The sequence below is a fragment of the Streptomyces odontomachicola genome (assembly GCF_039605595.1).
GTDB lineage: Bacteria > Actinomycetota > Actinomycetes > Streptomycetales > Streptomycetaceae > Streptomyces.
The window spans coordinates 55,772-112,776 of sequence record NZ_JBCFOK010000020.1; the positions used below are offsets into that span (position 1 = coordinate 55,772).

Below are 57,005 nucleotides of genomic sequence, written 5' to 3' on the forward strand. Positions count from 1 at the left end.
ACCGCCCGGCTGCCGCGCTCGCGGCGATCAGCGGTGCTTACCGGCGCGCGATGCCCTCCGCGCGGGCCGCGGCGGCGACCGCGTGGGTGACCGCGGGGGCCACCCGCTCGTCGAAGGGCGAGGGGATGACGCGGTCGGCGCTCAGCTCGTCCGCCACCACCGCTGCCAGCGCCTCGGCGGCGGCCAGCTTCATGCCCTCGGTGATGTCGGTCGCGCGGACCTGGAGGGCGCCCGCGAAGATGCCGGGGAAGGCCAGCACGTTGTTGATCTGGTTCGGGTAGTCGCTGCGCCCGGTGGCGACCACCGAGGCGTACTTCTTCGCGACGTCCGGGTGGATCTCCGGGTTCGGGTTGGCCATGGCGAAGATGAAGCAGTCCTCCGCCATCGTCGCCACCGCGTCCTCGGGCACCGTGCCGCCGCTGACGCCGATGAAGACGTCGGCGCCCTCGAGTGCCGACTCCAGGGTGCCGTTGAGGCCGCCCTTGTTGGTGAAGCCCGCGGTCTCGCGCTTGATCGCGGTGAGGTCGTCCCGGTCCTCGGAGACGACGCCCTTGCGGTCGCAGACCGCGACGTCCCCGATGCCGGCCTCCACCAGGATCTTCGCGATGGCCACGCCCGCCGCGCCCGCGCCGGAGATGACGGCGCGCAGCGAGCCGAGCGAACGGCCGCTCAGCTTGCAGGCGTTGCGCAGCGCGGCCAGCGTGACGATGGCCGTGCCGTGCTGGTCGTCGTGGAAGACCGGGATGTCGAGGCGCTCCTTGAGCTTGGCCTCGATCTCGAAGCACCGGGGCGCCGAGATGTCCTCCAGGTTCACGCCGCCGAAGGACGGCGCGAGCCGTGCCACGGTCTCCACGATCTCGTCGGTCTCGCGGCAGTCCAGCGCGACCGGGACCGCGTCCACGCCGCCGAACTGCTTGAAGAGGATGGCCTTGCCCTCCATCACCGGGAGGGAGGCCTCCGGGCCGATGTCGCCCAGGCCGAGCACCGCGCTGCCGTCCGTGACGACCGCGACGACCTGGGACTTCCAGGTGTAGTCGGCCACCAGCTCGGGCTGCTCCGCGATGGCGCTGCACACCTTCGCGACGCCCGGCGTGTAGGCCAGGGACAGGTCGTCCGCGTCCTTGACGGGCACGGTGGCCTGCACCGCCATCTTTCCGCCGCGGTGCAGGGCGAAGGCCGGATCGAACGCGTCCTCGCCCAGCCCGTCCTTCGAGTTGACGATCTCCGCTGCCACTTTGTCGAACCCCTTTGTCGAATCTTGTGAGGGTGACCGCTCCTGGTTGGGGAACGGGCGGGCACCGCGTCCGCTGCCGGTCCGGCGGATGGCCGCCGCTCCGGGGGAGGTACGGACGCCGGGCGCGCCGCACACGCGCCCTGGTCCCCGGGTGAGGGGTGTAATCGACCTTTCTACAGGAAGACCGGTGGGCGGGACGACCCGCGACCGTGCGCTGGGCGCCCGCCGGGCCGCCCCTGGTGACGAAGGTCTCAGCGGCGCGGTAAACGGCGCCGTGGCCGAACGGGCCCTCCGTTACCCGATTTTGACATCGCTGGACCTCTTTACGTGCTGAACCCGGTGGCAGGATGCCCCCACTTACACAGGGAGGTACCGGAAATGACCGCACGCACCACCCGTCGGCAGACCCCACCGGCAAAGCGGACGGGGTTATCGCCCCGGCTTCGGACGCGGTCGGCGGTCGCCGGAGCACTCGCGGTCACCGGGGCGCTGCTGCTGGCCGGCTGCGGCGACCAGACCGACTCGGCGGACAAGGGCCCGGCCAAGGACGTGGACACCAAGGCGCCGCTGTACGCGAAGCTGCCGAAGGAGATCCAGGACAAGGGCGCGATCAACGCCGGCACGGACGCCGCCTTCAAGCCCATGGAGTACAAGGCGGGCGAGCGGATAGCCGGCTTCGACCCGGACCTGGGGGCCGCGCTGGGCAAGGAGCTCGGGGTGCCGGTGCGGTTCTCCAACGGCACCTTCGACGGGCTGATCACCTCGATGCAGAGCAAGCGCTACGACATCGTCATGTCCTCGGTCTCCGACACCGAGGACCGGCGGAAGGGCCTGGACGAGAGCGGCAAGAAGGTCGGTGAGGGCATCGACTTCGTGGACTACTTCGACGCCGGTTTCTCGGTGCTCGTGCAGCGCTCCAACCCGCAGCACGTGAAGAGCGTGGACGACCTGTGCGGCAAGAAGGTCGCCGTACAGCAGGGCACCGTCTCGCACGACATCGTGAAGGCGCAGTCGGCGAAGTGCGCCAAGAGCGGCAAGGGCAAGATCGCGCTGGAGCCCTTCGAGAGCGACGACGAGGTACGGGTCCGGCTCAAGGGCGGCGGGGTGGCCGCCAGCGTCGCGGACTACCCGGTCGCCGCGTACGCCGCGAAGAGCGGCAAGGACTTCACGGTCGTCGGCGATCAGATGCAGTCGGGTCCGTACGGAATCGCCGTGGACAAGGACAACAAGCAGCTCAGGGACGCGCTGAAGGCGGCGATGGACAAGGTCATCGCGAACGGCGAGTACGCGAAGCTGCTCGAGAAGTGGGGCCTGGAGGCAGGGGCGGTCAAGAAGGCGCAGATCAACGGTGGTTCGTGAGAACGGCCCCGGGAGGGGGCCCGACGGCGTTCCGCCACCGCTGGCAGGGTCCGCGGTGCCGGGGCCGCCCGCGGAGATCCGCGCCGTCCCCGTACGGCACTACGGGCGCTGGGTGGCGGCGGTCGTGGTGCTGGCGCTGCTGGGACTGCTGATATCGGCCATCGCCAACGCGAACATCGAATTCCAGGTCATTCCGCGTCTGTTGAAGGACGGCACCATCCTCAGCGGGCTCGGCCGCACCGTGCTGATCTCGGTGCTGTCCATGGCCGCGGGGCTGGTGCTCGGGGTCGTGCTGGCGGTCATGCGGATGTCGAAGAACCCGGTGACCTCCTCGGTGGCCTGGGGCTACATCTGGTTCTTCCGCGGCACGCCGGTGTACGTGCAGCTCATCCTCTGGTTCAATCTCGCGCTGCTCTTCCCCTACATCAGCATCCCGGGGATCTACCGGGACGAGATGAGCGACTTCATGACGCCGTTCATGGCGGCGCTGCTGGGGCTCGGGCTGAACGAGGCCGCGTACATGGCGGAGATCTGCCGGGCCGGCATCCAGTCCGTGGACGAGGGGCAGACCGAGGCCGCGCACGCGCTCGGGCTGACCCAGGCGCAGAACATGCGGCGCATCGTGCTGCCCCAGGCGATGCGGGTCATCGTGCCGCCGACCGGCAACGAGTACATCAACCTGCTCAAGACGTCCTCGCTGTGCGCGGTGGTGCAGTACGACGAGCTGCTGCGCACGGCGCGCAGCATCGGCAACACCTCGGGCGCCGTGATGGAGCTGCTGTTCGTCGCGACGATCTGGTACCTGGTGCTGACCAGCGTGTTCAGCGTCGGCCAGTTCTACCTGGAGCGGCGGTACGCGCGCGGCGCGCTCCGCGAACTGCCGCCCACGCCCTGGCAGAGGCTGCGGCGGAACCTGGGCATGCTGCGGCGCCCCGCGGTGCCGCGCGGCCCGATCGGCTCCGGAAAGGGGAGGGGCGCATGACCGCGATGGTGAGGGCCGAGGCGGTGCACAAGTCCTTCGGCGCCGCGCACGTGCTCAAGGGCGTCGACCTGGAGGTGGCGCCGCGCGAGGTGCTGTGCGTGATCGGCCCGTCGGGCTCGGGCAAGTCCACGTTCCTGCGCTGCGTGAACCACCTGGAGAAGATCAACTCCGGGCGTCTTTACGTGGACGGGCAGCTCATCGGATACCGCGAGCACGGCGGCCGGCTCCATGAGCTCAAGGAGCGCGAAGTGGCCGCGCGGCGGCGGGAGATCGGCATGGTCTTCCAGCGCTTCAACCTGTTCGCGCACATGACGGCGCTGGAGAACGTCATGGAGGCCCCGGTCCAGGTCAAGCGCATGTCCAAGGCGGCGGCGCGGGACCTGGCGCGGCGGCTCCTGGACCGGGTGGGCCTCGCGGACAAGGAGGCGAGCTATCCCGCGCAGCTCTCCGGCGGGCAGCAGCAGCGCGTCGCCATCGCGCGGGCGCTGGCCATGGAGCCGAAGCTGATGCTCTTCGACGAGCCGACGTCCGCGCTCGACCCCGAGCTGGTCGGCGAGGTCCTGGACGTGATGCGCGGGCTCGCCGAGGACGGCATGACGATGATCGTCGTGACCCACGAGATGGGCTTCGCGCGGGAGGCGGGCGACCAGCTCGTGTTCATGGACGACGGCTCGGTGGTCGAGTCGGGGGTGCCGCGCGAGGTGCTGGCGGCTCCGCGGCACGAGCGGACCAGGGCGTTCCTGTCGAAGGTGCTCTAGCCGGGGCCTCCCCGGGCCGAGGGGCGGTACGGATCTCCGTACCGCCCCTTCCCGTACCCGCGTGCCGACCTATGCCGCGGCGCGATGCCGCGCGGCTCAGCCGGAGATCTCGCCGGCGAACTCCGTCAGCAGCATCACGCCGAACAGCAGCATCACGGTGCCGGAGATCCGCTCGAACCACAGCGCGCGGCGCGGCGTCAGATAGCGCCGGGCCGCGGCGGCGCCCACCGCCAGGAACAGGAACCACACCCAGGACGCGCTGATCGCCCCGCCGGCGAACAGCGCCCGCTGCGTCTCGGGCTGCGCCGAGATGGTCGCGCCCATCACGCCGACGGTGTCCAGGATCGCGTGCGGGTTGAGCAGCGAGACGCTCACGGTGCGCAGCAGCACGCGGCGCCCGCTCAGCACGTCGCCGCCCTCAAGACCCGCCAGGCCCTCGCGGGCGCGCCAGGACTGCACCCCGAGGTAGCCGAGGAAGAGCGCGCCGCCCAGCAGCAGCGCGGCCCGCAGCCCGGGGAAGCCGTTGAGCAGCCCGGACACCCCGGCGGCCCCGGCCACGATGAGCAGCGTGTCGCAGCACCCGGCGGCGATCACGGCCCAGCCGGCACGGGGCCAGCCGACGGCGAGGCCCTGGCCGACGACGAACACGTTCTGCGCGCCGATCGGCACGATCAGCGCGAGGCCGAGCAGAAGTCCCGCCAGATAGGCGGTGGTCATGCGAGGTCCCCTTCCCCGTTGTGCGTCAGCCCGGTGCGCGGGCGCTCCAGAACGCGCGTACGGTAGCGCAGCCCCGCCGCGTACGCCGGGTCGTGCTCCAGCAGCAGCCGGTGTACGCGGGCGAGTTGGTGGTGCGGGATGCCGGGCCACAGGTGGTGCACCGTGTGGAAGCCGTCGCCGTGCGGGTGGAACAGCAGCCGCTGCACCCGTCCGAGGTTGCTGACCGTGGCGCCGAACACGGTGTCCGCCTCGCGGTACACGTGCTCGCTCGACTCCGCCACGAAGCGCACCACGGGCAGCCCGACGAGGTGGGCGGCCAGCCACAGCGCGGAGGCGGCGACGGCGTGCGCGGCGCCGCCCAGCAGCCACGCCGGGAGCGCCACCGCCACGGCTGCCCAGGCGAACGGGAGGGCGGCGGCGATCGGTGCGCTGCCCAGCGTCGCCAGCCATCCGCGCTGGTAGCGGCCGAAGCGGCGCAGCACCTCGCGGGCGAAGGCGGCGGCGCCTGACACGCCGCCGCTGCGGTCCATGTCCTCCAGGGCCAGCTCCTCGTACCGCAGGCGGTCCGGGTCCTCGGCGGTGCCGAACTTGCCGTGGTGCGCGAGGTGGCTCTCCCGGTAGTCCGCGATGCGCGCGCCGGTGGGCGCGGCCGCGAGGACCGTGGTGAGCACGTCGTTCCATGTCCGGTGCCGGCGGCTCCAGTTGAAGTGGGAGCCCTCGTGCACCAGGTTCTCCAGGCCGCGCAGCTGGCGCGCCGCGAGGACGAGGGCCACGAGGCAGGCGGCGGCGAGCGCGGCGGGGCCCGCCTGCCGTACGGGGTGGCTGGTGGCGGCGAGCAGCAGCGCCGGCACGGAGAGGAAGTCGAAGAGCGCCTGGCCCGCGGTGCGCGCCAGGCGGGTGGTGTGCGCGCGGGCGAGCGCGTCCTTGAGGGCCGCCGGATTGCGGTAGCCGCGTTTGTACTTGGGCCGCGTGGTGTCCGGGTCCTGGGGGCCGGACGGCGAAGAGGGGCGGGTGCGTAACAGTGCCCCGTTGTTCGGAGACATGCTGATGTCCTGCTCTCTCGGTCCTGTGGGTGCAGGAACGCCGCGGAGGCGGACATACGTGGTCCAGGAGAGGGCTGACGGCCGTGTGCTCCCCCGTCGCGCGCTCGCCCCCGTTGCGCCCTGGCCGTCAACGAGTCGGATCATACTCGGACATCGCGGGCGGGCGGATGAACTGTGAGCGTCATTACGGTGCTTGACGCTTCTTGACGGGCGCTTGGGGAGGGGCGGCGGTGATCGGGCGGGGCCGGGCGGTGCGGCGGGGCGGCGAAGCGGGGCGGCGGTTGGCCGTGCCGGCGGTCGGCCGTGCGCCGGCAAGCGGAGTGACGCATTCGGCGCGGCGAAGGGTGGCAGGGCCCGGCGCGCGGGGCTAGCGTCGGGATCATGTTTGCTGCCTACGCCGCGCGTATCGACAAGGACAGCCCGCTCGACGCCCTGGAGTTGGGCGAGAGGCCGGAGCCGACCGCACCGGAGCACTGGACGACCGTCGACGTGAAGGCCGCGTCCCTGAACCGGCACGACCTGTGGTCGCTGGCCGGCGTCGGGCTCGGCGAGGAGTCGCTGCCGATGATCCTCGGCTGCGACGCGGCCGGCGTGGACGCGGACGGCAACGAGGTGCTGCTGCACTCCGTCATCGGCCAGTCCGGGCACGGCGTGGGCCCCCGCGAGAAGCGCTCCATCCTGACCGAGAAGTACCAGGGCACGTTCGCCGAGCGGGTCGCGGTGCCGGCCTGGAACGTGCTGCCCAAGCCGAAGGGGCTGTCCTTCGAGGAGGCGGCCTGCCTGCCCACGGCGTGGCTGACCGCGTACCGGATGCTGTTCACCAACGCGGGTGTCCGGCCCGGCGATTCCGTACTGGTGCAGGGCGCGGGCGGCGGCGTCGCGACCGCGGCGATCGTGCTCGGCGCGGCGGCCGGGCTGCGGGTCTTCGCCACCAGCAGGGACGAGGCGAAGCGCAAGCGGGCCGAGGAGCTGGGCGCCGAGGCGGCCGTGGAGAGCGGCGCGCGGCTCCCCGAGCGGGTGGACGCGGTGATCGAGACGGTGGGCGCCGCGACCTGGTCGCACTCGGTCAAGTCGATGAAGCCGGGCGGCACCCTGGTGATCTCCGGCGCGACCACCGGGCCCAACCCGCCGGCGGCCGAGCTGAACCGGATCTTCTTCCTGGAGCTCAAGGTGGTCGGCTCCACCATGGGCTCCAAGGAGGAACTGGCCTCGCTGGCCAGCTTCTGCGCGGCCAAGGGCATCCACCCGGTGATCGACTCGGTGCTGCCGCTGGACCGGGCGCGCGAGGGCTTCGCGAAGATGTCCGAGGGGGACCTCTTCGGGAAGGTCGTGCTCACGGTCTGAGCCGACGCGGGCCGTCGCGGGCCGTCACGCTCACGCCAGGGCCGGAGGTTCGGGGGGTCAGCGGCGGTGCAGGAGCGCCGCCGCCTCCCGTACCGCCGACTCCACCACCTCGGCGCAGCTCGGCAGGTCGTCGGGCGTGCCGCCCATCAGGCCCGCCACCTGGCCGGCGGCCATGACGCCCGCGTCGGTGCGGCCCTCCACCATGGCGGCCTTCAGGAGCATCGGCGTGTTGGCGGCCAGCAGGGTCTGGGAGAGCGTCAGCCGGCGCCCGTGCCGCAGGGCGCGCCCGTCCCTGAGCATGTCCGCCCAGGACATGCCGGTGAGGCGCCGGAAGGCCGCGGCGTGCCGCACCGCGCGCAGCAGGTTCGCGGCGCGCCCCGAGCGCTCCAGCGCCTCCACCATCTCGCTGCGCAGCATCCGGTGCGGCAGCCCGTCCACCCTGCTGGTGACCGTGACATCGGTGACCGCCGCCTCCAGATAGCGCAGCTTCACCGCGTCCGGCACGGGCGAGTCGCGGGTGAGCAGGAAGCGGGTGCCCATGGCGGCACCCGCGGCCCCGTAGCAGAGTGCCGCGGCCAGCCCCCGGCCGTCGTAGAAGCCGCCCGCCCCGATGACCGGGATCCCCACCGCGTCCGCGACCTGCGGCAACAGCACGGTGGTCGCCACCTGCCCGGTGTGGCCCCCGCCCTCGGAGCCCTGCACGAGCACCGCGTCGGCGCCCCACTTCTCGACCTTCTGCGCGTGCCGTACGGCGCCGACCGACGGGATCACCACGACGCCCGCCTCCTTGAGCCGGGCGATCAGCTCGGGCGAGGGCGCCAGCGCGAAGGAGGCCACCCGCACGCCCTCGTCGATGAGCAGCCGCACGCGGTCCTCCGCGTCCGAGGCGTCCGCGCGCAGGTTGACCCCGAAGGGCGCGCCCCCGGTGGCCTCCCTCACCTCCCGTACCGCGTCCCGCAGTTGGGGCAGCGTCATCGTCGCGGAGGCGACGATGCCGAGGGCGCCCGCGTTCGCGGTGGCCGACACCAGGCGCGGGCCCGCGACCCAGCCCATGCCGGTCTGCACGAGGGGGTGCCGGACGCCGGTGAGCTCGGTGAGGGGAGTGGACAGCGGCGGCGGGCCCCCGGCTGTGTCTCGCGCGTCGGACCCGGCCCCGCTCACGAGGGCACCTCCGCTTCCCGCGTGTTCTCCGGGTCCAGCTCCTCGCGGATCAGCCGCAGTTCCTCGGCGGTCGGTTTCCGGGTGGGCGGTACGTCGTCGTGCCCCGGCTCCAGCGCGAAGCCCGTGCGCTCCCGTACCTCCTCGGCCGTCACCCCCGGATGCACGCTGACCAGCCGCATCCGGTGGTCGGGCGTGCCGAAGTCGAGCACCGCCAGGTCGGTCACCACCCGGCGCAGCCCGTGGAAGCGGGTCGCCGAGGGGCCAGCCTGCGCCGCGCGGTCGTAGCCCACGCCGCTCACCACGTCGGCCTTCGCCACGAAGACGCGCGCGGAATGGCGCGGGACCCAGTACGACACCGGGTTGTTGAGCGTGTTCGCCGGCGCCCCGCGCGAACCGAGGAGCTGCCTGTCGGGGCGCTGCCAGTCGCCGATGCAGGAGATGTTCTGGTTGCCGTAGCGGTCGAGCTGGCTCGCGCCCATCATCACGTGCCGCTTGCCGTTCGCGGTCAGCTCCAGGTGCTTCCCGTACGGCAGCCAGCCCTCGGTCCTGCCGTCCGCGTCGACCAGCGCCGCCTCGCCGTCGGTGAGCAGCAGGTCGGGGGAGAAGGTGCGGCGCGCGAGCAGCGCGCCGACCCGGGGCACCGCGCCCATCGGTGCCGCCAGGATCTCGCCGTCGCCGCGCCACGCCTCGGCGCACGCGACGACGCAGACCTCGGCGCGGGTCGCCTCTGCCTGATGTCGTCCGCTCATGATGCGGCCACCTCCTCTGCGTTCTCCTCCAGCAGCGCGCGCTCGAACTCCCGCCACGCTTCTGGATCCTTGGCGGCGCGTACGTACGCGCGCTGCGCCTCCTCGTCGCGCCCGTAGTCCGGCGCGCAGCTCGTGAAGAGCGCGCCGCGCGGCGCCTCGACCACGCCCGCGACGTGCTGCCGCTGGACCAGCAGGCTCTGCGGCGGGCCCTCGAAGCGGTCCACCAGCCGCTCGCAGGAGAGGTACGTGGTGGCGGCCGCCTGCGGGAACAGCTCGTCGAAGTACGGGTCGGGGCCCAGGCACTGGCCGTTGCCCCGGCGGTCGGCGCGGTTCATGTGGACCAGCGCGACGTCGAGCGTGAGGGCGGGGGCCGCGAGCAGCTCCTCGTACTGTCCGTTCCCGTCTCCGTACGGGGAAGTGACCGTACGCAGGCGGGGGTTGGTGTGCATGAGGTCGGAGCCCGGGCCCGCGCGCACCGGCAGGAACGGCAGCCGCTGGGCCGCCGCGGTGAGCCCGGAGCGGAACATCGCCTCGTCCCACTCCTCGAAGGCGAGCGTGCCGTTCTCCCTGGCGGCGCGGAAGTGCGGCTCCAGCGGTATGGAATCGAGGGTCACGAAGGGCGCCACCAGCGTGCGGATGCGGCCCGCCGCGGCGAGCAGCCCCACATCGGGGCCTCCGCAGCTCACGACCGTCAGATCGGTGGCTCCCGGATGCCGCAGCAGCGCGCGGACCAGGGCCATCGGCTTGCGCCGCGAGCCCCAGCCGCCGATGCCGAGGGTCATGCCGGGCTCGATGCGGGCCGCCACTTGGGCGGGGGTGAGGGTCTTGTCGGTCATCGCTCCTCCTGGGCGACCTGGGCGACCTGGGCGTCCTCGGTGGCCTCGGCGCTGGAGCCGTTGCCGGACACGAACGCGTCGCGGTGCTCGTCGGCGATCCCCGCGAGGTTGGCCTCGAAGGTGAAGCCCTGCTCGTAGCGGTAGCTGCGGCGCACGTCCACGGGGTCGATGCCGTTCAGCGCCTCCTTGGCGAGGCGCAGCAGCCGCCCGTCCTTCGCGGCGATCTCACGCGCCAAGTCCAGGGCGGCGTCCATCAGTTGCTCGCGGTCGGGCGCGAGAGCCCACACCGAACCGTGCCGGTGCAGCTCGGCCGCGCTCACGGACCGCCCCGTGAAGTAGAGCGTCCGCATCAGGTGCTGGGGCACCAGGCGCGCGAGGTGGGTGGCGGCGCCGAGCGCGCCGCGGTCCAGCTCGGGCAGCCCGAACGTGGCGTCCTCCGTCGCGAGCACCGCGTCCGCGTTGCCGACCAGCCCGATGCCGCCGCCGAGGCAGTGCCCGTGCACCGCGGCGATCACCGGCACCTCGCACTCGTACACCGCCGCGAACGCCGCGAAGCAGCCGCGGTTGGCGCCGATCAGCGCGGTGTGCCCCGGGGTGCGCTGCATCTCCTTGATGTCGACGCCCGCGTTGAAGCCGCGCCCCGCCGCGGTGAGGACGACGGCGCGTACGCCCTGGTCACGGCCCGCGTCCCGTACGGCGTCCGCCAGGTCGTGCCAGCCGCGCACCGGGAGGGCGTTGACGGGAGGGAAGTCGGCCGTGACGACGGCGATGCCGTCGGCGGGCCGTTCGGTGGAGACAGTCATGACCGGATTCCTTCCGTGCCTATCCGTTTCCGCAGCCGCTTTCTGCTTCCGGTGTGCGCCGACACCTTTCCACCTAACGTTTGTTTGGTGGACGATAGCAGCGGCCAACCGGCCGGGGAACAGCGCGAGTTGATCCACAGGCGAGCGGAAGCACGGGCGGGAGTGGTGCGGCGATGGCGGTCGTGATGGTGACCGGCGGAACGCGGGGCGTCGGCGCGGGCATCGCGCGGGCCTTCCTGGCGGAGGGCGCCGAGGTGGTGGTGTGCGCGCGCAGCGCACCGGAGGAGCCGGTGTCGCAGGGCGGCCGCGCCGCGCGGTTCCTGCCGCTGGACGTGCGGGACGCGGACGCGGCGGGCGACCTGTGCGCGCAGGTCGCGCGCGAGCACGGCAGCCTCGACGTGCTGGTCAACAACGCGGGCGGCAGTCCGTACCGGCCGGCGGCCGAGGGCGAGGCGCGGCGGCACGCGCGGGTGCTCGAACTGAACCTGACCGCCCCGCTGTTCGTCTCGCGCGCCGCGCACGCCGTGATGCGCGGGCAGCCGGGCGGCGGCGCGATCGTGATGATCGGCAGCGTGAGCGGCGACCGGCCCTCGCCGGGCACGGCCGCGTACGGCGCGGCCAAGGCGGGCCTCGCCTCGCTCGCGGGCTCGCTCGCCGTGGAGTGGGCCGAGGACGGGGTGCGGGTGAACACGGTGGTCGCCGGGATGGTCCGTACGGAGCTGACGGAGCTGCACTACGGGGACGCCGAGGGGGTCGCGGCGGTGGGCCGCACCGTGCCGCTCGGGCGTCTTGCGGAGCCGCGCGAGGTGGGGGAGGCGTGCGTGTTCCTCGCCTCGCCGGAGCGCGCGGGTTACATCACGGGCGCGGAGCTGGCCGTGCACGGGGGAGGGGAGCGGCCCGCTTTCCTGGCGGCGGCGAACGTGAACGGGCAGGCCGGAAAGCCGAGTTGAGGAGGATCACCATGCAGGCGGGACAGGAACAGCTCATTGCTGACGGACGGGTCGTGATCGTCACCGGTGCGGGGCGCGGGCTCGGGCGCGCGCACGCGCTGGCGTTCGCGCGGGCCGGGGCGCGGGTCGTGGTCAACGACCTGGGCGTCGGGCTCGACGGGGGCGCGGGCGGCCCCTCGCCGGCCGAGGAGGTGGTGGCGGAGATCCGTGCCGGGGGCGGCGAGGCGGTGGCGTCCGCCGACGACGTGGCGTCCTCCGCGGGAGCTGCGGGCCTGATCCGTACGGCCCTCGACCACTTCGGCGCGCTGCACACGCTGGTCAACAACGCGGGCTTCCTGCGCGACCGCATGCTGATCAACCTCGCCGAGGAGGACTGGGACGCGGTCGTGCGCGTCCACCTCAAGGGCCACTTCCTGCCGATGCAGCAGGCGGCGCAGCACTGGCGCGCCGAGTCCAAGGCGGGCCGGACCCCCGACGCCCGGATCGTCAACACGAGCTCCGGCGCGGGCCTGTTGGGCGCCGTCGGCCAGGGCAACTACTCAGCGGCCAAGGCGGGCATCGCCACGCTCACCCTGGTCGCCGCGGCGGAGTTCGCCCGCTACGGAGTCCAGGTCAACGCGATCGCCCCGGCGGCCCGCACCCGCATGACGGAGAAGGCCTTCGCCGAGGACATGGCGGCCCCCGAAGACCCCACGGCATTCGACCCGATGGCCCCGGAAAACGTCTCCCCCCTGGTCGTCTACCTGGGCTCCTCCGCTTCCCACGGCGTGACGGGCCGGGTCTTCGAGGCGGAGGCGGGCCGCGTCACCCTGATGGACGGCTGGCGCCGCGCGGAGTCGGTGGACGGGGGTGCCCGCTGGTCCCCGGCTGACTTGGACGGCCCCGTACGCGACCTGCTGGCCAAGTCGCCGGAGGCGGAGGGGGTGTATGGGGCGGAGTGAGCGGTCGCTAGCACGTTCGTGGTGTCGGTGAGCTGCAAAAACGTTACTTGTCGCACGGCTGTGTGAGTCGCTGCCGGATGCCCTCCTGGGCGACCTCGTATTCTGGAAGTGTCGCTCCGTAACGAAGGAGGTCCACCGTGGCACTGACAGCCCCAGAGCGTGAGTCCGGTATGGCCGACAAGGCGATGTCGGTCGAGGACGCCTTCGAAGCGTTCGACGCGGCGGCCCCGGTGGGGTGGCGCGTGGAGTTGATCGAAGGGGAGATCCACGTGGTACCACCGGCTTTCGGCGAGCACGAGGAAATCGTGGCCGAGCTCTCCACCCAGACCGCGGAGCGGCGGAAGAGGAGCGAGCTTCGTACCTACACGGGCGTCGGGCTCGATGTTCCGGGGTCACCGACCGGCAAGGTCGTGCCCGACGTGATCATTGCTCCCAAGGGAAGCTACGTAGACCGCGAGCAGTATCACGACCCGTCCGCGGCGCTCCTCGTCGGCGAGGTGACCTCCGAGTCCACCGCTGATGCAGACCGCGGCGCCAAGCTGCGCGGCTACGCCCTTGCCGGTATCCCCGTCTACCTCCTGCTCGACCGCCTGCGCGACGAGGTGATCGTCTACAGCGAGCCCGAGGGGGAGAAGTACGGCAGGCAGGAATCCGCCAAGTTCTCCAAGGTGATCGCCCTGCCCGAGCCCCTCGGGTTCGATCTCGACACCAGCGAGTTCTGAGCCCCGCAGGGCCCCTCACATCCGCTCCACGATCGTCACGTTCGCCTGACCCCCGCCCTCGCACATGGTCTGGAGCCCGAAGCGGCCCCCCGTGCGCTCCAGCTCGTGGAGGAGGGTTGTCAGCAGGCGGGTGCCGGTGGCGCCCAAGGGGTGGCCCAGGGCTATGGCGCCGCCGTTCACGTTGACCTTTTCGGCGGGGTAGCCGGTCTCGCGTAGCCAGGCCAGGACCACCGGGGCGAAGGCCTCGTTGATCTCGACCAGGTCGATGTCGTCCATCGACATGCCGGCCCTCTTCAAGGCGTGGCGGGTGGCCGGGATCGGGGCCGAGAGCATGCGGATCGGGTCCTCGGCGCGGGCCGAGACGTGGTGGACGCGGGCCCGCGGGGTCAGGCCGTGTTCGCGTACCGCCGCCGGGGAGGCGACCAGGACCGCGGAGGCCGCGTCGGAGATCTGCGAGGACACGGCGGCGGTGAGCCTCCCGCCCTCGACCAGGGGGTCCAGGGCGGCCATCTTCTCCGCGGTGGTCCCCCGCCGCGGCCCCTCGTCGGCCGCGAAGTCCCCGTACGGCACGATCTCCCGCGCGAAGCGGCCCTCGTCGCCCGCGCGCACGGCCCGCTGGTGCGAGCGCAGCGCGAACTCCTCCATCTCGGCCCGGGTGATCCCCCACTGCTCGGCGATCATCTCCGCGCCGTGGAATTGGTCGACCGGCGCGTCCCCGTACCGCGCGCGCCAGCCGAGCGAACCCGCGTACGGGCCCTCCGTCAGGCCCAGCGGCTCGGCTGCGCCGCGGGTCGCGTACGCGATGGGGATCTGCGACATGTTCTGCACGCCGCCCGCGACCACCAGGTCACAGGTGCCCGACAGCACCGCCTGCGCCGCGAAGTGCACCGCCTGCTGCGAGGAGCCGCACTGCCGGTCCACCGTCACGCCCGGTACCGACTCGGGCAGCCCGGCCGCCAGCCAGCAGGTGCGCGCGATGTCCCCGGCCTGCGGGCCCACCGTGTCCAGGCAGCCGAACACCACGTCGTCCACCGCCTCGGGGTCGGCGCCCGAGCGCTCCATGAGCGCGCGCAGCACGTGCGCGCCCAGGTCGGCCGGGTGCACGCCGGACAGCGCGCCGCCGCGCTTGCCGACCGGGGTGCGGACCGCCTCCACGAGATACGCCTCGCGCGCTGCCACCTCATGCGTGCCGTTCGCCATGTAAGTGCACCTCCGGGTCCGTTCCCGACTGAGTTTCCCGACTGGGTTTCCCGACTGAGCTTCCCGACTACGGTCCCGCGATTCCGTCGAGGACCATCGCGCTGTACCGCTCCGCCATCTGCTCCGCGCTCAGCCGCCCGCCCGGCCGGTACCAGACGGCGGCGACCCACACCGTGTCGCGCACGAAGCGGTACGCGACCGGCACGTCCAGGCCCGCGCGGAAGCTGCCGTCCGCGACGCCGCGCTCCAGCGTCTGTGTCCACAGCTCCTGGAACCGCCGCTGGGACTCGGTGAGATAGCCGAAGCGGGGCAGCTCGGCGAGCCGCCGCGCCTCCCGCTGGTAGAGCGCGACCGCGGGCCTGTGCCTGTCCATCTGCGTGAAGGAGACCGCGACGAGCCCCTCGAAGGTGGCGCGCGGCGAGAGGTCCGCTTCCCGCACCCGCTCGTAGCCGGCCCACAGTTCGTCCAGGAAGGCGGAGAGGATCTCGTCCGCCATCGACTCCTTGGAGTCGAAGTGGTAGTAGAGGCTGCCCGCGAGCATCCCCGCGCGGTCCGCGATGGTGCGTACGGTCGTCGCGTTGTAGCCCTGCTCGGCGAAGACCTCGGCCGCCGTGGCCAGCAGCTCGCCGCGCCGCGCCGCCGGGGGCTTCCGCGCAGCCGTCTGCCCTGCAGTCGTGCGTCCTGTCATGCGTCCATTGTCGGCCGCGCCCGGGCGGCCGGATGCGGGCACCGCGTTCACGCCCGCTGGCTGCTGACCGGGACCGTCTCGCCGGTCATGTACGAGGAGTAGCCGCAGGCGAGGAAGACGATCACGTTGGCCACCTCCCACGGCTCCGCGTACCGCCCGAAGGCCTCGCGCGAGGTGAGCTCGTCGAGGAGCTCGGGGGTGGTGACCTTCACCAGATTCGGGTGCATGGCCAGGCTCGGCGCCACCGCGTTGACCCGTACGCCGAAGTCCGCCGCCTCCACGGCCGCGCAGCGGGTCAGCGCCATCACGCCCGCCTTCGCCGCCGCGTAGTGCGCCTGCCCGCGCTGGGCGCGCCAGCCCACAACCGAGGCGTTGTTGACGATCACGCCGCGGGCCGGTCCCTCCTGCTCGCGCATGGTCCGCAGCCCCGCGCGGGTGCACCGGAACGTGCCGTTCAGCGTCACGTCCAGCACCCGCGACCACTGCTCGTCGGTCATCTCGGTGAGCTCCGACGTGCCGCCCAGGCCCGCGTTGTTGACCAGCACGTCGAGCCGCCCGTACCGCTCGGTGCACAGCGCCAGCAGCGCCCGTACCTCCTCCTCCGCGGTCACGTCGCAGCGCAGCGAGGCCACGCGCTCCTCGCCGAACTCGCCGGCCAGCTCCTTGTGCGTCTCCGCGAGGCGCCGCTCGTGGGTGTCGCCGAGCACGCATCCGGCCGCGCCCTCCGCCAGGACGCGCCGCGCGGTCGCGCCGCCGATCCCGCTGCCCGCGGCGGCGGTGACGACGACCGCACGGCCGGCGAGCAGGCCGTGCGGCGGTACGGGGTCGGGGGCCTGGAACACCACGGGAGCCTCCTCGTGTGCGCGGCGGGCGCCTTGCGCCCAGCGTGCGCCGTGTACGCCTGCGGCCCGCGCCGCGTTCCGAGCGGGCCGGCCGACTCCCCGCTCTCGACGGGAAGTTGAGAGCCACGGTAATCTACCAAACACTTGTTAGGGAACCGGTCGGTCGTGCGGAGCGTTGGGCGGGTGCCGTGCCATGGAGTTGACCTTCAGCGAGAGCGAGCAGGCGTTCAGGGAGGAGGCCCGCGCCTGGCTGGCCTCCCATGTGCCGCGCGAGCCGCTGCCGTCCCTGGAGACGGCCGAGGGCTTCGCCGCGCACCGCGAGTGGGAGGCCGAACTGCACGCCGGCGGCTGGTCGGTGGTCTCCTGGCCGCAGGAGTACGGGGGCCGGGGCGCGAGCCTCACCGAGTGGCTGCTCTTCGAGGAGGAGTACTACGCGGCGGGCGCGCCGGGCCGGGTGAGCCAGAACGGCATCAGCCTGCTCGCCCCCACCCTCTTCGCGCACGGCACACAGGAGCAGCTCGGCCGCGTACTCCCGCCGATGGCGCGCGGCGAGGTCGTCTGGGCGCAGGCGTGGTCCGAGCCGGAGGCGGGCTCCGACCTGGCCGCGCTGCGCTCGCGGGCCGAACGCGCGGACGGCGGCTGGCTGTTGAGCGGCCAGAAGACCTGGTCCTCGCGGGCCGCGTTCGCCGACCGCGCCTTCGGCCTCTTCCGCTCGGACCCGGAGGCGGGGCGGCACCGGGGCCTCACGTACGCGATGTTCCCGCTGTCCGCGCCCGGCGTGACGGTCCGCCCCATCGGCCGCCTCGACGGGAAGCCGGCCTTCGCCGAGATCTTCCTCGACCGGGTCTTCGTGCCGGACGAGGACGTGGTCGGGCAGCCCGGCGAGGGCTGGCGCGCGGCGATGTCGACGGCGGGCAACGAGCGGGGGCTGACGCTGCGTTCGCCGGGCCGCTTCATGGCGTCGGCGTCGCGGCTGCGGGCGTTGTACGAGGAGGCCGGCGCGGGTGACACGGCGCTGGGGGAGCGGGTCGCTGACGCGTGGATCAGGGCGCGCGCGTACCAGCTCGCGGGGTATGCGGCGGTCTCCGAGCCGGAGGGCGCGGCCGTCTCCGAAGCCGCGCGGCGCGCGGCCGGCGCCAAGTCCTCCATGAACAAGGTCTTCTGGTCGCGGCTCGACATCGCCCTGCACGAGACGGCCCTCGACCTGCTCGGCCCGCTGGGCGAACTCGCCGACGGCGAACCGCCGCTGGACGGCTGGCTCGACGGCTGGGTCTTCGCCCTCGCGGGCCCGGTGTACGCGGGCACCAACGAGATCCAGCGCGACATCATCGCCGAGCGGCTGCTCGGCCTGCCGAAGGGGCGGTGAACGCCATGCACTTCCACCCCGATGAGGAGCACGCGGCCTATGCGGACACGCTGCGGCGGCTGCTGGAGGACGCCGCACCCCTGAAGGCGGCGCGCGCCTGGGCGGCGGGCGACCGCGGGCCCGGCGGCGAACTGTGGCGCGCCCTCGCCGGCACGGGGCTGGTGGCGCTCGCCGTGCCCGAGGAGAGGGAGGGCGGGCTCGGCTTCCGTACGCCCGAACTGGCCTCGGCGTTCGTTGAGTTGGGCCGGGCCGGCGTGCCCGGCCCGGCCGTCGAGACGGTCGCGCTGGCGGCGGGCTTGGGGGCAGGCCCTGCGACGGGCAGGGATGCGGCGCCGGACGGCAGGCCGCCCTCGGCCTCTTCCTCCTCCTGGCTGGTCCCGGCCCTGGAGGGGGACGCGCTGCTGACGGTCGCCGACCCGGCGGCGGAGGGGCACGCGCTGGACGCGCACGTGGCGGACGCGGCGTTCGTGCTGGAGGGCGGCGTGCTGCGGGGGGCGGTCGCGGAGGGCTCGCCGCGCCCCTCCATCGACCCCGTACGCCATCTCGTGCGCTGCGTCCCCGACGGCGCGCCCCTTCCCGCCGATACGGAGCGGCTGTACGCGGTCGCGGTGCTGCTCACCGCGGCGCAGGCACTCGGCGCCGGGCAGGCGCTGCTGGAGGGCGGCACGCGGCACGCGGCGCAGCGGGTGCAGTTCGGGAGGCCGATCGGGTCGTTCCAGGCGGTGAAGCACCAGCTCGCGGACGTGGCGGTGGAACTGGAATTCGCGCGGCCGCTGCTGTACGGCGCCGCGGTCGCCGTGGGCGGGGGCGACTTCGCATCCCGCGACCTGTACGCGGCAAAGGCCGCCTGCGGCGAGGCGTCGTACGCGGCGGCCCGCACGGCCCTCCAGGTGCATGGCGCGCTGGGCTACACCGACGAGTACGACCTGACGCTGCTGCTGAGGAAGGCGCGGGCGCTGCGGGGGGTTTGGGGTGCGCCGGGGGCTTGCCGCGCGGCGGTGCTGCGCTAGCGCTCCGGTGCGTCCGCGCGGGCTGCGCTTCCACCGCCGGCCACGTCTGCTGTCGTCGATTGCCGCTGCGGCGGAGAGGGTTTCTCGGTGCCGGGCACGCCAAGGTCCCCCTCCGCCGCAGCGGCGCTTGGCCACTGCGGAAGTGCCTGCGGAAGTGGTCGGCGGTCTCAGAGTGGGGCGACCACACCGCGGAGCTCGCTAACGCGCCGTCGTGCCGCCGTCCACCGCGAACTCTGCTCCTGTCACGTACGCCGACGCGTCGGACGCCAAGTACAGGACCAGGTGGGCGACGTCCTCCGGGGTGCCTATGCGGCGCAGCGGGATGTTCGGGTAGTCGCGGGTCCGTACGTCCTCGCCGCCGCCCGTGACGCGTGCGATCGCGGGAGTGTCGATCATGCCGGGGTGTACGGAGTTGACGCGGATGCCCTCCGCCGCCACGTCCAGCGCCGCCGAGCGGGTCAGCCCGCGCAGTCCGAACTTCGTCGCCCCGTACGCGCTGTGCCCCGGAATCCCCGTGAGTCCCGCCTTCGAGGAGATGTTGACGATCGAGCCGCCGCCGGCCGCGCGCATCGCGGGCAGCACGGCCCGGATGCCCAGGAAGGGGCCGATCAGGTTGATGTCGAGCAGCTCCCTGAAGCCCTCCTCGGACTGTTCGCCGACCGGCGCCGTGCGCCACACGCCGACGTTGTTGACCAGCACGTCGAGCCTCCCGTACCGGCTCGTCGCCGTGTCCACCACCCGGTCCCAGTCCGCCGCCGACCTCACGTCGTGCGGCGCGAACTCGGCCGCCTCGTCGCCGATTTCGCCGCGCAGATCCTCGGCGAGCCGCGCGCCCGCCTCCTCCGCGACATCCGTGAGCAGGACGCGCGCCCCGGCACCGGCCAGCGCCCGCGCGTGCGCCGCACCCTGCCCCTGCGCGGCCCCCGTCACGAGCGCCACGCGCCCGCACAGCGAAAAGGGATTTCCCGAGTCCTCGGCCATGAGCGGCAGGACTACGCCGTACGCCCGGAGAAGGGAAGCCATGCAGCGACCCCGATTCCGGCCGGGGCTGCTTCACGACCCCTGTTCGCTCACTCGCTCCGCAGCAGCGCCGCGATGTGCGCTGACGCCGTCGACAAGTGTCGCCGCGCCTCGCGCAGTTGGGCGTCCGTCACCCCGTTGTCGCGGGCGGTGTCGCGGATCTCGTCGCGGAAGGTGTCCAGGAGCCGTTCCAGGTCGCGGACCGGGTCCTCACTGGGCGGGGTGTCGTCGGGCTCGGTGTCGGTCTCCGCACCGGCCGCGCCTGCCGGGTCCGGCTGGACATGCGGGGGCCAGGGCGTCGTGTAGCCGGTGATGCGGCCGAGCTGGCCCATTCCGCGGGCGAGTTCGGACATGCCGTCGCGGACCGCGCCCGGCCAGTCGCCGCTCTTGGCGCGGGTCTGCACCTGGTCCTGCACCTGCCGGGCGATGCGCCGCACCTCCTCGGCCGCCTCGGCGCGCGACTCCGCCTCCTTGGCCTGCCGCTTGGCCTGCTGCGCCTCCTTCTTGGCGCGCTTGGCCTGCTCCTTCCACCCCTCGCCCGCGCGGCGCACGTCCTCCTTGGCCTGCCGCCAGGAGTCCCAGTCGCCGTACTTGGCGGCGCCCGCAGCGCCCCGCGCGTCGGCCCGGGTGCGCTCGGCCTGCTCGCGCACCTCGCGGCGCAGATCCTGCGCCGAACCGCTGACGTCCTCCCTGATGCCCTCGGCGAGCGCCGCCAGGGACTCGCGGATCTCCACCTCCAGCTCGGCCAGCTCGCCCTGCCGGTCGGCGACTTCGGCGCGGCCCGCGTCGGTGAGCGCATACACCTTGCGGCCGCGCTCGGTGGTGTGCCGCACCAGGCCCTCGGCCTCCAGCTTGGCCAGCCGCGGGTACACGGTGCCGGCCGAGGGGGCGTACAGGCCCTGGAAGCGCTCCTCCAACAGGCGGATCACCTCGTACCCGTGGCGCGGTGCCTCGTCCAGCAGCTTGAGCAGGTAGAGCCGGAGGCGTCCGTGTGCGAAGACCGGGGGCATGTCACACATCCTTGCTGAACGAGGGGGCGTCTTCGGGAACATCGTCCGGGACGCCGCCGCGTGCTCCGTCCGCGGGCTCGCCCGTGGACCCGTCCATGGCGTCCCCGGTCTCGTCCGGGTCCGGCGGCCTGCGCAGCAGCGCGACCGAACCGGAGACGGTGTCCGCCTTCACCCTGCCGCGGCCCGTGCCCAGCTTCCCCGAGAGTCGCCACGCGCCCCACTGGCCCGCGCTGCCCAGCCCGTCGAAGGCCGTGGAGACGGCGCCGCTCGCGGTGTTGACCTGCACCCGGGCGTCCGTCGGCTCCGGCAGCCGCACCGCTATCTCCCCCGAGACCGTGGACAGCACCACATCGGGGCCGCCCCCCGGAGCGAGGTCGAGCACCATCGAGCCGCTGACCGAGTCGGCCCGCACCTGGGAGCCCACCGTGTCGATCATCGTGAGCCCGCCGGACACGGAGTTGAACCGCATTCCGCCCGCGAGCCCCTGGGTCTCCACGTCCCCCGAAACGGTGTCGGCCCGCACCGCGCCGGTGAGCCCGACCAGGGTGGTGCCGCCCCAGACCCCGCGCACCTCGGTGCGGCCCGCTATCCCGGAGACCACCGCGTCGGCGCCGACCACGCCGACGGTCAGCCGCACCCCGGCGGGGACCGAGACCGACACCACCGCCCTGCGCTGCCAGCCCTTGCGGTCCAGCCACTTGAGAAAGCCCTTCCAGGGCACGTCCTCGTAATCGATCTCCAGAACGCCGCCGGTGCGGCGCACCCGCAGCGGCGGGCCGCTCACCTCCGCTATCTCGACGCGGGCACCGGGGTCTTCGGTGCCGACGACGTTCACCGCGCCGTTGACGATGCGTACGTGCAGCTCGGCGAAGGGGCCCTCGAAGTCGAGGGTGCGTGGCTCGGTGATCTCCCACGAGGAGTCGGCGGAATCGGCGGGCACGGCGGCCTCCCCAGGACGGGCCGCCCCGCGCGTGCACGGCCGTGACCGGGCACCCGGAGGGGCGACATATCGCGTCTGTCTCCAAACACGATATGTCGCGTGCGGCGACGCGGCAAGGCCCAATTCGCGAGCCGCCCGCGGGCCCCTCCGCGACCGAGCCCCGCCCGCGGGCCCCTCCGCGGCCGATCCCCGTCCGCGACCCCTCCCCGACCGAGCCCCGACCAAGCCGCAGCAGCCGCCGCCCCCTCCCGCATACCGGTCGCATATCGGCCCCGTATCACCGCCCACCGCGCGCCCGTACCCCTCGCGCGGCCCGCATACCCTGGTGCCGAACCACAGGTCCGCACAACAGGAGCTTTCCGTGTACTTCACCGACCGCGGCATCGAGGAGCTGGACGAGCGGCGCGGCGAGGAGCAGGTCACCCTCGGGTGGCTGGCCGACCAGCTGCGCACGTTCGTCGACCTCAACCCCGACTTCGAGGTGCCGGTCGAGCGGCTCGCGACCTGGCTGGCCCGCCTCGACGACGAGGACGAGGACGACGAGTGAGCCGAGCGGAAGGTACGCGCGGCCCCGGCACCCCCGGGACCTGAGGTGGCCTGAAGTGGCCTGAGATGGCCTGAGACAGCCCGTGCGCTCCCGGTACGGCGGCCGCGCGCAGTAACCTGGATCACCTCAATCGGCGCAGCGTGCACGGGTGTTGCAGGGGAACGGGGGTGCCGGGCATGGCGTACCGGGTGCGGGAGATCGATCTCGGGGACGGCGAAGTGGTGCTGGCCAGGGTGGAGTCCCTGGACGCCGAGGAGCTGGCCCTCGCGCACGGCCCCGCCGAGTACGGCCAGGGCCAGGACGTCGGCGCGCTCGACGGCGTGGTCGCGCGCGCCGGTGAGATGCGGCAGGTCATCGCGCATGTGGGCCGGAGCGTCGTGGCCGCGGCGCGGCAGGCGGGACCGGACGAGGTCGCGGTGACCTTCGGCCTGGAGCTGGCCGCCAAGTCGGGGAAGGCGGTGGCCTTCCTGGCCGACGCCGAGGCGAAGGGCTCGCTCTCGGTGACCCTCACCTGGTACGCGGACGAGCACAGGGCACGCGACCGCGCCGACAGCGACCGATCGGACACCGACGGGGGCCACGCAGGCGCCGACAGGGACCGCCCGGCCGACGGCCGCCGCGCCGACGAACGCCCCGCCGGTGAACGCCCCACCGACGACCGCCCCGGAAGGGGAGGCGGGCGTGAGTGAGGCCGCCGCCCTCCTCGGCCGGCTGGTGAAGCGGGCGACGGTGCGGATCTCCGGCGAGGACGGCCGGTTCTGGGGCTCGGGCTTCCTGGTCGCGCCCGGCTGGGTGCTCACCGCCGCGCACGTGCTCAGGGACGGCCTGGGCGAGGACTCCCGGGGCGCGCCCGGCGGTTCGACCGGCGCCTCCGCCGCGCCGCCCGCGCCCCGCAGACCCGCGACGGCCCGGGGCCCGCGCTTCCTGGACGGGGTGCCCGCGCCGCGTACGGAGCCGGGCCCCGGCGCAGGGGACGCCTGCTCGCCCGACGGCTGCGGATGGCTGCGGCGCACGGTGCTGGTGGCGCTCCTCGACGAGGAGGGAGAGGAGTGCGAGGTGCCCGCGCGGGTCGGCTACTGGCCGCCGGGCGTTCCCGCGCGCCGGGGCGAACAGGTCCCGGCCGACGCCGACTTCGCGCTGCTCAGGCTCGACGGCACGGGCCCGCGGCACCACTGCGTATGGCTCAGCGACCGCGCCGCGCTGCCCACGGCGGAGTCGGAGCTGACCGCGTACGGCTGGTACGAGCAGCGCGGGCGGCTTCACGCGTGGACCGGCAACTTCGCCTGCGGCGGGGAGGACGCGCCGTACGGCATCCGGCTCGGGCCCGACAGCCAGATCCCGCGCGGCGTCTCCGGGGGACCGGTCGTGGACACGGCGCGCGGCGCCGTCGTCGGCCTGGTCAAGCGGAACAGCACGGACAGTTCGGGCGGCATCGCCCTCGGCGGGCTGGCCGTCAGCACCGCCGTGCTCCGCGCGCTGGACGAGGCCGACCCGCTCTGCGCCCACGCCGAGAGCCTGCACACGAGCCAGCACCCGGACCAGCGCCCGGACCCGCACCCGGACCCGCACACGAGCCAGCACCCGGACCCGTACACCCGGAGCCCCGCCCTCGACCCGTACGCCGAGCTGATGCGGCGTCACGACCGCTGGCACGCGGAGGAGCTGGCCGGCGCGGGGCGCGGCTGGGCGTCGCTGCAGGAGGAGCTCGGCCGGGGCGCTGGACAGGGCAGGTGGACGCCGGGCGACCGCGCCGAGCTGCTGGGGATCTTCGGCGAGCTGCCCGACCCCGGCGATCAGAACGTGGTCAAGCGCCTGGTCAAGGCGGCCCTCATCGAGGACCCCGGACCGCTGCCGCACGGGCTGCGCACGCTGCGGGACGGGCACGGCTGCCTGTACGAGGACGATGTGACGTACGAGGAGCTGCCGTTCCTGCGTTACGCGCGGCTGGCCGCGCTGTGGGCCGAGCAGCGTTCGCCCGGCGCGGGCGAGCCCCTGCGCGGGTGGCTGGAGCGCCGCGTCCAACGCCTGCGCGGCGAGCAGAAGTTGCTGGTCAACACCGTCGGCCTGCCCGAGGGGCTGCCCTCGGGCACGGTGCCGGGCGAGGGCCCCACAGCGCTGCTGGAGCTGGAGCTCGCGCACTACTCGGGCGGCAGGCCCGGCGCGCCGCCCGCCTTCCACGCGTACCTGCGCGGCCAGACGGCCGACGGCACCGGGCCCGCGTACGAGAAGGTGCTGGAGCCGCGCGCCGGCATCCCGGAGCCGGAGCTGGTCGGCGCGCTGCGGCAGTGGCTGCGCGAGATGTTCCGCGAGCTGGACACGCCGCAGCGCAAGGCGCCGCTGGAAGTGTCGCTGCCGCAGGGCCACTTCGACCTGCCGGTGCAGCGCTGGCTGCTGTACGACGTGGTGCCCGAGTTCGGCACCAACCCCGCGTATCAGCCGCTCGGCGTGCAGCGGCAGGTGATGGTGCGCGCGCAGAGCCGCCGCGTGGAGCAGCCGCCGGAGGACGGGTGCGGCGGCGCCGGGGAGGCGCTGCCCGACGAGCGCTGGCGCTCCCGCTGGGAGCAGCTCGCGGGCGCCGCGCGGCTGTCCGCGCTGCGGCTGCCGCCCTCGCGCGCCGAGCTGTCCGAGGAGCGGCTGCGCCATGCGCCGGCCGGCAGCGTGCTCACGCTGTGCCGCCCGGCGGGTGACGACCACGGGCGGCACGCGATGGGCCTGGCCGTGGACAGCGGGCACGGGGTGGTGCTCTGGCACTCGGGGGCGCACCCCGGCGGGCGCTGCGAGGAGCGGTGCGACGAGCTGCACCGCGGCCTCGCCAGGACGGTGCGCAGTGTCGGCTCGGTGCGCGAACTCCCCGAGCACATCAGGGCGCTGCGTGCCCGGGTGCTGCGCGAGGACCCGGCGGCGCGCTGGGCCGGCAAGGTGGCGATCCTGTACGACGACGCCACCCGCCCGCTGTACGCGCCCGCCTCCGAAGAGGCCCTGGACTCCCCGCCGTGAGCGCGGCGGGCGCCGCCGTGAGCGCGGCACGCGCGGAACCGCCGCGGCTCCGGGGCGCGTCCGGGGGACGCGGTGGCGCAAACAGGCTTCCGGTGCATGTCGTTTTCCTGGGCGGTGACGGGTACGTTCTCCGTGGCTCCAGACACCACGACAGGCCGGCAGACCGAGGAGACCGAGGGGGCGTCCGGCAGGCCGCCGGGGACCCCCTGACCGCTACGAGGAGCCCGACGTGAGCCAGTGGCTGATCTACAAGGGGGCGGGGGAGCCCCACGACGGCATCGACGCGCTGCCGCCACCCCCTCCGTGGCGCACCTTCGACGGGCTGTCCGGCGTGCCGGACGACGCGGTCCCGACGGTCCCCGACATGGACCCCGGCGCCACGCGCCGCCGCGGCCAGACGCGGGTGCGGATCGGCGCCGAGGACGACCACGAGCTGGAGCTGATCAACGCGGCGCTGTATCTGCGCCGGCCGCTGCTGGTGACCGGCGTGCCGGGCTCGGGGAAGAGCACGCTGGCGCATTCGCTCGCGTACGAGCTCAAGCTGGGCCGGGTGCTGCAGTGGCCGGTCCTCAGCAGGACGACCCTGCGGGACGGCCTGTATCAGTACGACGCCATCGGCCGTCTGCAGGACGCGCAGCTCCCGGAGGGCGCCGCGGGCCACGACGGCGGGGCGGGCCACGGCGCCGGGGGCATCGGCCGCTATGTGCGGCTCGGCCCGCTGGGCACCGCGCTGCTGCCCACCCGCAGGCCGCGGGTGCTGCTGGTGGACGAGCTGGACAAGAGCGACATCGACCTGCCCAACGACCTGCTGAACGTGCTGGAGGAGGGGGAGTACGAGATCCCCGAGCTCAGCAGGCTCGCTGACGAGGACGGCCAGGACGCGGTGCGGGTCCGCACCGACGACGGCACCCCGGTCACGGTGCGCCGCGGCAGGGTGCGCTGCCAGGCGTTCCCCATCGTGATCATGACCAGCAACGGCGAACGGGACTTCCCGCTCCCGCTGCTGCGCCGCTGCATCCACCTGGACCTCAAGGTGCCCGACAGGGACCGCCTGGCGGCCATGGTGCAGGCGCACTTCGGCGAGGTCAGCGACGAGAGCAGCGCGATCATCGACCAGTTCCTCTCCAGCCCTCCCGGCGAACTGCGCGCCGCCGACCAGCTCTTGAACGCCATCTACCTGACCCAGCGCAGCGTGCTCGGCGGCGACGCGGCCGACCCCGACGGCAAACGGCGGCTCGCGGCCCGGCTGATGGGCCCGCTCGGCGCGCAGAGCGGCGCGGGCGACTTCGGCGGCGGAGCCGGGTGACGCGCTGTGCGTGACGGTCTGTCGGAACTGGTGGAGCGGCTCCGCTCGGCGGGCGTCGAGCCCTCGGCGACCGAGCTCGCCGACGCGCTGTGGCTCGCCCGCTGGACCGGCGCCCCCGCCGGGCACGGCGGACTGTCCGCGCCCGGCGGCCACGCGTCGGGGTACGGGCTCGCCGGGTCCGGCGCGGGACCGCTCGCGCCGGACTCCGCCGCGACCGGGGACGACACGGCCCTGAGCACACAGGACCCGGGCGGCACGGGGGCCGAGGGAGCCTCCGTACCCCTGCACGCGGGGCGAGGCGACCAGTACGCCGGGAACGGGACGGCGCCGCCCCGGCCCCGCGGCGGCGAGCGGCAGCGGGACCTTCCGGCGGCCACCGCCCAGGGCTTCCCGGTGCGCGCGCCCCTCGCGCGCGTGCTGCCCGCGCCGCTCACCCTGCAACGCGCTCTGCGCCCGATGCAGCGCTACCGGCCCCCGCTGCGGACCGTGCGGCGCGAGCTCGACGAGCAGGCCACGGCCGAGCGTGCCGCGGAGACCGGCATCGTCACCCCGGTGCTGCGCTCCGGGGCCCGGCGGGCCGCGCGGGTGCGCATCCTCATGGACGTCTCGTCCTCGATGGCGCCCTGGGAGTCGATGTGCGCCGAGCTGCGCCAAGTCTGCTCGGCCGCCGGGGTGTTCCGGGACGTCAAGGTGCACTTCCTGCACGAGGACGCGGAGAGCGGCGAGCCCGTGGTCGGCTCCGGCATGGCGCCCGAGGGAGGGCTGCGGCCCGCCGGGCTGCTGCGCGATCCCACGGGCCAGTGGGTCACGCTGCTGCTGAGCGACTGCGCGGGGCCGATGTGGCGCAGCGGCCGCATGCAGCGGCAGTTGTGCAGGTGGGCGCAGACGACGCCGGTCGCCGTGCTCCAGCCGCTGCCGCAGCGCATGTGGCGGCGCACCCATCTGCCCGCGCAGCCCGGCACGCTGCGGCGGCGCCGGGGTCCCGGCGGACGTCTTGAGTTCCACCCGGCGCCGGGCACCAGGGACGGGCGTCCCGGCGCGCGACCCGTTCCGGTGCTGCCGCCGACCGAGACCGCGCTCGGCCACTGGGCGCAGCTCGTCTCGGGAGCCACCGACGTGATCGTGAACGCGGCCGCGGGCTGGGTGCACCCCGCGCACCCGGCTGCGGCCAGGCCGCGCGCAGCGCCCCGTGAGGGCACGGCGGCGCCGCGCGAGGTGCTGCGCAAGTTCGAGCGGGGCGCCTCGCCCGAGGCGGTGCGGCTCGCGGTGTTCCTCTCCGCGACGGAACTGCTGCTGCCCGTCATGCAGTTGGTGCAGCGCGCCGTGCTCCCCGCGACGGGCCCGTCCGAGCTGGCCGAGGTGCTGCTCGGCGGCCTGCTGGTGCGCAAGCGCGGCCGCGGTGCGCCGTCCGGCACGCCCGCGTACGAATTCCGCGAGGGCGTGCGCGAGCTGCTGCTCAAGCGGCTCGGCGCCGGCGAGGCGCAGCTCGTGCTCAAGGAGTGCTCGCGCTATGTGGAGCGGCACTTCGGGACGACAGCGCGCAACTTCCCCGCGGTGGCCGCCGCGTATCTGGCGGGCAGGGCGGAGCGGGGCGAGGCGCCGCCCGGCGCCGTGGGCGCGCCGTTCGCGCGGGTGTCCCAGGCGGTGCTGCGCCGCTTCCTGCCGAAGGAGGACCCCGAGCGCGGCGCCGAGGACGACGGCCGCGCCCTGGACCGCGCGGGCGCGCACCTGGAGCGGTACGAGGAGACCAGCGAGGCTCGCGAACTCGACCAGGCCATCGCCCAGTTGCGCGCCCTGCGCCCGGCGGGCCCCGACGCCGCGGTCCTGCTCTCCCGCGCACTGCTGCACCGCTGGCGCGCGCTGGGCATGCGGAGCGACCTCGTGGAGGCGTACGAGGCACTGGGCGGCGACGCGCGCGCGTACCGGCACGGGGAAGAGCTCGGCGCGGTGCTGGAGGCGCTCGCCTCCGAGGCCCGCGCCGCCGACGACTGGCGGGAGCTGCCGCGCACGGGGCACACCGGTCCGGGGGACGACAGGCTGCGCTTCGTGGCCGCGCTCCTGGGCGACGCGGCGGGCGCGTACGCCGCGTCGGCCGACGGCGGCGACCCCGGGTTCTCCGGCCGGCTGATGCACGCGGCGGCGCTCCATCTGGAACAGGCCGACACCGTGCGGCGGATGGACGCCGACCCCTCGGACGAGCCGCCGGCCGAGGCGCTGTCCGACGGCTTCTTCCAGGCCCTGATGGGCGCGTTCCACGTGCTGGACAGGGACGGTCTGAGCCCGGCCGCCCGGGAGATGCGCGGCGGCGTGCTGCTGGCGCTCTCCCGCTACTCCGCCGGCGAGGAGCCGCTCTCCCCGGAGACCCCGACGCCCGACCTGGCCAGGGAGTACGCCGCCGACGCCCTGGCCGACCTGGAGGCCGCCGAGCCCGCGGCGGGCTCACGCGGCGCCGCCGACCTCGCCGGTTACTGGCTGGGCCGCGCCGAGGCACGCCGCCGCGCCGCGCGCGATCCGCATGACGACTCCGTATTCGGGCAGGTGAAGGCCGAGATGGATGCCGCGCTCGCATACGCAGAAGGGAGCGGGGACGCCGAACTGGCGGCCCGCGCCCACGAGTCGGCAGCCCGCATGCACCTCGCCCGGCACCGCGACGGCGCCGGGACCGAACCGCTCGTCGCCGCCGCCCGGCACCTGGGGCTCGCCCGCACACCGCTGCCGCAGGACGGCGAGGAGCACGTACGGCTGCTCGTCGAGGAGGCCAGGGTGCGCGCGCTCCTCGCCTCGACCGAGCACTACGCGGCGGGCGGCGACCAGCTCGGCGAGGCCGTCGGGCTGCTGCGCCGCGCCGTCGCGCGCACCGCCGACCCCGCGCGCTGCGCCGCCTGGCAGTCGCTGCTCGCCTCCCGCCTGCTGGAGCGGTACGAGGACCAGGCCAGGCACGCCGACCTGGAGGAGGCCGAGGCACTGCTCTCCCAGGTCACCCGCTCCCGCGAGGCCCCGCCCTCGATACGCAGGGACGCCGGGCGCGCGTACGCCGAGATGGCGCTCCAGCACTCAGGGGACTCCCCGGTGCGCCGCACCACCCGCGCCGCCGCGCTCTACCTGGACGCGGCCCGCGCGGCCGAGGAGGCGGACGACCCGGCCGGCGCCTCGGAACTGCTGGGCGCCCGCGCCGAGTTGACCGAGCGCTTCTTCGGCGCGCGTCCCGCCACCGCCGCGTACGAGCAGATCGTCGCGCTCTGGGAGCGGCACGGCGCGCCGGAGAGCCGGGAGGCGCACCAGGCACGGGAACAGCTCGCCCGGCTCGCCGAGGCGGGTGGCGGGTGACCGACCCGAGAGCCGCCTGCGGCACCCGGGCACCGGACCGGCGGCACCCGGAACCGCCGCCGCGCTCGGACGAACCCCTGCCCGCACCGGAGGAGCTGTTCCCCGACGGGACGGTGCGGCACGCCCTGCTCGCCACGCTGTTACCGGGCATAGCCGAGCGCCTGCGGCACCCGGAGACCGTGGTGGCCTACTACGAGGACTCGCCGAAGGATGGCAACTGACACCGCGTACGCCGACGACGCCACCGCCCGCTCTCACGATGACGGACTGCCGCCGCCCTTCCACCAGTTCGTGCTGAAGGTGCACAGCCGCTGCAATCTCGCGTGCGACTACTGCTACCTCTACCAGGGCCCCGACAGCACCTGGCGCGACCACCCCGCGCGGGTCTCCGGCGCGGTCATGCGGCGCACGGCCGCGCGCATAGCCGAGCACCTGGAGCGGCACCGCATGCGTTCGGCGCGCATCGACCTGCACGGCGGCGAGCCGCTGCTCGGCGGGCCCGGCACGGCGGTGGAGTACGCGGCGGCCGTGCGCCGCGCCGCGCCCGCCGACTGCGAGCTGCGCTTCTTCGTGCAGACCAACGGCACGCTGCTCACCCCGCACGCGCTCGCCGAACTCGCCGCGGCCGGCATCAGGGTGGGCCTCAGCCTCGACGGCGGCAGCGCGGCGCTGAACCGGCGGCGCACCGACCACGCGGGCCGCCCCTCCTGGCCGGCCGCCTCGCGCGCGGCCCGGCTGCTGGCCCGCAGCCCGGAGCAGTACGCGGGAATCCTCTGCACCATCGACCTCGCGCAGGACCCCCTCGCCGTCTACGACTCGCTGGCCGCGCTCGCCCCTCCCACCCTCGACCTGCTGCTCCCGCACGCCAATTGGGCCACCCCGCCGCCGGGCGTCCCCGATCCTGGCCGGCCCGCGCGTGCGGCCCGCGCCACCCCGTACGCCGACTGGCTCGCGCCGGTCTTCGACCGCTGGTGGGAGCGGGGGCGCAGCGCGGGGCCCGACGGCGGTACGGGGCCGCGGATACGGCTCTTCGAGGAGGTCGTCGCGCTGCTGCTCGGCGCGCCCAGCGCGGTCGAGTCGCTGGGCGGCGCCCCGGCGGCGGCCGTCGTGGTGGAGACCGACGGCAGCGTGGAGCAGGTCGACTCGCTGCGCTTCACCCGGCACGGCGGCGCCGCGACCGGCTGCGACGTCTTCCGGCATGGCTTCGACGCGGTGCGCGGGAGCCTGGGCCCAGGGCCGCGCCCCGCGGCCGACTGCCTGCGCTGCCCGGTGGGCCGGGTGTGCGGCGGCGGCAACCCGGCACACCGCTACGAGCCGCGTACGGGACTGCGCAACCCGTCCGTCTACTGCGCCGATCTGGAGGCTCTCATACGGCACATCGGCGCAGCGCTCGCGTCCTGCCGCTCCGGGGAAGCGGGGGAACTTCCGGCAGCCAATTCCCGTTCCCCCTCCGTAAAGTGACGTACGCACGACTCTCCGCAGGGAGGCCATGGCGTTCCCGGCGGATCCCCTGACCCGCTCGTCCCCACGGGGTTCCCATGCCGCACTTCACCATCTCGTACGCAGGAGCGAGCCATGCGTGGGCGGCCTGGATCGGCGATCAACTCGCCCTCCAGGGCCACCCGTTCAGCATGGTGCGCTGGAGCCCCGCCCCCGAGGCCCCGCTCGCGGGGGAGTACGAGACGCTGGCCGCCGACGCCGACCGCGTGGTGCTGCTGCTGGACGACTGGTATTTCGCCCACGGAGGCCGCACCGAGGAGGACTGGACGAGCGCGCTCCGCGAGACCGTCGTGCCCCGCCTCGACCGGGTCACCGTCGTGGACGTGGCCGGCCGCGAGCTCCCGCACACCGCCGCGGCCCTGCGCCCCGTCGGCCTGCTCAATCTGGACGAGGCCGAGGCCAGGCGCCGGCTGTTCGCCGCGATGGGCCTGGACACCGTCGCCGTGGAGACCCTGTTCCCCGACGGCTCGCCGCCCGCGCACCGCTGCCCCAACACCCCGCCGGCCGTCTGGCACGCGCCCCGGCGCAACGGCCGCTTCACCGGCCGCGAGCGCTATCTGGAGGCCCTGCACAACCACTTCATCGCCTCCCGCACCGGCACCGTGGTGGCCGCGCTCCAGGGCGCGCCCGGCGTCGGCAAGACCCAGATCGCGGATGAGTACGTCCACCGCTTCGGCAATGAGTACGACCTCGTCTGGTATGTGAACGCCGCCCAGCGCCCCGTCGCGCGCCAGCAGTTCGCCGAGCTCGCCGAGCGGCTCGGGATCGCCGCCGGGCAGCAGGTCGGCGAGCTGATCCGGCTCGTCCAGGAGGAGCTGCGCGTCCGGCACGGGCAGCGCCGCTGGCTCTTGGTGCTGGACGGCGCCGAGGACCCCGGGGCGGTCTCCGAGCTCATCCCGGACGGCAACGGCCACGTGCTGCTCACCACCCGCCGCGAGGACTGGGCCGAGCAGGGCGCCGAGGCGTTCGTCGTGGAGCCCTTCGAGCGCGCCGAGAGCGTGGAGTTCGTGCGCCGCCGCGCGCCCCGGCTCACCGAGGCGCAGGCCGAGCAGCTCGCCACCGAGACCGAGGACTTCCCGCTGCTGCTGGACCAGAGCGCCGGGTGGCTGGAGCAGAGCCCCACCGTCGACCCGGGGGAGTACGCCAGGCTGCTCCGCGAGGGCCGCATCGCCGTCGAGCCGGGCTCCGGCTATCCGCAGTCCTTCGACCGCGCCTGGACGATCACCTTCAACGCGCTCCTCGACCACGACCCCGCGTCCTACCAACTGCTGTGCCTGCTCGCCTACTTCGCGCCCGACACCGTCCCCGTACGGCTGCTGCGCACGGCGCGCCGCGGCGACCTGCCGCACTCGCTCGGCGAGCTGATAGCCGACCCCTCGGTGTGGAACGTCGCGCTGCGCAGACTCAGAGAGGCCGCGGCCGTCCGCATCGAGTACGACAACGAGCCCCAGCGCGGCGACGTCCTCACCATCGGCAAGGTCCGCATGCACCGGCTCTACCAGCGCCTCGTGCGCAGGAACATGAGCCCGGGCGAGCGCCGCGAGGTCTCGGCCGCCGCCTGCCGCGTGCTGGCCGCCGCCGACCCGCGCGACTTCTCCCGCGCCAACTGGAGCCGCTACGACGAGCTGGTCCCGCACCTGGAGGACTCCGGCGCGCTGGTCTCCGACGAGCGCGAGGTCCACGAGTTCGTGCTCAACTGTATCGAATACCTCCGCGTGCGGGGGGAGTACAGCTACGGCCTCGAGGTCTGCCAGGAGCTGGTCAAACACCTGCGGGAGCGCCTGGAGCCCACCGACCCGCGGCTGCTGGAGGCGGAGCAGCAGCACGTCAACATGCTGCGCAGGCTCGGGCGCTACACCGACGCGGTGGCCCTCGGCCGCGAGGTCGTGGAGTGGCTGGACAGCGACCCGGCGGCCCGCCCCGTCTACCGCATGCGCGCCCAGGACAGCCTGGCCGGCAGCCTGCTGGGCATCGGGAGGTACGAGGAGGCGCACGAGCTCTTCGAGCGGGAGGCCGAGGAGGCCAGGGCCACCCTGGGCCCCACCGTGCCGCGCACGCTCTTCGCGCTCAGCAATCTCGGCGTCACCCAGACCCTCCTGGGGAGGTACGAGCAGGCGCTCGCCACCTTCCGCGAGGTGCTGGACGAGCGCGGGAGGCAGCTCGGCGACCAGCACCCGCGCACCCTCGCCACGACCCTCAAGTACGCCAGGACGCTGCGCCTGCTGGGCCGGTACGAGAAGGCCGTCTCGGTGCAGCAGCTCAACGCGCAGATGCACGCGCAGATCCTCGACAAGCACCACGAGCAGACCCTGCACGCCGAGCACAACCTCGCGCTGTGCCTGCGCGGAGCGGGCGACGCTGAGTATGCCGAGGCGCTGCTGCGCAGCGTCGTCCACCGCACCCGCCGCAAGCTGGGCCCCCAGCACCCCGAGACCCTCATGGTCACCGCGGACTACGCGATGCTGCTGCGCCGGCACGGCGACCACGACGAGGCGTACCGGCTGGCCGACCGCACCGCGCAGCTCTACGCCGCGCAGCTCGGCGAGGACCACCCCTATTCCATCGGCACCCACGGCAACACCGGCCTCGTGCGCAGGGGAGGCCGGGAGACGCCGGCCGCGCTGACCATCGCCGAGGAGGCGCTGGAGCGGATGACGGCCGCGGTGGGCGAGTCCCACCCGTGGACGCTGGGCTGCGCGCTGAACGCGCTCACGGCCCGCCATCTGACCGGCGAGACCGAGGAGGCGGCCGAGCTGGCCAGGGAGCTGCTGCCGGCGGCCGCCGACGCGCTGGACGGCAACCACCCGCTGACCATGAACGTCCGCGCGTCGCTGGCCCAGTTCCTCTTCACCCTCGGCGACGGCCAGGCGGGCGCTAAGGAGTACCGCCGCGTGGTCCGCCAGGCGGCCGAGCGGTATGGAGAGGACCACGCCTTCACCCGCGGCATCCGCGAACAGACCATTCCCACCTGGGACTTCGAGCCCCAGCCGCTGTGAGACCCGGGTAACGCGAAGGGCCCCCGCCGCTCGCGCGACGGGGGCCCTTCGTACGTGACCGTGTCAGGCCGTCAGAGGTCGAAGACCTCGGCGATGAGCTGTGCCTGCTCCTCGGCGTGGCGCTTGCCGGAGCCGACCGCCGGGGACGACGAGTGCGAGCGGGACACCCGACGCAGCCGCTCGGCGGGCGGAAGGTCCGCGCCGACCGAGAGGTCCAGGTGGTCGATCAGGTTGAGCGCGATGAAGGGCCATGCGCCCTGGTTCGCCGGCTCCTCCTGGGCCCAGATGAACTTCTCCGCGTTGGAGAAGCGGGCCAGCTCGGCCTGCAGCTCCTTGCCCGGCAGCGGGTAGAGCCGCTCCAGGCGAATGATCGCGGTGTCCGTGAGACCGCGCTTCTGCCGCTCGGCGTCCAGGTCGTAGTAGACCTTGCCGGTGCAGAAGACGACCTTGCGGACGTTCGCCGGGTCGACCGACTCGTCGCCGATGACCGGACGGAAGCCGCCGGTGGTGAACTCCTCCGCCTTCGAGGCCGCCGCCTTGAGCCGGAGCATCGACTTCGGGGTGAAGACGACCAGCGGCTTGTGGTGCGGGTTGTGCACCTGCCAGCGCAGCAGGTGGAAGTAGTTCGAGGGCAGCGACGGCATGGCGACGGTCATGCTGTTCTGCGCGCAGAGCTGGAGGAAGCGCTCGATGCGGGCCGAGGAGTGGTCCGGACCCTGGCCCTCGTAGCCGTGCGGCAGGAGCAGGGTGACACCGGAGGTCTGGTTCCACTTCTGCTCGGCGGACGAGATGAACTCGTCGATCACCGTCTGCGCGCCGTTCATGAAGTCGCCGAACTGCGCCTCCCACATGACCAGCGACTCCGGGCGGGCCAGCGAGTAGCCGTACTCGAAGCCCATCGCCGCGTACTCGCTGAGCAGCGAGTCGTAGACGTTGTAGCGCGCCTGGTCCTCGGAGAGGTAGAGCAGCGGCGTGTAGTCGTTGCCGGTCTGCTGGTCCAGCAGGACCGAGTGCCGCTGGCCGAAGGTGCCGCGCCGGGAGTCCTGGCCCGCGAGGCGGACCGGGGTGCCCTCCATCAGCAGCGAACCGATGGCCAGGGTCTCGCCCATGCCCCAGTCGATGGTGCCGTCCTCGACCATCTGCGCACGGCGCTGGAGCTGCGGCAGCAGCCGCGGGTGCACCGTGACGTGGTCGGGGATGTTCACCTGCGACTCGGCGATGCGCTTGACGACCTCCTGGCTCACGGCCGTCTCGACGTGCACCGGGAACTCCGCTGTGGGCGCCGGGACCTCGGCCGGGGCCGGCGCCGTGGTGGCGTCCCGCACCTCGGTGAAGACCTTCTCGAGCTGGCCCTGGAAGTCCTGCAGCGCCTGCTCGGCCTCCTCCAGCGTGATGTCGCCCCGGCCGATCAGCGACTCGGTGTAGAGCTTGCGCACCGAGCGCTTCTTGTCGATCAGGTTGTACATCAGCGGCTGGGTGTAGTGAGGGTTGTCGCCCTCGTTGTGGCCGCGGCGGCGGTAGCAGATCATGTCGATGACGACGTCCTTGTTGAACGCCTGGCGGTACTCGAAGGCGAGCCGCGCGACGCGGACCACGGCCTCCGGGTCGTCACCGTTCACATGGAAGATCGGCGCCTCGATCATCCGTGCCACGTCGGTGGAGTACATCGACGAGCGCGCCGACTCCGGCGGCGCCGTGTAACCGACCTGGTTGTTGATGATGATGTGCACCGTGCCGCCGGTGCGGTAGCCGCGCAGCTGTGACATGTTGAGGGTCTCGGCCACCACGCCCTGGCCCGCGAAGGCCGCGTCGCCGTGGAGCTGGATCGGCAGGACCGTGAAGTCCGTGCCGCCCTTGCCGATGATGTCCTGCTTGGCGCGCGCGACACCCTCGACGACCGGGTCGACCGCCTCCAGGTGCGAGGGGTTGGCGGTGAGCGAGACCTTGATCTGCTCGCCGTCCAGTCCTGTGAAGGTGCCCTCGTTGCCCAGGTGGTACTTCACGTCGCCGGAGCCGTGCATCGACTTCGGGTCGAGGTTGCCCTCGAACTCCCGGAAGATCTGCGCGTACGACTTGCCGACGATGTTCGCGAGCACGTTGAGGCGGCCGCGGTGGGCCATGCCGATCACGCACTCGTCCAGGCGCGACTCGGCGGCCGCGTCCAGCACCGCGTCGAGCAGCGGGATGACGGACTCGCCGCCCTCCAGCGAGAAGCGCTTCTGGCCGACGTACTTGGTCTGCAGGAAGGTCTCGAAGGCCTCGGCGGAATTCAGCCGGCGCAGGATGCGGAGCTGCTCCTCACGCTCCGGGGAGGAGTGCGAGCGCTCCACCCGGTCCTGGATCCACTTCCGCTCCTTGGGGTCCTGGATGTGCATGTACTCGATGCCGGTGGTGCGGCAGTACGAGTCGCGGAGCACGCCCAGGATGTCCCGGAGCTTCATCATCGACTTGCCGGCGAAGCCGCCGACCGCGAACTCCCGCTCCAGGTCCCACAGCGTCAGCCCGTGCTCGTTGATGTCGAGGTCGGGGTGCTTGCGCTGCTTGTACTCCAGCGGGTCGGTGTCGGCCATGATGTGGCCGCGCACCCGGTAGGAGTGGATCAGGTCGAAGACCCGCGCGGCCTTGGTGACGTCGTCGTCGTGCGAGGCGTCGATGTCCTGCATCCAGCGCACGGGCTCGTACGGGATGCGGAGGGCCTTGAAGATCTCGTCGTAGAAGTCGTTCTCGCCGAGCAGGTGGTTCGCCACCTGGCGCAGGAACTCGCCCGACGCCGCACCCTGGATGACCCGGTGGTCATAGGTGTTGGTGAGGGTCATCACCTTGGAGACGCCCAGGCGGTTCAGGGTGTCCTGGGAGGTGCCCTGGAACTCCGCCGGGTACTCCATCGCGCCGACGCCCATGATGATGCTCTGCCCGGGCATCAGGCGCGGGACGGAGTGCACGGTGCCGATGCCGCCGGGGTTGGTCAGCGAGCAGGTGACGCCGGAGAAGTCGTCCATCGTCAGCTTGTTCTCGCGGGCGCGCCGGACGATGTCCTCGTACGCCTGCCAGAACTCGAAGAACGTCAGCGTCTCGGCCTTCTTGATGGCCGCGACCACGAGCTGCCGGTCGCCGTTCGGCTTGACCAGGTCGATGGCGAGCCCGAGGTTCACATGGTCGGGCTTGACCAGGGTGGGCTTGCCGTCCTTCTCCGCGTACGCGTAGTTCATGGACGGCATCGCCTTCATCGCCTGCACCATGGCGTAGCCGATGAGGTGGGTGAAGGAGACCTTCCCGCCCCGGGCGCGCTTCAGGTGGTTGTTGATGACGATGCGGTTGTCGAACAGGAGCTTCACCGGGACGGCGCGCACGGACGTGGCCGTGGGCAGGTCGCGGGAGGCGTTCATGTTCTTCGCGACGGCCGCCGAGGGGCCGCGGAGCTGCACGTACTCGGGCCCGGAGGGCTCCTCGCCGGCGGCGTCCGAACCGGAACCCGAGCCGGCGGACTTGGCCGGCGCGCTCGGGGCCTGCGCCTTGGGCGCGGCGGCGGGCTTGGCCTGCGCGGGAGCCTTCGCTGCCGGCGCGGCGGCGGCCTGCGGCTTGGCGGCCTCGGCGGGCTTGGCCTGCGCGGGCTGCGCCTGCGCGGCCTTGGCCTCGGCGGGCTGCGGCTGCGCGGGCTGGGACTGCGTGGCCGACCCGGCCTGGCCGGTGGACGTGCCCGCCGCCCCCGCGGTGGCGGAACCGTCCGGTGGGGACGCCGTCGTGGCCGTTCCACCCCCTGGCTTGTAGTCGGCGAAGAAGTCCCACCAGGCTCGGTCTACCGAGTTCGGGTCCTGGAGGTACTGCTGGTAGATCTCATCAACAAGCCACTCGTTGGGACCGAAAACGGAGGCAGGGTCCTTGCCCTGTCCGTCTTGTTGATCGGTCGCGCTCGACGAGCTCTTGGGGGACTGTGACGACACGGCGGCAACCGCCCTCTTCCGCTTCCTTAGGTGGTGGACAGCGGGAATAAAGGCTACGCCCCTCGTGGCGTTTGGTGCAGTCCGCATGGGCCTTCGTCATGCACGTCACACCGGAAACCCGGTTTCGGCCCAGGATTTGGCGGGAAACACCCATGGTTCCGCAGCTCCCGGGAACCGCATACCCGGCTTCCTGCGTCCTATGCCCGCATCCGTCGCTGATCTGCGGTGATTCAGATGACCCCCGGCGTCAACCGTGCGAATCACCCAAACCCGGAAGAGTGACCCGAATGCGGCACCCACGGGGAGATTCAGCCACCCTGATCGATCCGCCGTGGAGGTCCACGGCCCAGCGCGCGATCGCGAGCCCGAGCCCGGTGCCCCCGTCGCCGACGCCCTGCCCGCCGCCGGCCCCGGCCGTCCCGTTCTTGCCGCCCGCCGCGCTCTTCGCCGCTGCCGCCTTCGTACGGTTGAAGCGCTCGAAGACGTGCGAGCGCTCGGCCTCGGGTATCCCGGGGCCCTCGTCCAGGACCTCGACCTCGAGGCTCTCCTCGCCCTCGCCCCGGCGCGCGCGCACCGTGACCCGGCCGTGCGCTGGGCTGTGCTTCACCGCGTTGTCGATGAGGTTGGCGACGACCTGGTGCAGCCGCTCCGCGTCGGCGTGCGCGGTCAGCTCCGGCGGCGAGACGTCCAGATGCAGGTGCACGTCGGTGCGCGCGTGCCCGGAGCCCTTGCTCATGTTGGCCTCCTTGAGCACGCCCGCCAGATACGGCCACACCTCGAAGCGGCGCGAGTGGAGCGGCACCACGCCGTTGTCCAGCCGCGACAGGTCGAGCAGGTGGTCCACGAGGCGGCCGAGGCGCTCGGTCTGCTGGAGCGCGGTGCGCATGGTCTCCGGGTCCGCCTCGGAGACGCCGTCCACGACGTTCTCCAGGACCGCGCGCAGCGCCGCGATCGGGGTGCGCAGCTCGTGCGAGACGTTGGCCACCAGCTCCTTGCGGTGCTGGTCGACCGACTCCAGGTCGGCCGCCATGCGGTTGAAGGTGTCCGCGAGCTCGCCGAACTCGTCGCGGCGCACCGAGCCCACCCGGCGCGAGTAGTCGCCGTCGGCCATCGCGCGCGCGGCGTCCTTCATCTCGTCCAGCGGCGCGGTCAGCGACTGCGCCACGAACTGGGTGATGAGCAGCGAGGCGATGATCGAGAAGATCGTGATCACCCGCAGCTCGGTCGCGGAGTGCACCGCGAACAGCGCGAGCAGCGTGGTGATCACCACCGAGGCGATGACCAGCGCGCCGAGCGCCGCCTTCACCGAGCGGTACGGGTCCAGGGGCCGCATTGCCTCCCACAGCCGGGCCCAGGCCCGGCCGGCCGGCTCAGGAACCCTCACCGGCGGGCGCCGCTGGCGCGGGGGTCTCCAGGGCGTACCCGACGCCGTGCACCGTGCGGATGCGGTCGGCGCCGATCTTGCGGCGGAGCGCCTTGATGTGGCTGTCCACGGTGCGGGTGCCCGAGGCGTCGGCCCAGTCCCACACCTCGGCCAGGAGCTGTTCGCGGGAGAGCACCGCGCGCGGCGAGTGCGCCAGGCACACCAGCAGGTCGAACTCGGTGGGCGTGAGGTGCACGTCCTCGCCGGTGACCCGCACACGGCGCTGGGCGTGGTCGATCTCCAGCTCGCCGAGCCGGAGTATGCCGCTGCGCGGGGTGTGCGCGGCGAGGGTGGCGCGCTCCACGCGGCGCAGCAGCACGTGCACCCGGGCCGCCACCTCGCGCATGGAGAAGGGCTTGGTCATGTAGTCGTCGGCGCCGACGCCGAGGCCGACCAGCATGTCCGTCTCGTCGTCGCGCGCGGTGAGCATCAGCACCGGGACCGGGCGCTGCGCCTGCACGCGCCGGCACACCTCCAGGCCGTCGAAGCCGGGCAGCATCACGTCGAGCACGATGAGGTCGGGCTGCCACGCCTCCGCCGTGTCCACGGCGGCCGGGCCGTCGCCCGCGGTCTGCACCTGGAAGCCCTCGGCGCGCAGCCGCATGGCGATGGCGTCGACGATCGTCGGATCGTCCTCGACGACGAGGATGCGGCGCTGCGCACCCGGGGTCGTCGCGGCGGCAGCGCTGTTGGCGTGGTTGCCCTGTGTCTGAGTGGTGGTGTTCTGGTCCATTCGGCCCCGCCCCTGCGTTCGCCCCGCGGTTCGTCGTGACTGTGTGACTGCTTGGTGTGCGTGCTGGCAGCAGCGTAAGGGTGGTGTGTGGGCTGCGGCTATGCCGGTTTGGTTGCGAAGTGGACCACGTCGGGGACGCCTCGGACGACGGGGATCTCTTCGGTCCTGACCCCTGTGAATCCGGCATTCCGCACTGTGTCGGTGAATGTCGTGGAGGGCTGCGCCGACCACACGGCGAGCACGCCGCCCGGGGTCAGCGCCCGGAGGCAGGCGGCCAGTCCGGAGGGTCCGTAGAGCGAGCCGTTGTCCTCGGTGACGGTCCACTCGGGCCCGTTGTCGATGTCCAGGCACAGCGCGTCGTACGCCTGGTCCGCGCCGGCCAGCAGCTCCAGCAGATCGCCGTGCAGGAGTGCGGTACGAGGGTCCCGTACGGCCTCCGCGGTGATGCCGGAGAGCGGTCCGTCCTCGCGGTGCCAGTCGATCACCGCGGCCTCGCGCTCGGCCACCGCGATGCGCGACCAGCGCGGTTCGGCCGCGGCCTCCGCCAGCGAGAAGCCCACGCCGAGGCCGCCGATGAGCAGTGCGGGGTCTTGGCGGTCGCCGAGTTCGCGCAGTGCCGCCCGCACCAGCAGCCGCTCCGAGCGGCCGTCGGAGGTGTCCATCAGGAAGCAGCCGTTGGCGATGATCTGGAGGAGGTCGCCGTGGCGCCGCAGCACGACCTCTCCGTACGGGCCCTCGCGGCGGTCCAGGACGACGGGGCCTTCGGTGGTTCCTGTTCCGGTTCCGGGTGCGGGCAGGTGGTCCAGCATGCGGCACATCCTCGCAGTGGGAAGCGGGGGCGTACGGGGCTCGGGGCGGCCCGCGGATATTGCTGTCAGCGAACATCCGCCCCGGGAGGGAACAGCGGGACCCCTCGCGAGCATTGAGTGGGCATAGCTCAACTTGCATGCCGAGGGAGAGATCATGGCTTCGACGTCCGAAACGCTCACCCTGCCCGTCCTGCCCCTCGACGACGAGGTGGTCCTGCCGGGGATGGTGGTGCCGCTGGACCTGTCCGACAACGACGTACGCGCCGCCGTCGAGGCGGCGCAGGCCGCCGCACACAAGGGGGACAAGCCGGAGGTGCTGCTTGTTCCGCGCACCGAGGGCAGCTACGCGGACATCGGCGTGCTCGGCCGCGTGGAGCAGGTCGGCAGGCTGGCCGACGGCGACCCCGGCGCGCTGATCCGCGGCCTGCGCAGGGTGCGCGTCGGCTCGGGCACGACCGGGCCAGGGGCCGCCCTGTGGGTCGAGGGCACCGGCGCAGAGGAGCAGGGTCCTGACCCCGTTCCCGGCCAGGTGGCCGAGCAGATGAAGGAGTACAAGGCGCTGGCCACCGACTGGCTCCGCAAGCGCGGCGCCTGGCAGGTGGTGGACCGGGTGCAGCAGATCGACGACGTCGGCCAGCTTGCCGACAACGCCGGGTACTCCCCGTTCCTGACCACCGAGCAGAAGATCAGGCTCCTGGAGACCACCGACCCCGTGGAGCGGCTGCGCTTCGCGACCGAGTCGCTGCGCGAGCACCTGGCCGAGCAGGACGTGGCGGAGTCCATCGCCAAGGACGTGCAGGAGGGCGTGGACAAGCAGCAGCGCGAGTTCCTGCTGCGGCGGCAGATGGAGGCCGTGCGCAAGGAGCTGGCCGAGCTGAACGGCGACCCCGAGGACGAGGGCGAGGACTACCGCGCCCGCGTCGAGGCCGCCGACCTGCCGGACGAGGTGAAGAAGGCCGCGCTCAAGGAGGTCGACAAGCTGGAGCGCTCCAGCGACCAGTCCCCGGAGGGTAGCTGGATCCGCACCTGGCTCGACACGATCCTCGAACTGCCGTGGAACGAGCGCACCGAGGACGCGTACGACATCACCGGCGCGCAGCGCGTGCTGGACGAGGACCACGCGGGCCTGGACGACGTGAAGGAGCGCATCACCGAGTACCTGGCGGTGCGCAAGCGGCGTGACGAGCGGGGGCTGGGCGTCGTCGGCGGGCGCCGCGGCGGTGCCGTGCTGGCGCTGACCGGCCCTCCCGGCGTCGGCAAGACCTCGCTCGGCGAGAGCGTCGCGCGTGCCATGGGCCGGAAGTTCGTGCGGGTCGCGCTCGGCGGCGTACGGGACGAGGCGGAGATCCGCGGGCACCGGCGCACGTACGTGGGCGCGCTGCCCGGGCGCATCGTGCGGGCCATCAAGGAGGCCGGCTCGATGAACCCGGTCGTCCTCCTCGACGAGGTCGACAAGCTCGGCTCGGACTTCCGCGGCGACCCGTCCTCCGCGCTCCTCGAGGTCCTGGACCCGGCGCAGAACCACACCTTCCGCGACCACTACCTGGAGGTCGAACTCGACCTGTCCGACGTGGTGTTCCTCGCCACGGCCAACGTCCTGGAGGCCATCCCGGAGGCGCTGCTCGACCGCATGGAGGTCGTCCAGCTCGACGGGTACACCGAGCACGACAAGGTCACCATCGCCCGCGACCACCTGCTGCCCCGGCAGCTCGAGCGCGCCGGGCTGCGCGGCGACGAGGTCGCGATCGACGACGAGGCGCTGCGCAAGCTGGCGGGCGAGTACACCAGGGAGGCGGGCGTACGGAACCTGGAGCGGGCCGTCTCGCGGGTGCTGCGCAAGGTCGCGGCCAAGCACGAACTGGGCGAGCGCGCGCTGCCGTTGACCGTCGGCGTGGACGACCTGCGCGACCTGATCGGGCGGCCGCACCACACCCCGGAGTCCGCGCAGGACCCGGCCGAGCGGCGTACGGCGGTGCCGGGCGTGGCGACCGGGCTCGCGGTGACGGGCGCGGGCGGCGACGTCCTGTTCGTCGAGGCGTCGCTGGCCGACCCGGAGACCGGGGCCTCGGGGCTCACGCTCACCGGGCAGCTCGGCGACGTGATGAAGGAGTCCGGGCACATCGCGCTCTCCTACCTGCGCTCGCGCGGGGCCGAGCTGGAGCTGCCGGTGGGCGACCTCAAGGAGCGGGGCATCCACCTGCACGTTCCGGCGGGCGCCGTGCCCAAGGACGGGCCGAGCGCGGGCATCACCATGACGACCGCGCTGGCCTCGCTGCTCAGCGGGCGCCAGGTGCGGCCCGACGTGGCGATGACCGGTGAGGTCTCGCTGACCGGCCGGGTGCTGCCGATCGGCGGCGTGAAGCAGAAGCTGCTCGCCGCGCACCGGGCCGGGATCACGACGGTCGTGATCCCGAAGCGCAACGAGCCCGACCTCGACGACGTCCCCGCCGACGTCCTGGAGGACCTGGAGGTCCACCCCGTGACGGACGTACGCCAGGTCCTGGACCTGGCCCTGACCCCGGCCGAGACCCCGGCGGAACGGGAGCTCCCGCTCGCCGCGTAAGCGGGAGCCCCCTCCGCGATGAGCTCCGGCCGTGCGGTGACGGGCACGGCCGGAAACAGACGGGCGGTCCCCACGAGGGGGCCGCCCGTCGCGTGTGCGGGACAGGGGGTTGGGCAACCCCGTGTGGCCGGCTAGCCGTTCGCGAGCGCCTGGAGTCTGTCGTATGCGCCGTTGAAGACGTTGTGGTCGCCCACCGTCGGGCCCGAGGACGTGTACTGCCAGAAGGTGTAGTAGCCCCAGCCTGCCGGGAGGGTGCCGGGCGATGAGGCGTAGCGGGCGATCCACAGGGGGTTCGTGGCGCCGAACGCCGCGGAGTTGCCGGTGCACTGGGTCCACCAGTTGGTGGTCGTGTAGATCACCGCGTCCCGCCCCGTACGCGCCTTGTACGTGCTGGTGAAGTCGCGGATCCAGCTCACCATCGCGCTCTGCGACTTGCCGTAGCAGGTCGCCCCGTACGGGTTGTACTCGATGTCCAGCACGCCGGGCAGCGTCTTCCCGTCCCTGCTCCAGCCGCCGCCGCTGTCCACGAAGTAGTTGGCCTGCGCGGCGCCGCTGGAGGAGTTCGGCAGGGCGAAGTGGTACGCGCCGCGGATCATGCCGACGTTGTACGAGCCGTTGTACTGCTGAGCGAAGTACGGGTTCTTGTAGCCGGTGCCCTCGGTGGCCTTCGTGTAGGCCCACTTCACGCCGCTGTTCCAGAGGGTGGACCAGTTCACGTTCCCCTGGTGGCTGCTCACGTCCACGCCCTCGACCGTCGCGTCGAGCATGCGCGGACGGGACCCGTCCGTGTGATCGCCCTCGTGCTGCCGCACGCCCACGCCCATGTACGCCTCGCCGGGGCGGATGCGCTCGCCCCCGCCGCCCGCCCGGCCCCCGCCGTCCGCCGCCTGCGCGGAGACGGCCGGCACCAGGGCGAGCGAGAGCGCCGCGACCAGCGTGCCCGCGGCGCAGGCCAGGCGTCCGGCGCGGGGGCGGCCGGCTCTTCCGCGGAGTCTTCGGAATCCGTTTCTCGGCATCGCTGCCTCCCAGGACCTCTGTGGGCCCGCTGTGGGGCCTTTCGTGAATGGAGAGATGGGGCAGTGCAGGTGGAACGGATGTGCCGCGCGGATGCGCTGTACTGCGGGGCGGACACCCGGTGCGGACGCGGCTCCCTCGCGGCTCCGTGAACGTACGCGCGTAGAGGGGAAGGGCGGAAGAGGGCCCGCGTCCCGCCGGTGGTCCAGTCCTGCGGAATACTGGGCGAGCTGCGAGGATCGCGGCGGATCGGCGGAAACTTTCTTCATGGGAAACGGCGTGGAGCACGGGAACGCGGACGGCACGGTGGACGTCAACGGGGGATACGGGCCCGAGTACCTGGACCTGGAGCGCGAGTTGGCGGTCTTCCTGCGCCGCGCACGCGCGAATTCGGGCGAGATGGCGCGCGAGGTGCATCCGGATCTGGAGGCCGCCGCCTACGGGCTGCTGGTGCGGCTGGAGGACGCGGGGCCGCAGCGCGCCACCGACCTCGCGGAGTACTTCGGCATCGGGAAGGCCACCATCAGCCGCCAGCTGCGCGCGCTGGACGCGCTCGGGCTGATCACCAGGTCCCCCGATCCGGGTGACGGCCGCGCCTCGGTGCTGACGCTCACGGACGAGGGCAGGGAGCGCTTCACCCGCGTACGGGAGGCGCGCCGCGCCGAGTACGTACGGCGCCTCGCCGCCTGGGACCGCGGCGAGATCGCCGAACTGGCCCGCCTCCTGCACCGCTTCAACGGGCTGCACAGCACGGAGGGCTGAGGGCGCGCGGCGCGTGGCGGGGCTAGAGCTCCACGAGCAGCGCCGTCGCGTCGTCGTGCTGCTTGCCCCGCGGGGGATTGGCGCGCTCCGCCGCGCGGACCCGGGTGATCAGGCCCGCAGGACCCTCCTCGCGGGTCAGCTTGAACAGCTCCGGCCAGTCGCCGAGGCGGAAGACCTCCGTCCAGCGGGTCGCGCCGTCCGTGAGCCCCAGCAGCGTCCGTACGGACTCGCGCGGGAGCGTGCCGGTGACCGCCCGCGCCGAGACCCCGGGGTCGGCCGCCGCGGTGAAGAAGCCGGAGCCGTCGGGCGCGTTGCGCAGGGCCTCCACGGCGCGCGCGTACGCGGCGGCGGCCTCGGCCCGTTCCGCCGAGCCCTGCGGGAGCGCGCGCACCCGCTCGCGGGCCTCGCGCACATGCGGCGGCAGCTCGTCCAGGCGCGGGTCGAGCAGGGCCCGCACCGCGCCGTCCGGCGCCTCGGCGAGCAGCGCCGAGTCGGACAGCACCAGATGCTCGACCCGCTCCTCGTCCCAGCGCGCCGCGACCACGGTGGCCTGCGGCGTACGCGGGTGAGAAAGGTCACAGGTTGAGCGGTGCGCCGCAGCGGTACGCGCGACGGCCTCCGAGAGGCATTGGGCCAGGGTCATATCCCGGAGAGATCCGGACAGTTCGAGCAGCGCTCCGCCGAGCCGCGCCGTGTACCAGGGGACACCGTGCGTACACCCGTCGTCGCCCTCCGGTGGCGTGACGCCGTCCAGGACGACCATCGCGCCGCCCCATCCGGACGCCGGAACGGCGACCGAGGCGAAGTCCTCATTGGGCCGCAGCGGGTTTCCCGGCTCACAGGCCATCTCGATGCGCATGCCACCAGTCTGCGCGAGCCGCGGCGGAGCGCGAGGCGGGGGACCGCCGCCCGGCCGGGCCGCGCCGGGCAGCCCGCACCCCTGCCGGAGTTGGGGTGGAATCAGGCGTTCCGCGAAGCGGGGGCGGGGCATCTTGCCAGGCGGCCCCGGGGATTTCCAACCGCCCGCCGGAGCGGCGCCGTTGGCGGGCCGCGGCGGAGTTGTTCGCCAACTCCCGAGTGATGTTCACTCCTTCAGGTGGCCCGGCAGGGGATTCGCTTCCGCCCGGTAATGCCGCTGACAAGGTCTGACGGCGAACCAGGGCGGGACCGCTGCAATTTCCCGGGGGAAGCCCCCGGTCCCCGGCCGGAAGTAAGGGCGGCCCCGGACTCCTCCGGGGGTGCGGGACGAGATTGCGAGTGCGGGTGCGGAAGACTCGAATCCGGCAGCCTGACGGCACGGGTACGGAAGGGACGGCGGCACAGGACCGCCCCAAGTCCCGGGCACGGGTGCGCAATCGGCTGCTCGCCTCCGTGGCGCTGTGCGCCGTCGCCGTGCTCGCCGCCGGCACGCCCGCCGTGCTCGACGGCTCGGACCGGGTGACCGAATCCCAGGAGCTGGTCGGCAAGAGCGGCCTCAACCAGCGCGCCGTGGCCCTCGCGCACGCCCTCGCCGACGAGCGCGACGGCATGGTCGGCTACGTCGCAGCGGCAGGCACGGGCACGGCCTCAGGCGGTGCCGCCTCGGGTGCTGCGACCTCTGGTGATGGGGGCCGGCGCTCCGCCCGCCCCGGCCTCGTGCCCCAGAGCGCCGGCGGGGCCTCCCAACAGGCGCGCGTGGACCGGCAGATCAAAGAGGTGAGCCGCGACGCGCGCACGCCGAAGGCGGTGCGCGCCAGGCTCGCGGCGATCCCCGAGGCCAGGAAGCAGGCCACGGCGGGGGAGTCGGGCGAGGGCGCGGCGCTGCGCACGTACGCGGCGTACGGAAAGGCCGTCGACGCGCTGCACGGCATGTCCGAGGACCTGGTGCGGGCCCTGCCCGCGCGGGCCCAGAGCCCCACGGCGCACTCACTCCCCGACCTGGCGCGCGCCGTGGAGCAGGCGTCCGCCGTGCGCGGCCTGCTGCGCGGGGCGCTCGCCGGGCCCGGCACCCAGTCCGCGCTGACCGCCGAGGCACAGCGCGCCCATGTGCGCGAGGAGGCGGCGCTCGCCGACTTCGAGCAGACTGCCGACGCCAAGGCGGCCGACACCTTCGAGCAGACCGTGACCGGCGCCGACGTCACCCAGGCCGACCGGTATGTGGCCAAGCTGACCGACCGGCCCTATCTCACCCCTGCCGACCGCCTGCTGGACCGCGAGAAGGTCGACACCGCCGTGTCCGCGCGCATCGACGCGATGCGCAGCGTCCAGGCCTCGTTCGCGACGCAGGAGGTCAAGCGCATCGAGGCGCTGCGCGACGAGGACGTGACCGCGCTGGAGCTGCGGATCACCCTGGTCGGCGCGTGCCTGCTGATCGCCGCGGGCATCGGCGTCTCGACCGCGCGCTCGATGACCAGGCCGCTGTCGGTGCTGCGCCGCGGCTCGCGGCGGCTGGCCGAGGGTCCTGCGGAGGCCGAGCCCGTGGAGTTCCGCGGCAGGAACGACGAGTTCGCCGAGGTCGTACGGGCCCTCAACACCCTGCGCGAGACCGCCGCTTCGCTCCAGGAGCGCGCCACCGAGGCCGAGGCGGACAGCGCGTTCCTGGTCGAGGGCAAGGACCGGCTCACGGCGGAGAACGGCAGGCTGCACCGCGACCAGGAGACCCTGCGCGGGGAGTACCGGGACCTCGCCGACGCGCTGGAGGAGGCCCGCGAGGAGCTCCGCGCGCTGCGCGAGGCCGAGGAGGCGCGCGCAGCGCGGCCCGCCGACGCGCCGCGCGAGCACGACGCGGACGAGCACGAGGCGGACGACGAGCACGAGGCGGACGACGAGCACGAGGCGGACGAGGCCGCGGAGGCGGTCGGCGCCGGCACGCCGCCCGCCACCTTCGTCAACCTCGGCATGCGCACCCTGGGCCTGGTCGAGCGGCAGCTCGCCGTCATCGAGGGCCTGGAGGAGAAGGAGTCGGACCCGGACCAGCTCGAAACCCTCTTCAAGCTGGACCACCTCGCCACCCGCATGCGCCGGCACAGCGAGAACCTGCTCCTCCTCGCGGGCGCCGAGCACAACGGCCGGCACGGCCCGCCCGTCCCGCTGCTCGACGTGCTGCGCGCCGCGGTCAGCGAGATAGAGCGGTACGAGCGCGTGGAGCTGGGCTCGCTGCCCCCGCACACCGCGATCACCGGGCACGCGGCCGACGACGTCAGCCACCTGGTCGCCGAACTCCTCGACAACGCCGCCGCGTTCTCCCCGCCGGAGGCCGGCGTGCGGCTCTCCGCCTGGCTCATGGAGACCGGCGAGGTGATGCTCTCGGTGCACGACGAGGGCATAGGGGTCACCGACGAGATGCTGGCCTCGCTCAACGAGCGGCTGGGGGAGACCCGTTCGCCGCGCCATCCCGAGCCCGCCACGGGCCGCTCCGAGGACAGCCTCGGCATGGGCCTGTACGTGGTGGCCAGGCTCTCGGCGCGGCACGGCCTGCGGGTGCAGCTCCACAAGCACAAGCAGGGCGGCGTGACCGCGGTCGTCACGGTGCCCGAGGGGCTGGTGTCCCAGGGCGCACCGGTCGAGGCGGGCGCGGACGGCGCGACCACGGGGTCCACCAGCCTCCCCGGCTCGGTCGCCGAGGCCAACTCCAACTCCCTGCCGGTGCGCAGGCGCCGCGCCACGGGAGCCTCCGGGCCGCGCCCCGCGACCGGGGACGGCCGCGCGGACGGGGACGGCGACGTACGCGAGGACGCCGAGGACGCGGACGACGTACGCGACGAAGCCGAGGCCGTGCGCGACGAAGCGGAGCACGCACGCGAGGGCGCCGGTGCCGTACGGGACGACGACGGCGTACGGGGCGGTAACGCCGGGCGTGACGGCGGCGCTGTAGAGGAAGAGCACGGCCTCGCCGGTGACGAGGCGTCTTCGGCGGCCGGGCCGTCGGAGGGGCGCAGGATCACCGACAAGGGCCTGCCCAAGCGCACGCCGCGGAACGTGGCCCCGCAGGGGCCCGCGCGGCCGCGCAGGGGCGGGGCCAACGCCGACGAACTGCGCCGCAGGCTGGGCGGGTTCCAGCAGGGCGCGCAGCACGGAAGGCGGGACGCGGAGGCGGAGGCCGGCGCGGGGGAGCCCGCGCGCGAGCCGGACGAGGACGCGGCAGCACAGACCGAGGACGGCCGGGAAGCAGACCCGGCGACAGTCAGGGAGAACGGCCAAGCGGGGGCGCAGGTTGACGGTGGTACCGCCGAGGAGGCACGCAAGTGAATGCGCCCACCACGCGCACATCGGGCAGTTCGGAGGCGCGTAACCTCCGCTGGCTGCTGGACAACCTGGTCGACGAGGTCCCGGGCATCCGGTCCGTCGCCGTCGTCTCGTCGGACGGACTGCTGCTGCTCTCCTCCGACCCCGAACTCGCCGAGCGCGGCGGGCCCGGGGACGGCGGCGCGCCCGCCGGCCCCCGCGGCTCCAGCGCCGACCTGGCGACCATCGTGTCCGGCGTCGGCTCGCTCACCCTGGGCGCCGCCAAGCTGATGGACGGCGGCGCGCTGCGGCAGACCATGATCTCCATGGACGAGGGCAGCCTCTTCGTCATGTCGGTCAGCGACGGTTCGCTGCTCGGCGTGCACGCGACGGCCGAGTGCGACATGAGCGTGATCGCGTATCACATGGCGCTCTTCGTGGGCCGCGCCGGACACGTTCTCACCCCCGAACTCCGCACCGAGCTGCGCAAGTCGATGGAGCTGGACAAGTGACCTCTGCCTCTTCCGCTTCCACCCCCGGCAAACCCACCCCGCTTCCCCGCCGGCTCCAGGAGCGCGGCAGGTCCCGGCGGGTGCGCCCGTACGCGCTGACCGGCGGCCGCACCAAGTTCGGGCACGTGCTGCTCGTGGAGACCTTCGTGGCGGCCATCGAGGCGCCCGAGGAGCGGCCCGAACTCACCTCGGGCGGGCTGCGGGACCGCGTGATGCCCGAGATGCAGGCCATCGTCGAGCTGTGCCGCAGGATGCGCACGGTCGCCGAGATCGCCGCCCTGCTCAAGATGCCGCTCGGCGTGGTGCGGGTGCTGCTCAGCGACCTCGCCGACCAGGGCCGGGTGCGGGTGCACGGCACCGGGCACGGCACCGAACGGCCCGACCGCGCGCTGCTGGAGAGGGTGCTGGGTGGACTCCGCAAGATCTGAAAGCACCGCACGCTCCGAAAGCCCCGGGAACGGTCTCGCAGTGGACACGGCACAGACGACAGACACGACAGCAGAGGCGGCCGAGGCTGCTGAGGCGGCCGAGGCGATGGCCGCGGCGGACGCGGCCTCCGGCCCCGCGTGGCAGGAGGACCTGACCCGCGCGCCGATCTCCACCAAGATCGTGGTGGCGGGCGGCTTCGGCGTCGGCAAGACGACCTTCGTGGGCTCCGTCTCCGAGATCGAGCCGCTGACGACCGAGGCCCTGATGACCCAGGCCAGCGAGGAGACCGACGACCTCGCGGCCACCCCGGACAAGACGACCACCACGGTCGCCATGGACTTCGGCCGGATCACGCTCGAAGACGACCTGGTGCTCTACCTGTTCGGCACCCCGGGGCAGCAGCGCTTCTGGTTCATGTGGGACGACCTGATACGCGGCGCGATCGGCGCCGTGGTGATGGCCGACACCCGGCGCCTGGAGGACTGCTTCCCCGCGCTGGACTACTTCGAGAGCTGCGGGCTGCCCTACGTCGTCGCGGTCAACCACTTCGAGGGCACCACCTCCTACGAAGCCGAGGACGTGCGCGAGGCCCTGTCGGTGCCCGACGAGATCCCGGTGGTGGTCATGGACGCGCGGGACCGCGGCACGGTCGCCGAGTCGCTGCTCGCCCTGGTCGGGCACGCCCTGGAGATGGCGCCCGCGTGAGCCCGGGCGGCCGCGCCGCCGCCCGCCCTCCCTGCGTACGGATCGCCCCCCTCCCGTACGTACGCACACCGCAGGTACACAGAAGAGAGCCCCGCATGCGGAAAATACTCATCGTCGGAGCCGGCCAGGCCGGGCTCCAGCTCGCGCTCGGCCTCCAGGCGAACGGCTACGAGGTCACCGTGATGTCCAACCGCACGCCTGACGAGATCCGCGGCGGCCGGGTCATGTCGACGCAGTGCATGTTCCACCAGGCCCTCCAGCACGAGCGGGACATCGGGGCGCACTTCTGGGAGGACCAGGCGCCGAAGATCGAGGGCCTCGGCGTCTCGGTCGCCGACCCGGAGTCCGTGCAGGGCGAGGACGAGACGCAGCGGGCGATCAACTGGCTGGGGAAGCTGGACGGCTTCGCGCAGTCCGTCGACCAGCGGGTCAAGATGGCCGGCTGGATGGAGACCTTCGTGCAGCGCGGCGGCCAGCTCGTCATCCACGGCGCCGCCGTCTCCGACCTGGACTTCTTCGCCCGCAAGTACGACCTGGTGCTGGTCGCGGCCGGCAAGGGCGAGCTGGTGTCGATGTTCGAGCGGGACGCCTCGCGCTCCCCGTACGACGCCCCGCAGCGCGCCCTTGCCGTCGCCTACGTGCACGGCTTGGACCCGCGCCCCGAGCACGCCGACACCGAGGCGGTGCGCTGCAACCTCGTGCCGGGCGTGGGCGAGCTCTTCGTGATGCCGACCCTGACGACCACCGGGCGCGCGGACATCCTGTTCTGGGAGGGCATACCCGGCGGTCCGCTGGACGCGTTCCAGGGCATCAAGGACCCGGACGAGCACCTCGCCAAGACCCTGGAGCTGATGGAGCGCTACACGCCCTGGGAGTACGCGCGCGCCACGAACGTCGAGCTGACGGACCCGGGCGGCACCCTGGCCGGGCGGTACGCGCCGACGGTGCGGCGCCCCGTGGGCACCCTGCCCAGCGGCGGCAACGTGCTCGGCGTGGCCGACGTGGTGGTCGCCAACGACCCGATCACGGGCCAGGGTTCGAACTCGGCGTCCAAGTGCGCCGCCACCTACCTCGCGGCGATCCTGGAGCGCGGCGAGGAGCCCTTCGACGCGCAGTGGATGCGCGACACCTTCGAGCGCTACTGGGCGACCGCGCAGCACACCACCAAGTGGACCAACGCGATGCTGGCTCCGCCGCCCGAGCACGTGCTGAACCTGATCGGCGCGGCCGGCGAGCTCCAGCCCGTCGCCGACCGCTTCGCGAACGGCTTCAACGACCCCTCGGACTTCGAGGAGTGGTTCTTCGAGCCCGAGAAGGCCTCCGCCTACCTCACTCGGCTCACGGGCTGACGCCCGGCGCGGGGCGGACAGGGGTCACGTGTCGTTCCCCGTGTCCGCCCCCGCCGAGGAGCCCGCCGGGAGCCGCGGCGGGGTGTAGTCCTTCTGGGACGCCGCGCCGGGGTCGGGGCGTACGGCGCCGAGGATCGGGTTCGCGGCGATGGGGGAGACCTTCACCTTCGCTCCGGGGCGCGGCGCCTGCACCACCTTGCCGTCGCCCGCGTACAGGGCGACATGGGTGGCTCCCGGGAAGTAGATCACCAGGTCGCCGGGGCGCAGCCGGCTCAGCGGCACGCGGTCGAGCTGCTTCCACTGCTCCTGGCTGGTGCGCGGGAAGGCGCCGCCGGCACGGTCGCCTGAGCCCTCCTTCGCGCGGAGCCACGCCTGCTGGGTGAGCCCGGAGCAGTCGAAGGAGTCGGGCCCGTCGGCGCCCCACACGTACGGCTTGCCGACCTGGTCGATGGCGTACCGCAGCGCGCGCTCGCCGCCCTCCGACGGCGCCCGCGCCGCCCCGAGCCTCCCCGACCGCACGAGGCTCTGCTGCGCCGAGGCCATCTGCTGCGACTCCAGCCGGCGGAGCTGCGCCAGCTCGTCGCCGCTGAGCGAGGAGAGCACCGACTCCACCTCGTTCAGCCGCGAACGCACCGCGTCACGCTGCGACTTCTGCTTCTTCGCCAGCTTGCGCTGCTTGGCCAGCGCCTTCTGCTCCTTCGCCGCTGCCAGCGCGTGCCGCCGCTCGCCCCCGGTCAGCTTCCGCACCGTCACGGCCTGCTTCCCCGCCGCGCGCTTGAGCAGCCGCCCCTCCTCCATGGCGCGCTGCGGATCGCGCGAGAGCAGAAGCTGCACGGAGGGCGGGATGCCGGAGGTGCTGCCGCGGTACTGCTGACGGGCCAGCTCACCGGCCTCGGAGCGGCCCGCCTTGAGGGCCGAGCGTGACTTGCGCAGCTCGGCGCGCGCCTTCTTGGTGGCCGCGCGCTGCTCCTTGAGCTTCTCCGCCGTGCCGTTGTACGCCTCCGAGGCCGCCTCCGTCCTGCGGTACAGCGTCTGGAGGTCCTGCAGTATCGCCGCGACGGGGCGGTCGCCGGGGGCCGCGGGGGCCGCCTGCGCTGACGGTGCGCTCAGCACGCCCGCCGTCGCCGCGGCCGCCGCCGCGATGCACACGGACCGTACGAATGACACGGGGTCACCTCACCTGCGGACGAGGACTGTTCGCTGCGGGGTCTCTCGCCGGCCTCGGCGGCCGGTCCGGCGATCGTGACATGAGCGGTCTGATGTTCGGCCTGCCGACTGGGCGGTCTGCGCAGCACCGTCACCCGATAGGTGTGCCCGTACCCCGGGGCGTCGGCGGCCGTTCACCGGGGCGGCCCACCCCGTACCCCACAGTGGGTGAGGGGCAGCCCGTATTCCGCAGGGGCTGAGGGGGCGTCAGCGGCCGAAGAGGCGGCGGCCGGTGAGCGCGCGGGCGCTCTCGGCGGTGGCCTCGGCCCCCTGGAGGTGCGCCTCGGGGAGCCACTGCGCGGGCTCGCGCGTCGCGGTGTCCTCCAGGTCGAGGGAGCGCGCGAGCTGGTCCGGCATCGGCCGGGTCTCCGGCGTCTTGTGCAGGCAGGCGAGCAGCGCGGGGCACAGCGCGTCGGGCACCCCGGTCAGGTCGGGGCCGTCCCGCGCGGTGGGCAGCAGGCTGCCGGGGAAGGGGGCGCGCCCCGAGGCCGCGTAGGTCAGCGTCGCCGCGTAGTCGAAGACGTCCTCGGCAGGGCCCGCCTCCTCGGCGGTCGCGAGGTCGGTGCGGCCAAGCCCTGTCCCGTAGTCGACGACCCGCGCGGCCTCGGCGGAGAGCATGACGTTCGAGGGGCGCAGGTCGCGGTGTGCGGTGCGGGCCGCGTGCAGGGCGCCCAGCGCGCGGGCGAGGGCGCCGCCCAGTGCCCGTACGGCGGACTCGGGCAGCGGGCCGTGCCGCGCCACTAGAGCGGCGAGCGAGGCGCCGGGCACGAACTCGGCCGCCGACCAGGGGCGTTCGCTGTCCAGCTCGCAGCCGAACGAGGCCGCTACGTACGGGCTGCGCACCCCGGCGGCGACCGCCTGGAGCTGGTGCCTGAGCCGGGCGCGCACCTGCCGGTCGCGGAGGAGTTCGGGGCGCAGCGCGCGGACGGCGGCGAGCTGCTTCTTCGCGCCGCGGGCCGGGGCGCCGCGGCCGAGGTAGACGGTGCCCGTCCGGCCGGCGCCGAGCACCCCCAGCAGCCGGAAAGGACCGAGCTGCTTGGGGTCCGTACTGCCCAGGCGCGTCATGCCGCCGGTCGCCGCCCCTTCGCTCACGTCGCCTCCCCTGTGCTCACGCCGGGCAGCCTAGAGGCCCCGGGGGGTGGCCTGGCCAGGGGTCACGTAAGAACTGACGAAGTTCTTCGCAACCCCCGACGGACAGAACGCCGCATTCCAGCGGCTGTTGCACAGTCCGCGCATGTCCGATGGACGCCGCTACGGGGGACTCACCCGGGGCGTACGGGACGACCTCGCGCGCCCCCGGGCCCCGGCACCCCTCACCACGGGAGCCGCGCCGGGGTTCGCCGCTCGGGCTCACCAAGGGAGCCGCGCCCTGATCCGGTCGCGGAGCCGGCCGCGCCGGCCGCCCTCGGGGTCGTACACATAGCGCCAGCCGCGCGGCAGTGCGAGCCTGCGGCCGACCGCGGCGGGCTCCAGCCGGTACACGAGCACGGTGCGGCCCCCGGGGCGCGGCACCGGGACCTCGTACCGCTTCGGCGGCCTGCCGGTGGGGCCCACCAGCACCGGCAGCACCCGGCCGTCCAACGGGCCGCCCACGAACGGCGTCTCCTCGCTGCGCACGCGCGAAGCCCCCGGTCCCGCTCAGCCCTGGCCCGCGTCGTCGGCGGGGTCGTCGGCCGAGGGGCAGCAGGGCTGGGCCAGCCTGCGCGCGCCCGGGCCCTCCTCGCCGAGCTGGTCGTGCGGGTTGGCCAGCACGCACTTGTCGAGCGAGAGGCAGCCGCAGCCGATGCAGTCGCTGAGGTGGTCGCGGAGCTGGGTGAGCAGCTTGATCCGCTGGTTGAGGTCCTCGCGCCAGCACTCCGAGACCCGCGCCCAGTCCTCCTTGTTGGGGGTGCGGCCCTCGGGGAGCAGGGACAGCGCGTCGCGGATCGCGGAGAGCGGGATGCCCAGACGCTGCGAGGCCCGGATGAACGCGACCCTGCGCAGGGTGTCCCTGCTGTACCGCCGCTGGTTGCCCGAGGTACGGCGGCTGTGGATGAGACCTTCCCGCTCGTAGAACCGCAGCGCGGAGGTGGCCACCCCGGCGCGCTCGGCGAGCTCGCCGACCGTCGCCTCCTTGGCGTTCCAGCTCAGATGGGGGTGCGTGGTGGTCATGGCGGCCAGGCTAGCGCGCCGTTGAAGCGGACTTCAGGTGTTGTCCGCCGCTTCCTCGGAGTCCTCGCCCGCGCCCTCCGCCTCGTACGCCTCGCCCGCGCTCTCAGCCTCGTACGCGTCCTCCGCTTCCTCCGCGAAGAGGTGGCCCGCGTCCGCCACCACCGGCAGGACCCGTTGTACGAGATCGCTGACCGGGCCGCCGGGGCGCTCCATGGCGAGTGCGCGCTGTGCGACGGCCGCGGCCTCCTCGTCCCTGGCCGCCGTCGCGGTCAGCAGCGCGACGAAGTGGTCGACCAGCCAGTCGCGCAACTCCCCGCCGGGCGGCCGCTTCCCGTCGTCCAGCCAGATCAGCGAGGCGGCCTCCACCGCGGTGATCCAGGTGCGCACGGCCATGCGGAGCAGCCGCCCCGGGTTCCCGGCGTCCAGGTGCAGGTAGATCTGCTCGGCCGCGGCCCTGCGCACCTCGTCCACGATGGCGCTCGTACGGGAGGTCTCCACCACGCTGCCGCCCTGGAGCAGCGCCATGAACCCGGCGTCGTGCCCGTCCACGAAGCCGAGGTAGCGGTCCAGGGCGCGGCCGAGCCGCCGGGTGAGCGGCCCGTGCTGCGGTTCGGCGAAGCACTGCTCCAGCTCGTCGGCCGCACTGCGCAGCGCCGCCTCGTACAACTGCTGCTTGCCGCCCGGGAAGTAGCGGTACACCAGGGGCCTGGACACCCCGGCGGCCGCCGCGACGCCGTCCAGCGTCACCGCCTCCGGCGGGTGGTGCGCGAAGAGGCCGAGCGCGGTGCCGATCAACTGGGTGCGCCGCTGGTCGACGGTCAGCCTGCGGTACGCGGGGGCAGTGCCGCTGGAGCTCA

The 57,005-nt window shown here is 73.5% G+C and carries 48 protein-coding genes (1 of these 48 cut by a window edge); 24 read left to right on the top strand and 24 right to left on the bottom strand.

What is annotated here, in order from left to right; all coding sequences use genetic code 11:
* Window positions 1-37: 37 nt before the first annotated feature.
* On the bottom strand, window positions 38-1,234 hold the full coding sequence (locus ABEE00_RS30510; protein ID WP_345748976.1) for an NAD(P)-dependent malic enzyme: 1,197 nt from the start codon (window positions 1,232-1,234) through the stop codon (window positions 38-40).
* Window positions 1,235-1,612: 378 nt separating this feature from the next.
* On the opposite strand from ABEE00_RS30510, the gene ABEE00_RS30515 reads away from it, so the two are divergent.
* The 3 genes from ABEE00_RS30515 to ABEE00_RS30525 are packed head-to-tail and all read left to right on the top strand — an operon-like array spanning window position 1,613 to window position 4,333.
* Complete coding sequence (locus ABEE00_RS30515) at window positions 1,613-2,593, top strand: ABC transporter substrate-binding protein (RefSeq protein ID WP_345748977.1); 981 nt, start codon at window positions 1,613-1,615, stop codon at window positions 2,591-2,593.
* Window positions 2,594-2,648: 55 nt separating this feature from the next.
* Window positions 2,649-3,575: an amino acid ABC transporter permease gene (locus tag ABEE00_RS30520; RefSeq protein ID WP_345748978.1), complete on the top strand. Its 927-nt coding sequence runs from the start codon at window positions 2,649-2,651 to the stop codon at window positions 3,573-3,575.
* Window positions 3,576-3,580: 5 nt separating this feature from the next.
* Entirely contained in the window at window positions 3,581-4,333 is a 753-nt protein-coding gene (locus ABEE00_RS30525; protein ID WP_345749060.1) for an amino acid ABC transporter ATP-binding protein, read from the top strand.
* 96 nt (window positions 4,334-4,429) lie between these two features.
* On the opposite strand, the gene ABEE00_RS30530 is transcribed toward ABEE00_RS30525, so the two are convergent.
* Both ABEE00_RS30530 and ABEE00_RS30535 read right to left on the bottom strand, forming a co-directional pair.
* Window positions 4,430-5,050: a LysE/ArgO family amino acid transporter gene (locus tag ABEE00_RS30530; RefSeq protein ID WP_345748979.1), complete on the bottom strand. Its 621-nt coding sequence runs from the start codon at window positions 5,048-5,050 to the stop codon at window positions 4,430-4,432.
* Window positions 5,047-6,093: a fatty acid desaturase gene (locus ABEE00_RS30535; RefSeq protein ID WP_345748980.1), complete on the bottom strand. Its 1,047-nt coding sequence runs from the start codon at window positions 6,091-6,093 to the stop codon at window positions 5,047-5,049. Before ABEE00_RS30535 ends, ABEE00_RS30530 begins: the two co-directional genes overlap by 4 nt.
* Before the next feature lie 381 nt (window positions 6,094-6,474).
* Between ABEE00_RS30535 and ABEE00_RS30540 the strand changes: the two genes are divergently transcribed.
* Complete coding sequence (locus ABEE00_RS30540) at window positions 6,475-7,437, top strand: zinc-binding dehydrogenase (protein ID WP_345748981.1); 963 nt, start codon at window positions 6,475-6,477, stop codon at window positions 7,435-7,437.
* 57 nt (window positions 7,438-7,494) lie between these two features.
* On the opposite strand, the gene ABEE00_RS30545 is transcribed toward ABEE00_RS30540, so the two are convergent.
* Genes ABEE00_RS30545 through ABEE00_RS30560 form a run of 4 tightly spaced genes read right to left on the bottom strand, consistent with a single transcriptional unit; the run spans window position 7,495 to window position 10,986 of the window.
* Window positions 7,495-8,547, bottom strand: coding sequence for an NAD(P)H-dependent flavin oxidoreductase (locus ABEE00_RS30545; RefSeq protein WP_345749061.1), 1,053 nt, complete (start codon window positions 8,545-8,547; stop codon window positions 7,495-7,497).
* A gap of 47 nt (window positions 8,548-8,594) precedes the next feature.
* On the bottom strand, window positions 8,595-9,347 hold the full coding sequence (locus tag ABEE00_RS30550) for a CoA-transferase subunit beta (RefSeq protein WP_345748982.1): 753 nt from the start codon (window positions 9,345-9,347) through the stop codon (window positions 8,595-8,597).
* Window positions 9,344-10,183 (bottom strand): CoA transferase subunit A, encoded by an 840-nt coding sequence (locus ABEE00_RS30555; protein ID WP_345748983.1) that lies wholly within the window; start codon window positions 10,181-10,183, stop codon window positions 9,344-9,346. Before ABEE00_RS30555 ends, ABEE00_RS30550 begins: the two co-directional genes overlap by 4 nt.
* Complete coding sequence (locus ABEE00_RS30560) at window positions 10,180-10,986, bottom strand: enoyl-CoA hydratase family protein (protein WP_345748984.1); 807 nt, start codon at window positions 10,984-10,986, stop codon at window positions 10,180-10,182. Before ABEE00_RS30560 ends, ABEE00_RS30555 begins: the two co-directional genes overlap by 4 nt.
* A gap of 173 nt (window positions 10,987-11,159) precedes the next feature.
* Between ABEE00_RS30560 and ABEE00_RS30565 the strand changes: the two genes are divergently transcribed.
* From ABEE00_RS30565 to ABEE00_RS30575, 3 genes are all read left to right on the top strand, one after another.
* Complete coding sequence (locus ABEE00_RS30565; protein ID WP_345748985.1) at window positions 11,160-11,936, top strand: SDR family oxidoreductase; 777 nt, start codon at window positions 11,160-11,162, stop codon at window positions 11,934-11,936.
* 11 nt (window positions 11,937-11,947) lie between these two features.
* Window positions 11,948-12,877 (top strand): SDR family oxidoreductase, encoded by a 930-nt coding sequence (locus tag ABEE00_RS30570; protein ID WP_345748986.1) that lies wholly within the window; start codon window positions 11,948-11,950, stop codon window positions 12,875-12,877.
* 137 nt (window positions 12,878-13,014) lie between these two features.
* On the top strand, window positions 13,015-13,599 hold the full coding sequence (locus ABEE00_RS30575; RefSeq protein ID WP_345748987.1) for a Uma2 family endonuclease: 585 nt from the start codon (window positions 13,015-13,017) through the stop codon (window positions 13,597-13,599).
* A gap of 15 nt (window positions 13,600-13,614) precedes the next feature.
* Here ABEE00_RS30575 and ABEE00_RS30580 read toward each other — a convergent pair whose 3' ends face one another.
* The 3 genes from ABEE00_RS30580 to ABEE00_RS30590 all read right to left on the bottom strand — a co-directional run bounded on the left by ABEE00_RS30580 (window position 13,615) and on the right by ABEE00_RS30590 (window position 16,332).
* The gene (locus ABEE00_RS30580) at window positions 13,615-14,799 is read right to left on the bottom strand and encodes an acetyl-CoA C-acetyltransferase (protein ID WP_345748988.1); all 1,185 of its coding nucleotides are present in this window, start codon (window positions 14,797-14,799) and stop codon (window positions 13,615-13,617) included.
* A gap of 67 nt (window positions 14,800-14,866) precedes the next feature.
* On the bottom strand, window positions 14,867-15,487 hold the full coding sequence (locus ABEE00_RS30585; protein ID WP_345748989.1) for a TetR/AcrR family transcriptional regulator: 621 nt from the start codon (window positions 15,485-15,487) through the stop codon (window positions 14,867-14,869).
* A gap of 47 nt (window positions 15,488-15,534) precedes the next feature.
* Window positions 15,535-16,332 (bottom strand): SDR family oxidoreductase, encoded by a 798-nt coding sequence (locus ABEE00_RS30590; protein WP_345748990.1) that lies wholly within the window; start codon window positions 16,330-16,332, stop codon window positions 15,535-15,537.
* A gap of 190 nt (window positions 16,333-16,522) precedes the next feature.
* Between ABEE00_RS30590 and ABEE00_RS30595 the strand changes: the two genes are divergently transcribed.
* Window positions 16,523-17,695: an acyl-CoA dehydrogenase family protein gene (locus ABEE00_RS30595; protein WP_345748991.1), complete on the top strand. Its 1,173-nt coding sequence runs from the start codon at window positions 16,523-16,525 to the stop codon at window positions 17,693-17,695.
* 5 nt (window positions 17,696-17,700) lie between these two features.
* The gene (locus ABEE00_RS30600; RefSeq protein ID WP_345749062.1) at window positions 17,701-18,705 is read left to right on the top strand and encodes an acyl-CoA dehydrogenase family protein; all 1,005 of its coding nucleotides are present in this window, start codon (window positions 17,701-17,703) and stop codon (window positions 18,703-18,705) included.
* 198 nt (window positions 18,706-18,903) lie between these two features.
* Here ABEE00_RS30600 and ABEE00_RS30605 read toward each other — a convergent pair whose 3' ends face one another.
* The 3 genes from ABEE00_RS30605 to ABEE00_RS30615 all read right to left on the bottom strand — a co-directional run bounded on the left by ABEE00_RS30605 (window position 18,904) and on the right by ABEE00_RS30615 (window position 21,675).
* Window positions 18,904-19,686 carry an SDR family NAD(P)-dependent oxidoreductase gene (locus tag ABEE00_RS30605; RefSeq protein WP_345749063.1) on the bottom strand — a complete coding sequence of 261 codons (783 nt, stop codon included), beginning with the start codon at window positions 19,684-19,686 and terminating at the stop codon, window positions 18,904-18,906.
* A gap of 89 nt (window positions 19,687-19,775) precedes the next feature.
* Entirely contained in the window at window positions 19,776-20,735 is a 960-nt protein-coding gene (locus tag ABEE00_RS30610) for a PadR family transcriptional regulator (protein ID WP_345748992.1), read from the bottom strand.
* A 1-nt stretch (window position 20,736) separates the two neighbouring features.
* Window positions 20,737-21,675 (bottom strand): DUF4097 family beta strand repeat-containing protein, encoded by a 939-nt coding sequence (locus tag ABEE00_RS30615; protein WP_345748993.1) that lies wholly within the window; start codon window positions 21,673-21,675, stop codon window positions 20,737-20,739.
* 361 nt (window positions 21,676-22,036) lie between these two features.
* Here ABEE00_RS30615 and ABEE00_RS30620 point away from each other — a divergent pair, with 361 nt between their 5' ends.
* From ABEE00_RS30620 to fxsT, 8 genes are all read left to right on the top strand, one after another.
* Window positions 22,037-22,222 carry a DUF6104 family protein gene (locus ABEE00_RS30620; RefSeq protein ID WP_345748994.1) on the top strand — a complete coding sequence of 62 codons (186 nt, stop codon included), beginning with the start codon at window positions 22,037-22,039 and terminating at the stop codon, window positions 22,220-22,222.
* Between the two features lie 176 nt (window positions 22,223-22,398).
* Window positions 22,399-22,911 (top strand): CU044_2847 family protein, encoded by a 513-nt coding sequence (locus tag ABEE00_RS30625; protein ID WP_345748995.1) that lies wholly within the window; start codon window positions 22,399-22,401, stop codon window positions 22,909-22,911.
* Window positions 22,904-25,219, top strand: a complete 2,316-nt coding sequence (locus ABEE00_RS30630) for a VMAP-C domain-containing protein (RefSeq protein ID WP_345748996.1) — start codon at window positions 22,904-22,906, stop codon at window positions 25,217-25,219. The genes ABEE00_RS30625 and ABEE00_RS30630 overlap by 8 nt, the downstream gene beginning before the upstream one ends.
* 229 nt (window positions 25,220-25,448) lie before the next feature.
* The gene (locus ABEE00_RS30635; RefSeq protein WP_345748997.1) at window positions 25,449-26,525 is read left to right on the top strand and encodes an AAA family ATPase; all 1,077 of its coding nucleotides are present in this window, start codon (window positions 25,449-25,451) and stop codon (window positions 26,523-26,525) included.
* A 6-nt stretch (window positions 26,526-26,531) separates the two neighbouring features.
* Entirely contained in the window at window positions 26,532-29,852 is a 3,321-nt protein-coding gene (locus ABEE00_RS30640) for an SAV_2336 N-terminal domain-related protein (RefSeq protein ID WP_345748998.1), read from the top strand.
* The gene (locus ABEE00_RS30645; RefSeq protein WP_345748999.1) at window positions 29,849-30,073 is read left to right on the top strand and encodes a hypothetical protein; all 225 of its coding nucleotides are present in this window, start codon (window positions 29,849-29,851) and stop codon (window positions 30,071-30,073) included. The genes ABEE00_RS30640 and ABEE00_RS30645 overlap by 4 nt, the downstream gene beginning before the upstream one ends.
* Window positions 30,063-31,313 (top strand): radical SAM protein, encoded by a 1,251-nt coding sequence (locus tag ABEE00_RS30650; RefSeq protein WP_345749000.1) that lies wholly within the window; start codon window positions 30,063-30,065, stop codon window positions 31,311-31,313. The genes ABEE00_RS30645 and ABEE00_RS30650 overlap by 11 nt, the downstream gene beginning before the upstream one ends.
* 77 nt (window positions 31,314-31,390) lie before the next feature.
* Entirely contained in the window at window positions 31,391-34,348 is a 2,958-nt protein-coding gene (fxsT, locus tag ABEE00_RS30655; RefSeq protein ID WP_345749001.1) for an FxSxx-COOH system tetratricopeptide repeat protein, read from the top strand.
* A 71-nt stretch (window positions 34,349-34,419) separates the two neighbouring features.
* Here fxsT and ABEE00_RS30660 read toward each other — a convergent pair whose 3' ends face one another.
* The 4 genes from ABEE00_RS30660 to ABEE00_RS30675 form a co-directional block, all read right to left on the bottom strand.
* Window positions 34,420-38,289, bottom strand: coding sequence for a multifunctional oxoglutarate decarboxylase/oxoglutarate dehydrogenase thiamine pyrophosphate-binding subunit/dihydrolipoyllysine-residue succinyltransferase subunit (locus ABEE00_RS30660; protein WP_345749002.1), 3,870 nt, complete (start codon window positions 38,287-38,289; stop codon window positions 34,420-34,422).
* A 247-nt stretch (window positions 38,290-38,536) separates the two neighbouring features.
* Window positions 38,537-39,622, bottom strand: coding sequence for a HAMP domain-containing sensor histidine kinase (locus ABEE00_RS30665; protein ID WP_345749003.1), 1,086 nt, complete (start codon window positions 39,620-39,622; stop codon window positions 38,537-38,539).
* A 37-nt stretch (window positions 39,623-39,659) separates the two neighbouring features.
* Window positions 39,660-40,445, bottom strand: coding sequence for a response regulator transcription factor (locus ABEE00_RS30670; RefSeq protein ID WP_345749004.1), 786 nt, complete (start codon window positions 40,443-40,445; stop codon window positions 39,660-39,662).
* A 98-nt stretch (window positions 40,446-40,543) separates the two neighbouring features.
* Window positions 40,544-41,254 carry a spermidine synthase family protein gene (locus tag ABEE00_RS30675; protein ID WP_345749005.1) on the bottom strand — a complete coding sequence of 237 codons (711 nt, stop codon included), beginning with the start codon at window positions 41,252-41,254 and terminating at the stop codon, window positions 40,544-40,546.
* A 154-nt stretch (window positions 41,255-41,408) separates the two neighbouring features.
* Between ABEE00_RS30675 and lon the strand changes: the two genes are divergently transcribed.
* On the top strand, window positions 41,409-43,817 hold the full coding sequence (gene lon, locus ABEE00_RS30680) for an endopeptidase La (protein WP_345749006.1): 2,409 nt from the start codon (window positions 41,409-41,411) through the stop codon (window positions 43,815-43,817).
* A 131-nt stretch (window positions 43,818-43,948) separates the two neighbouring features.
* Here lon and ABEE00_RS30685 read toward each other — a convergent pair whose 3' ends face one another.
* Window positions 43,949-44,833 carry a lysozyme gene (locus ABEE00_RS30685; protein ID WP_345749007.1) on the bottom strand — a complete coding sequence of 295 codons (885 nt, stop codon included), beginning with the start codon at window positions 44,831-44,833 and terminating at the stop codon, window positions 43,949-43,951.
* 265 nt (window positions 44,834-45,098) lie between these two features.
* Between ABEE00_RS30685 and ABEE00_RS30690 the strand changes: the two genes are divergently transcribed.
* On the top strand, window positions 45,099-45,593 hold the full coding sequence (locus ABEE00_RS30690) for a MarR family winged helix-turn-helix transcriptional regulator (RefSeq protein ID WP_345749008.1): 495 nt from the start codon (window positions 45,099-45,101) through the stop codon (window positions 45,591-45,593).
* Between the two features lie 22 nt (window positions 45,594-45,615).
* Here ABEE00_RS30690 and ABEE00_RS30695 read toward each other — a convergent pair whose 3' ends face one another.
* Window positions 45,616-46,452, bottom strand: coding sequence for a protein phosphatase 2C domain-containing protein (locus tag ABEE00_RS30695; protein WP_345749009.1), 837 nt, complete (start codon window positions 46,450-46,452; stop codon window positions 45,616-45,618).
* Window positions 46,453-46,856: 404 nt separating this feature from the next.
* Between ABEE00_RS30695 and ABEE00_RS30700 the strand changes: the two genes are divergently transcribed.
* From ABEE00_RS30700 to ABEE00_RS30720, 5 genes are all read left to right on the top strand, one after another.
* A complete protein-coding gene (locus ABEE00_RS30700; protein ID WP_345749010.1) occupies window positions 46,857-49,820 on the top strand; it encodes a sensor histidine kinase in 2,964 nt (987 codons plus the stop codon).
* Window positions 49,817-50,308 carry a roadblock/LC7 domain-containing protein gene (locus tag ABEE00_RS30705; protein ID WP_345749011.1) on the top strand — a complete coding sequence of 164 codons (492 nt, stop codon included), beginning with the start codon at window positions 49,817-49,819 and terminating at the stop codon, window positions 50,306-50,308. The genes ABEE00_RS30700 and ABEE00_RS30705 overlap by 4 nt, the downstream gene beginning before the upstream one ends.
* The gene (locus ABEE00_RS30710; protein WP_451918702.1) at window positions 50,305-50,736 is read left to right on the top strand and encodes a DUF742 domain-containing protein; all 432 of its coding nucleotides are present in this window, start codon (window positions 50,305-50,307) and stop codon (window positions 50,734-50,736) included. The genes ABEE00_RS30705 and ABEE00_RS30710 overlap by 4 nt, the downstream gene beginning before the upstream one ends.
* Before the next feature lie 106 nt (window positions 50,737-50,842).
* The gene (locus ABEE00_RS30715; protein ID WP_345749065.1) at window positions 50,843-51,442 is read left to right on the top strand and encodes a GTP-binding protein; all 600 of its coding nucleotides are present in this window, start codon (window positions 50,843-50,845) and stop codon (window positions 51,440-51,442) included.
* Window positions 51,443-51,537: 95 nt separating this feature from the next.
* A complete protein-coding gene (locus tag ABEE00_RS30720) occupies window positions 51,538-52,791 on the top strand; it encodes a styrene monooxygenase/indole monooxygenase family protein (protein WP_345749012.1) in 1,254 nt (417 codons plus the stop codon).
* Between the two features lie 24 nt (window positions 52,792-52,815).
* Here the strand turns inward: ABEE00_RS30720 and ABEE00_RS30725 are convergent, their stop codons facing one another.
* The 5 genes from ABEE00_RS30725 to ABEE00_RS30745 all read right to left on the bottom strand — a co-directional run.
* Window positions 52,816-53,958 (bottom strand): C40 family peptidase, encoded by a 1,143-nt coding sequence (locus ABEE00_RS30725; protein WP_345749013.1) that lies wholly within the window; start codon window positions 53,956-53,958, stop codon window positions 52,816-52,818.
* 246 nt (window positions 53,959-54,204) lie between these two features.
* Window positions 54,205-55,089 carry a protein kinase domain-containing protein gene (locus ABEE00_RS30730; RefSeq protein ID WP_345749014.1) on the bottom strand — a complete coding sequence of 295 codons (885 nt, stop codon included), beginning with the start codon at window positions 55,087-55,089 and terminating at the stop codon, window positions 54,205-54,207.
* A gap of 258 nt (window positions 55,090-55,347) precedes the next feature.
* Entirely contained in the window at window positions 55,348-55,614 is a 267-nt protein-coding gene (locus tag ABEE00_RS30735) for a hypothetical protein (RefSeq protein WP_345749015.1), read from the bottom strand.
* Between the two features lie 21 nt (window positions 55,615-55,635).
* Window positions 55,636-56,148, bottom strand: a complete 513-nt coding sequence (gene soxR, locus ABEE00_RS30740; RefSeq protein WP_345749016.1) for a redox-sensitive transcriptional activator SoxR — start codon at window positions 56,146-56,148, stop codon at window positions 55,636-55,638.
* Between the two features lie 33 nt (window positions 56,149-56,181).
* Window positions 56,182-57,005, bottom strand: the 3' portion of a protein-coding gene (locus tag ABEE00_RS30745) for a TetR/AcrR family transcriptional regulator (protein ID WP_345749017.1). It continues 1 nt past the right edge of the window; only the last 824 of its 825 coding nucleotides appear in the window; only part of the start codon is in view: it crosses the right edge, with 2 bases visible at window positions 57,004-57,005; its stop codon occupies window positions 56,182-56,184.

Coding starts and splice junctions, on each gene's coding strand:
- fxsT (WP_345749001.1), top strand. CDS start 31,391: ATGCCGCACTTCACCATCTCGTACGCAGGAGCGAGCCATGCGTGGGCG.
- ABEE00_RS30715 (WP_345749065.1), top strand. CDS start 50,843: ATGGCCGCGGCGGACGCGGCCTCCGGCCCCGCGTGGCAGGAGGACCTG.
- ABEE00_RS30625 (WP_345748995.1), top strand. CDS start 22,399: ATGGCGTACCGGGTGCGGGAGATCGATCTCGGGGACGGCGAAGTGGTG.
- ABEE00_RS30580 (WP_345748988.1), bottom strand. CDS start 14,799: ATGGCGAACGGCACGCATGAGGTGGCAGCGCGCGAGGCGTATCTCGTG.
- ABEE00_RS30690 (WP_345749008.1), top strand. CDS start 45,099: ATGGGAAACGGCGTGGAGCACGGGAACGCGGACGGCACGGTGGACGTC.
- ABEE00_RS30665 (WP_345749003.1), bottom strand. CDS start 39,622: ATGCGGCCCCTGGACCCGTACCGCTCGGTGAAGGCGGCGCTCGGCGCG.
- ABEE00_RS30570 (WP_345748986.1), top strand. CDS start 11,948: ATGCAGGCGGGACAGGAACAGCTCATTGCTGACGGACGGGTCGTGATC.
- ABEE00_RS30650 (WP_345749000.1), top strand. CDS start 30,063: ATGGCAACTGACACCGCGTACGCCGACGACGCCACCGCCCGCTCTCAC.
- ABEE00_RS30685 (WP_345749007.1), bottom strand. CDS start 44,833: ATGCCGAGAAACGGATTCCGAAGACTCCGCGGAAGAGCCGGCCGCCCC.
- ABEE00_RS30595 (WP_345748991.1), top strand. CDS start 16,523: ATGGAGTTGACCTTCAGCGAGAGCGAGCAGGCGTTCAGGGAGGAGGCC.
- ABEE00_RS30555 (WP_345748983.1), bottom strand. CDS start 10,183: ATGACCGACAAGACCCTCACCCCCGCCCAAGTGGCGGCCCGCATCGAG.
- ABEE00_RS30560 (WP_345748984.1), bottom strand. CDS start 10,986: ATGACTGTCTCCACCGAACGGCCCGCCGACGGCATCGCCGTCGTCACG.
- ABEE00_RS30530 (WP_345748979.1), bottom strand. CDS start 5,050: ATGACCACCGCCTATCTGGCGGGACTTCTGCTCGGCCTCGCGCTGATC.
- ABEE00_RS30565 (WP_345748985.1), top strand. CDS start 11,160: ATGGCGGTCGTGATGGTGACCGGCGGAACGCGGGGCGTCGGCGCGGGC.
- ABEE00_RS30515 (WP_345748977.1), top strand. CDS start 1,613: ATGACCGCACGCACCACCCGTCGGCAGACCCCACCGGCAAAGCGGACG.
- ABEE00_RS30525 (WP_345749060.1), top strand. CDS start 3,581: ATGGTGAGGGCCGAGGCGGTGCACAAGTCCTTCGGCGCCGCGCACGTG.
- ABEE00_RS30550 (WP_345748982.1), bottom strand. CDS start 9,347: ATGAGCGGACGACATCAGGCAGAGGCGACCCGCGCCGAGGTCTGCGTC.
- ABEE00_RS30720 (WP_345749012.1), top strand. CDS start 51,538: ATGCGGAAAATACTCATCGTCGGAGCCGGCCAGGCCGGGCTCCAGCTC.
- ABEE00_RS30535 (WP_345748980.1), bottom strand. CDS start 6,093: ATGTCTCCGAACAACGGGGCACTGTTACGCACCCGCCCCTCTTCGCCG.
- soxR (WP_345749016.1), bottom strand. CDS start 56,148: ATGACCACCACGCACCCCCATCTGAGCTGGAACGCCAAGGAGGCGACG.
- ABEE00_RS30540 (WP_345748981.1), top strand. CDS start 6,475: ATGTTTGCTGCCTACGCCGCGCGTATCGACAAGGACAGCCCGCTCGAC.
- ABEE00_RS30605 (WP_345749063.1), bottom strand. CDS start 19,686: ATGGCCGAGGACTCGGGAAATCCCTTTTCGCTGTGCGGGCGCGTGGCG.
- ABEE00_RS30585 (WP_345748989.1), bottom strand. CDS start 15,487: ATGACAGGACGCACGACTGCAGGGCAGACGGCTGCGCGGAAGCCCCCG.
- ABEE00_RS30600 (WP_345749062.1), top strand. CDS start 17,701: ATGCACTTCCACCCCGATGAGGAGCACGCGGCCTATGCGGACACGCTG.
- ABEE00_RS30610 (WP_345748992.1), bottom strand. CDS start 20,735: ATGCCCCCGGTCTTCGCACACGGACGCCTCCGGCTCTACCTGCTCAAG.
- ABEE00_RS30670 (WP_345749004.1), bottom strand. CDS start 40,445: ATGGACCAGAACACCACCACTCAGACACAGGGCAACCACGCCAACAGC.
- ABEE00_RS30675 (WP_345749005.1), bottom strand. CDS start 41,254: ATGCTGGACCACCTGCCCGCACCCGGAACCGGAACAGGAACCACCGAA.
- ABEE00_RS30695 (WP_345749009.1), bottom strand. CDS start 46,452: ATGCGCATCGAGATGGCCTGTGAGCCGGGAAACCCGCTGCGGCCCAAT.
- lon (WP_345749006.1), top strand. CDS start 41,409: ATGGCTTCGACGTCCGAAACGCTCACCCTGCCCGTCCTGCCCCTCGAC.